This window comes from Streptomyces sp. NPDC030893 (genome assembly GCF_055571535.1).
This window is the reverse complement of sequence record NZ_JBVIFC010000015.1, coordinates 1-57,671: the sequence shown is the minus strand read 5'-3', so window position 1 is coordinate 57,671 and position 57,671 is coordinate 1. Positions and strand designations below refer to the sequence as shown.

The following is a 57,671-nucleotide window of genomic DNA, read 5'->3' as shown; positions in this document are numbered from 1 at the left end:
CGCACACAGGGCACCCGCCGCGAGCAGCGCGAGCGCGAGTCCGACCCGCCACCCCCACCGCAGATCCGGCAGGAACTGGTCCACGGCGAACCCGCCGCCGATCAGCGCGAGCGCGGTACGCAGCCAGGCGAGGAACGTCCGCTCGTTCGCCAGCGAGAACCGGTAGTCGGGTGTCGTGCCCTCCCGCCGCACATCCGCCGGCGCGAACCACAACCGGACGTTCCGCGCAAAATCGATCACGCCGCAGACCCTACCCACCAGCCGGACCGCCCGGACCGCCCTGACCGCCCGGACCTCTTGAACCCCCCGGTCCGCCCGCCCGCCACGCCCGCAGCCGCCGGTACGCCTCCAGCCCGTCCGGCACCCACTCCCACGCGCCCTCACCCAGCCGCCGCTCCACCTCCGCCTCCGTCAGGAAGCCGTACCAGGCCACCTCCTCGGCCTGCGGCCGCACCGGAAGCTCGCAGCGCACCTGGTACACCGCCGACCACCAGCTTCCGCCCGCCCCGCCGTCGTACAGGAACGTGAACAGGTGCTCGGGGCGCGGCAGTCCGCTCACCCCCAGCTCCTCCTCGGCCTCCCGCAGCGCCGCCTCGTCATAGCTCTCGCCCGCGCCGACGACCCCGCCGACGAACAGGTCGTACAGCGAGGGAAAGACCTGTTTGGCCGCCGTGCGGCGGTGGACGAAGATCCGCCCGCCGGTGTCCCGGACCAGGACGAAGGCGCACCGGTGGCGCAGCCCCCGCGCGTAGGCCTCACCGCGCGACGACCGCCCGACCACCCGGTCGTGCTCGTCGACGATGTCGATGATCTCGTCAGCACTCATACGGTCATCCAAGCAGTGCGCCGCCCGCCGCCGGCCATGCGGCGCTCACGGCGCGCCCAGCCACCGGAGTAACACAAGTTGCTTGTTCGTGACCGGAGTTGACGCGTGTAACGCACCGGGTGGCCTTGACGTGATCAGTGGGCTGACGCTTTGCTGTCTGTGATCAGCTCATGGCAGTCGGCAGCCGACCACTGCCGCACCGACCGCCCGCCGTGAGCCGAGCCACAAGAAGAGCGCGTGAGGAAGTTCCGCGGTGTCCCCACCCCCGCCTCCCCTCGGCCGTGCCCGCAAACGTGCGGCACAGGCCTTCGACGAGGCTCTCGACGACGCCGAACTCGCCGCCGCGCGGGCCGCGCTGGCGCAGGGCCGATGGCAGACCACCCGCTCACTGCTCGGCCGTACGGGGGACGACTGGGACCGCCGGGGCCACCGGATCACGGTGCTCGCCCGGGAGCCGTACTGTGCCGCCTGGGCCCGTGAGTGGCTGCTTGCCGAGCCCGGCTCCGCCGACGCCTCCCTGCTGCTCGCCCTCGCCCAGGTACGGCGCGCGCTGCACGGCAAGGAGAAACCCGCCCGCGCCAGCGAGGCCTGCCACCGGGCCGCGGAACTGCGGCCCCCCGACCCCACCCCGTGGCTCGGACTGCTCCTGCTGGAGAGCGCCCGGGGCGCGGACGGTGACGTGGTCCGGATCTTCGAACAGGTCCGCACCCGGTACGCGGACCACCACCACGCCCACCACCTGGTGGTCGGCTGGCTCGCCGAGCGGCGCGTGGAGGCCGGCCCGGACCCGCTGCACGAGGTGTACGACTTCGCCAACTGGGCCGCCGAACAGGCACCCGCCGACTCCCCGCTGGCGATCCTGCCGGTCATCGCGCACGCCGAGCGCTACCGCACCCTGGCCGCCGCCGGGCACGAACCCGCCGATCCGGTCGCCTCCGGACACTGGGTCGGCCGCCGCGCCCGGCAGGTGATGAAGGCCGCCTTCGACTGGTGGCTGGAGTGGGAGCACGAGGACCATCCGCGGCGGCTGGTCGACCTGAACTTCCTCGCCCACGCCAAGGTCTGCGAGGGCCGGGGCGCCGAGGCCGCCGCCCTCTTCCACCGCATCGGCGACCACGCCACACCGACCCCCTGGTCCTACCCCGACCGCGACCCCCTGACCGCCTTCCGCACCGCCCGCGCCGCCGCCCTGGGCACGGCCTGACCCCGCCCGCCACCCGCACCCCTCGCACCCCGCCGCAACCACCACCGACCCAAGGACGGTCTAGAGATGACGACGGACAGTTCGAGCAAGAGCAGAGCAACAGCCGACGGCATCAGTACGTTCAAGGGGCAGGAGCGCGCCCTGCGCGCCGACCGCCTCGGCACCGGGGGCCTGCTGCTCTCCGTGCTCGCCGCGACCGCCCCCCTCATGGTGGTCGCGGGTGTCATGCCCACCACATTCGCGGTGATGGGCATCGTCGGCCAGCCGCTGCTCTTCGTGGTCCTCGGCGCCGTGCTGGTCCTCTTCAGCCTCGGCTACGCCGAGATGAGCCGGCACGTCCACAACGCGGGCGCCTTCTACGCGTACATCTCCCGCGGGCTCGGCGGCACCGCCGGCGCGGGCGCCGCCATGGTCGCCCTCGTCGCCTACAACTCCCTCCAGGTCGGCATCTACGGCATCTTCGGCTTCGAGGTCTCCGGCCTCTTCGCCACCTACGCCGACATCGAGATCGCCTGGTGGATACCCTCGCTCGTGGCCGTCCTGGCCGTCGGCGCCCTGGGCTGGCTGAAGATCGACGTCAACGCGCGCGTCCTCGGCGTACTGCTGGTCATCGAGGTCCTGCTGGTCGTCGTCTTCGACATCGCCGCCATCGCCGACCCCGGCAAGGAGGGCCTGTCGCTGCACGCCTTCAACCCGGACACGCTCACCGGCGCCGGCGTCGGCACCGCCCTGTGCTTCTGCATCGCGGCCTTCCTCGGCTTCGAACAGGCCCCCGTGTACGCCGAGGAGACCAGCAAGCCGCACGAGGTCGTACCGCGCGTGATGTTCCTGGCCGTCGCCGGCGTCGCCGTCTTCTTCGCCATCAGCAGCTGGGCGCTCACCGTCGCCACCGGCCCCTCCGGGATCATCGGCACCTCCCAGGAGCAGAGCGCGGGCCTGCTGTTCTTCCTCACCGAGGAACGGCTCGGCGGCACCTTCACCGACGTCCTGCACATCCTCTTCGTGACCGGCATGTTCGCGGCGATGCTCAGCTTCCACAACGTCGTCGCCCGGTACGCGTTCGCCATGGGCCGCGAGGGCCTGCTGCCCGCCGCCTTCGGCCGCACCACCGGCGCCAGCGGCGCCCCCGGCACCGGCTCCCTGCTCCAGACCGTCATCGCCGCCGTGCTGGTCCTCGTCTTCGCGTTCACCGACGACAAGCCCACAGGCGACCCGACCGCGCCCGTCCTGCACCTGTTCACCTGGGGCGGCAACATCGGCGCGCTCGGCGTGATCGTGCTGATGGCCATCGCCTCCCTGTCCGTCGTCGTCTTCTTCGTCCGGCGCGGAGCCGCCGGCGCGCAGGCCTGGCGGCTGGTCACCTCGGCGCTGGCGGGCATCGCCCTGGTGGTGATCGCCGGCTACACCGTCAAGGACTTCGACGTACTGGTCGGGGCCGGCCCCGACTCCGCCCTGAGCTGGATCCTGCCCGGCGTCATCGGGCTCGCCCTCGTCGTCGGCCTGGTCCAGGGGGCGGTGCTGCGCACCCGAGCCCCCGAGACGCACGCCCGCATCGGACTCGGCAACGAGGCGTTCCGGCTCGACCAGGAGGCCGAGCGGACCTCGTAGACCCTGAGCCCGGCGCCCGCGAACGCGGAACGGCCCGCCCGCCCCTCGTCGCGACGAGGGGCGGGCGGGCCGCGGGCAGCCGGGGAACCCGGCTAGATGATCAGCGACAGCAGCAGGACCAGCGCACCGGCCACCACCGAGATGATCGTCTCCATGATCGACCAGGTCTTGATCGTCTGGCCGACGTTCAGCCCGAAGTACTCCTTCACCAGCCAGAAGCCGGCGTCGTTGACATGGCTGAAGAACAGCGAACCGGCACCGATGGCCAGCACCAGCAGGGCGGCGTGCGTGGTCGACATGTCGGCCGCGAGCGGCGCCACCAGACCGGCCGCCGAGACGGTCGCCACGGTCGCCGAACCGGTCGCCAGCCGGATCGCCACCGCGATCAGCCAGGCCAGCAGCAGCGCCGGGATGGACCAGTCCTTGGAGATGTCCAGGATCATCTGGCCCACACCGGTGTCGATCAGCGTCTGCTTGAAGCCGCCGCCCGCACCGACGATCAGCAGGATGCCCGCGATCGGCGCGAGCGACTTCTCGACGATGGAGGAGATCCGCTCCCGGCTGAAGCCGGCTGGCATCCCCAGGGTGAAGATGCCGACCAGCACGGCCGCGAGCAGGGCGATCAGCGGCGACCCGATCACGTCGAACACGCGCTGCACGGAGTTCTCCGTGTCGTCGATGACGATGTCGACCAGCGCCTTGGCCAGCATCAGCACGACCGGCAGCAGGATCGTGGCCAGCGTCGCCCCGAAGCCGGGACGCTTCTCCAGGTCCTCCGAGGGACGCTGCGGGATCATCCCCTCCGGCGCCGGGACGTCCACCCAGCGGGCGGCGTACTTGGAGAACAGCGGACCGGCGATGACCACCGTCGGTATGGCGATCAGCACGCCCAGCGCCAGCGTCACACCGAGGTTGGCGTCGACGGCGTCGATCGCGACCAGCGGGCCGGGGTGCGGCGGCACCAGACCGTGCATCACGGACAGACCGGCGAGCGCCGGGATGCCGATGCGCATCAGGGAGTAGTTGCCGCGCTTGGCGACCATCAGCACCACCGGGATCAGCAGCACCACGCCGACCTCGAAGAACAGCGGCAGACCGATGACCGAGGCGATCAGCACCATCGCCCACGGCATCGCACGGCCGCTCGCCCGCGCGAGGATGGTGTCGACGATCTGGTCGGCGCCGCCCGAGTCGGCGAGCATCTTGCCGAGGATCGCCCCGAGGGCGATCAGGACGCCGACACCGGCGACGGTGGAGCCGAGTCCGGCACTGAAGCTGGTGATCACCTCGTCCAGCGGCGCCCCGGCGAACGCGCCGAGCGCCAGCGACCCGATGGTCAGGGACAGGAAGGCGTGCAGCTTGAACTTGGTGATGAGCAGGACGATGACGGCGATGCCCGCCAGGACGGCGATGCCCAGCTGAGCGTGGCCGGCCGAGGTGATCGCCTCGGGTGCGTCCGCTGCCAGCATCTCGACACTGAGTCTGGTCACGGTGGTTCCCTTGTGTGTACGGGGGTGGGGAGGGGGAGCCCGGGGACGGGGGAGCAGGGACCTACGGGGTGGCCCGCGGGAGGTCCTCGAGGGCGGCGGCCACCCGCGCGGTGATCTCCTCGGGGCTGCCCGTCACGTCCACGGCGACCCCGGCCTCGTCGGGCTCCAGCGGCTGGAGCGTGGCGAACTGGGAGTCGAGCAGTGCCGTGGGCATGAAGTGCCCCTGCCGGTGCGACATCCGGTCCTCGATGAGCGAGCGGTCGCCGGTGAGGTGCACGAAGACCACGCCGGGCGCGGCGGCCCGCAGCCGGTCGCGGTACGACCGCTTCAGCGCCGAGCAGCTGACCACCCCGCCCCGGCCCGCACGCCCGTGCGCCCAGTCGCCGATGGCGTCCAGCCAGGGCCACCGGTCGTCGTCGGTGAGCGGGGTACCGGCCGTCATCTTGTCGATGTTGGCCTTCGGGTGGAAGTCGTCGCCCTCGGCGTAGGGAACGTCGGACCGGGCCGCGAGCAAGGAACCGATGGTCGTCTTGCCGGTGCCCGCGACGCCCATGATGACGACGACATGGGGGGTGTTCATCGCTGCCTCACCGTCTGCTGTCTCCGTTGACACGTGATGTCGACGTAACTGAAGCGCATTAGATACGACGAATTCAAGAGTGTGTGATGTATAAGTCTGACTTTTTCTTCGCGTGATCCGCCCCGTACTCTGAGTGCATGAGCACCACGGGCCGAGGGCTGCACGGTCGGGTACTGGACACCCTCGGCCCCGAGATCACCGCAGGCGACTACCCGCCGGGCAGTGTGCTGCGCACCGACGAGCTCGCCCAGCGCTTCGACGTGTCACGTTCCGTGATGCGCGAGGTGGTCCGGGTCCTGGAGTCCATGCACCTGGTCGAGTCCCGGCGCCGCGTCGGCGTGACGGTCCTGCCGGCCTGCGAGTGGAACGTGTACGACCCCCAGGTCATCCGCTGGCGCCTGACCGGCGCGGACCGGCCCCGGCAACTGCGCTCGCTCACCGTCCTGCGCTCCGCGATCGAACCGGTGGCGGCGGCCCTGGCCGCGCGCAACGCCACGGCGGAGCAGTGCGCCGAACTCACCGAGTGCGCCCTCGGCATGGTCGCCCACTCACGCGGTCACAAGCTGGAGGGATACCTCTTCCACGACGTGGCCTTCCACCGCGTGATCCTGACCGCCTCCGGCAACGAGATGTTCGCCCGCCTCGGCGACGTCGTCGCCGAGGTCCTGACCGGACGCACCCACCACGACGTGATGTTCGAGGACCCCGACCCGGCGGCCGTCACCCTGCATGTCCGGCTCGCCGAGGCGGTCCGCGCCCGCGACGCCGCCCGCGCGGAGCGCCTCACCCGCGAGATCACCGAGGGCGCCCTCCAGGAACTGGACATCCTGGCGCCCTGACGCGGCCGCGCTAGCCGAGGAACTCCCCGTCCACGTACACCCACACCCCGCCGGCCCGCTCGAACCGGCTGCGCTCGTGCAGCGAGCCGCCCCGGTAGGAGGCCCGGAAGGTCACCGTCCCGGTGGAGTGGAACGCGGACCCGGCCTCGGTGTCCAGGATCTCCAGCCCGGTCCAGCGCATCCCGGGGTCGAGGTCGAGCCGCTCCGGCCGCGTCCCCGGATGCCACGTGCGCAGCAGATACGCGCCGTCCCGCCGCACGAACGCGCAGTACCGCGACCGCATCAGCCGCTCGGCGGTGGGCGCGGCGGCGGAACCCGTGTGGAAACGCCCGCAGCAGGCCTCGTACGCCTCGGGAAGCCCGCAGGGGCAGGAACGCGCGGTCATGGTCACCCTCCGCCGACAACGCCGTGAGGGCCGCGACCTCGCGGTCGCGGCCCTCACGCTTCATGTGTCCGAGGGGGGACTTGAACCCCCACGCCCGATAAAGGGCACTAGCACCTCAAGCTAGCGCGTCTGCCATTCCGCCACCCGGACAAGGTGTCTGTCGCGCGGGTTTCCCCCCGCGGCGACGAAGTAAACATTACCAGGTGTTCCGGGGTGGCCGATCACCCCCGCGCCGTCGCGTCGTCGTGCCGAACGGCGGGCGACGGGCCGGGCCGGGTCTTGGGGCCCGCCCGCCGGGGAGGGAGGATGAGGGCAGGACCGACCAGCCGGAACACCAGCAGCGGGAGGAAGCACGTGAGCGAGACGGGCACGGCCAAGGGCGTCACCGGTGAGGACGAGGTCGTGGACCTCTGCCGCGAGCTGATCCGGATCGACACCAGCAACTACGGCGACCACTCGGGCCCCGGCGAGCGCAGGGCGGCCGAGTACGTCGCGGAGAAGCTCGCCGAGGTGGGCCTGGAGCCGAAGATCTTCGAGTCGCACCCGGGGCGCGCCTCCACCGTGGCGCGGATCGAGGGCGAGGACCCGTCCCGGCCCGCGCTGCTCATCCACGGCCACACCGACGTCGTACCGGCCAACGCGGACGACTGGACCCACCACCCGTTCTCCGGCGAGATCGCCGACGGATGCGTGTGGGGGCGCGGGGCCGTCGACATGAAGGACATGGACGCGATGACCCTCGCGGTCGTCCGCGACCGGATGCGCAGCGGACGCAAACCCCCGCGCGACATCGTCCTCGCCTTCCTCGCGGACGAGGAGGCCGGCGGCACGTACGGAGCCAAACACCTGGTGCGCGAGCACCCCGAGCTGTTCGAGGGGGTCACCGAGGCGATCGGCGAGGTCGGCGGGTTCTCCTTCACCGTCAACGAGAAGCTGCGCCTCTACCTCGTCGAGACCGCCGAGAAGGGCATGCACTGGATGCGGCTCACCGTCGACGGCACCGCCGGGCACGGCTCGATGACCAACGACGACAACGCCATCACCGAACTGTGCGAGGCCGTCGCCCGCCTCGGCCGGCACAAGTGGCCGGTCAGGGTCACCAAGACCGTACGGGCCTTCCTGGACGAACTCTCCGACGCGCTCGGCACCGAGCTCGACCCGGAGAACATGGACGAGACCCTCGCCAAGCTCGGCGGCATCGCCCGCATGATCGGCACCACCCTGCGCAACTCGGCGGCGCCCACCATGCTCGGCGCCGGCTACAAGGTCAACGTCATCCCCGGCCAGGCCACCGCGCATGTCGACGGCCGCTTCCTGCCGGGCTACGAGGAGGAGTTCCTCGCCGACCTCGACCGGATCCTCGGCCCGCGCGTGCGGCGCGAGGACGTGCACTCCGACAAGGCCCTGGAGACCGACTTCGACGGCCGGCTCGTCGACGCCATGCAGACCGCCCTGCGCGCCGAGGACCCGATCGCCCGGGCCGTGCCGTACATGCTCTCCGGCGGCACCGACGCCAAGTCCTTCGACGACCTCGGCATCCGCTGCTTCGGTTTCGCGCCGCTGAAGCTGCCCCCGGAGCTGGACTTCGCGGGCATGTTCCACGGGGTCGACGAGCGGGTGCCGGTGGACGGCCTGAAGTTCGGTGTGCGCGTGCTCGACCGATTCCTGGACGCCTCCTGACCCGGTGGGCGGGTCGGCTCAATATTCGGGCAGGCGTGCGGAGTTGCCCGGGAAGAGTGAATGCGACCATAAGCTCGTAGCCTGATTACTTCCTCCTCGTTACCCGTGATGTGATCCGCGACTTTGGATCGCTTTGCCAACAAGGAGGAACAATGCTCAAGAAGGTCGTCGCCGTCGCCGCTGCCACCGGTGGTCTGGTTCTCGCGGGCGCGGGCATGGCCGCCGCCGACTCGGGCGCCCAGGGTGCCGCCGTGCACTCCCCGGGTGTCCTTTCCGGCAACGTCGTCCAGGCTCCGATCCACATCCCGGTGAACGCCTGCGGCAACACGATCTCCGTGATCGGCCTGCTGAACCCGGCCTTCGGCAACACCTGCGTCAACGCGTGACGTTGTGTCTCGCCCCCTAGGGCATGCCCGCTGAGGGTTTGAGCCCGTCGGCCCCGGAGCGCGCGCCATGCGCTCCGGGGCCGACGGGTCTCGGAATACGTCGGAACACCGGCAATCGGGGGAGCACCGATTCCCGGGACCAGGTTCGAAAGCAGGAATTCATCACATGCGACAGGTCACCCGCAAGGGCCTGATGACCATGGCGGCCGCCACGGGAGTGCTCGCCGCCGCGGGCGGGGCCGCCCACGCCCACTCCGGCGCGACGGGCGCCGCCACCGGATCACCCGGCGTACTGTCCGGCAACACGGTGCAGGCGCCGGTGCACGCGCCGGTCAACGTCTGCGGCAACACCGTCGACGTCGCCGGCGTCCTCAACCCGTCCGTCGGCAACTCCTGCGCCAACGAGGGCGGCGCCTCCGCGTCGGACGACCACGGCGGCTCGGGCCACCACGGCGGCTCGGACGCCGACGCCCGTACGGGCGACTCGCCCGGCGTGGGCTCCGGCAACCAGGTCCAGGCCCCGGTGCACATCCCGGTGAACGTCTGCGGCAACAGCGTCGACGTCCTCGGCGCGGGCAACGCGACCGAGGGCAACGGCTGCGCCAACGGCGACTCCGTTCCCGAGACGCCGGAACAGCCCGGCGACCCGGGCAGCCCCGAGCAGCCGGAGATCCCCGGGGACGAGCCGGAGACCCCCGGCGACCGGACCCCGCCCGGCTCCCCGGACGGAAACCGGCCGGACACCCAGACCGTCACCCAGCCCCGGGCCGACGCACAGCTGGCCGAGACCGGCAGCGACCTCCCGATGGGCCTCGTCCTCCCGGTCGGCGCGGGCGCCCTGCTCGCCGGCGCGGTCCTCTACCGCAAGGCCCGCAGCGCCGCGTGACATCCCCCACACGACGGAGCGGGCCCCGCGACCGCGGGGCCCGCTCCGTCGTGTGATTCCGGCCGAGGCGAGCTCACCAGGTGGCGCGCACCTGGCGGATGATCCGCCGCCGCAGCCGCACCCTGCGGCTGCCGTCACGCATCAGCGTCAGGCGGTACAACTCCCAGTGACCGTACTCCGCGTGGTCCGTCAGCAGACGTGCCGTCTCCTTGCGGGAGACCCCGCGCGGCACGTACACGTCGGCGAATTCGTATTCCGGCATCGCATCTATTGTGCGGGCCGGGCCCCGGTACGGATAGCGTCTGCACTATGTCTGATGCTGCGCAGCCCACCGCTGCCGAGGTACGCGCCGCCGCCGAGGCGGTGAAGACCGCGCTCGACCGCCACCTGGCCGCGGTCGAAAGCAGGTCGGGGGATGAGGACCCGGCCGTCTACGAGGCGTTCAACGAGCTGGCCGCGGCCGCGGAGACGTACGACGAACTGCTCTACGACCGCTACGACGAGGTCACTCCCTTCGAGATCCCCGGTGCCGGGGACGCGCCGCCGTACACCGGCCCCGAGGAGCCGAGCGCGGTCAGCGTGCTGATCCGCCGCGACTACGCCGTCGCGGAACCCCAGCGGCTGCGCGCGCACGCCCAGCGGATCGAGGCGGCGGACGACGAGGGCTCGGAGGCCTCCGGCACCGTGCACGGCGCGCTCGGTCTGCTGTTCGGCGAGTTCGAGCCGGACGAGATCGCCTCCCGGCACAAGGAGTTCGGCCTGGAGGAGGGCGATTCCACGCTCTGGGTGACGGCATCGGACGAACCGGCGGAACCCGGCGAGTGGCTGGAGGCCCCGTTCGAACAGGTGGATCCGCAGCTGGTGGTCTGCCGCTTCGACGTCAGCGCCGTCTTCGACGACGACCTGGACGACGACAACGACGACGACCTGGAGGACGAGCCGGCCCTGGACCTCGACGAGGACGAGGACCTGGAACCACTCGACGCGGACCGCTGACCACACCCGCGTGGCGGCGGCACCCGACGGCTGCCGCCGCCACGCGCAGAGCCGTTACCGAAGCCCGCCTCCCGCACCCGTCCCCGCCGCACCGGGCGCATCCACGTCCCACGCCCGGCGCCGCGCAGGGAACCCCGGAACAAGCACCCGACACCGACCGCGGGGCGGACCACCGGACTCCACCACAGACAGGCCCTACCCGCCCGCGCCCGCCGGGACCTGCGGCGCCAGCAGTACGGGCAGCCGGGTCGTCCGCGGCTTGGCCGTCACCTCGGCCACGGCGCGCGGCAGAGCCTGCTCCACCCCGTGCACCACGGACAGATGCCGGTCGGCCCGGCCGAACGCCGTGTACACCCACGGCCGGCTCAGCGCCTGGACGGCGTCGCCGGGCAGCACCACGACCACCGCGGGCCACCGGCAGCCCACCGCCTGGTGCGCGGTGAGCGCCCAGCCGTGCCGCACGGACCGCTCCACCCGCTCCCTCGGTACGACGATCTCCTCGCCGCCGCACGCCAGGTGCAGCCCCTCGCCGTCGGCCTTCACCACGTGGCCCGGCAGCGTACGTCCCGGAGCGGGGGAGTAGGCGATCCGGTCACCCGGGTCGAACCCGCCGAACCGCCCCGGCCCCGGATTCAGCCGCTCCTTCAGGGCCGCGTTCAGCGCGCGCGTACCGACGGCACCCCCGTGCCCCGGGGTGATCACCTGCGTCTCCTCGGCCGGCACCCCGATCGCGCGCGGCACCGAGTCCACCACCAACTGCACGGTCCGGTGCACGGCCTCTCCCGCGTCCCGCACCGGCACGATCACGACCTCCTTGCCGGGCGCCGCCACCTGGTTCAGCTCGCCGACGCCGATGCCCGAGATCAGTTCGCCCAGGGGCCCCGGATCCGGCCGCCGGGAGGAGATCTGCGGGCATACCCGGGCCGCCAGCAGATCCGCGAAGACCCGTCCCGGCCCCGCCGACCACAGCACCCCGGGGTCGCCGGCCAGCACCAGCCGCGCCCCGTCCGGCAGGGACTCCGTCACCAGGGCGGCGGCCTCGACATCCAGCTGCGGGGCGTCGAGCACCACCAGCAGATCCACGTCCCAGGCTCCGTCGGCGTCCCGCCCCGGCCCCTCGGCGCCGGACAGCAGCCCGGCGACCGTCGCGACGCCGGGCCCGTCCACGAGCCCCGCGAACCGCGCACGCCCCAGCGGACTGTGCACAGCGGCCCAGGCCCGCAGCCCCAGGCCATGTGCCGCGTTCAGCAGCGCCGCGGGCTCCACCGACGAGGCAGCGCCGCCGGTGTGCAGCACCAGCCCGTGTCCGGCGACCGCACGGATCAGTTCACCGGCGGCCCCCTCCGAGGAGGCGGCCGCACGCTCCCAGTCCTCCGCCCCGCCCTGCGCGGGCACGGAGTTGACCAGCCGGGCGAGCCCGTCGGCGAGGCTCTCCTCGGCCATCGCGTACCGCTCGAGCCCGACCAGTACGTGAACCGGTTGCTCCTCGTCCTCCCCGGCCTCGCCGACGGCGTCCTGGAAGACCAGCACGTCCCCCTCCGAGATGGCGTCCTGCACGGCGCCCTCGGGCTCCGGCACCCCCTGCCGGCCCAGCGCGTCCGCCAGCGCGGCCATCTCCAGGACGGTGTGCCCGGCCGGCGCCGCCTGCTCCAGCAGCCACACGGCGATCGAACGGCCCCGCCGCGCGTCACCCGGGCCCGCCTCGGCGCCGAGCAGCGCACGCGCGAACCCGTCGGCCTGCTCCGGCCGCACCCCGGACACCCGCAGCAACTGCCAGGGGTCGGAGCGCAGCACCTCGGCGGCCCCCTCACCCAGCACGGCCGCGGCCTGCACGGCGAGCCCCTCGGGAGCACCCCCCTGGACCAGCACCGCCCGCACCCCCTCGACGGCGCCGGCGGCGGGAACATCCGCGGTCACGGCCGGTGCCCGTCGCACGGGCTCGGGGGCGGGCCGCCGCGGGGCGGGCCGGACCTCCTCGAACACGGTGGCGGCCGGCTTCTGCCCGCTCTCCACGGCCCGCACGGCGGCCAGCAGATCGGCCGCCGGACCACTCAGCTTGCCCCCGGCCTCGACCGGTCCCTGCTTCTCCGCCTTGCGCCGCTCGATGCGCTCCCGCTCAAGACGCTGCGCGGCGAGCTCGGCCTCGGCCTCGGAGACCTGCGCGCCCCCTTCGGCGGGCGTGCCGTCCGCGCTCCCCGGCTCGGCGTCCTCCGGCGTCTCGGGCGGCTCGGTGCTCACAGCGTGCTCCAGTCGTGATCGGGATAGCGGTGCACGGGCGCCGACACATCGTCCAGCGCCCGGCAGATCTCGTCAGGAAGACTAAGCGCCTCCACTGACAACGCCGCCGCGAGCTGCTGCGCGGTGCGCGCGCCGACGATGGGAGCGGCCACCCCGGGCCGGTCCCGGACCCAGGCGAGCGCCACCTGGAGCGCGGTCACGGCGAGTCCGTCCGCCGCCGTGGTCACGGCGTCCACGATCCGGCTCGCGGTGTCGTCCAGATACGGCGCGACGAACGGCGCGAGGTGCTCCGAGGCGCCCCGGGAGTCGGACGGGGTGGCGTCGCCCCGGTACTTGCCGCTGAGGACACCCCGCCCGAGCGGTGAGGACGGCAGCAGACCGATCCCGAGATCGAGCGCGGCGGGCAGCACCTCCCGCTCGACACCGCGCTGCAGCAGCGAGTACTCCATCTGCGTACTCGCCAGCCGCGTCCGCGCTCCGGGAGCGGCCAGCTGCCAGGTCGCGGCCTTGGCGAGCTGCCAGCCGCAGAAGTTGGAGACACCGGCGTAGCGCACCCGGCCGCTGCCGACGGCGATGTCGAGTGCCTGGAGTGTCTCGTCGAGCGGGGTGGCGGGGTCGTAGGCGTGGATGTGCCACACGTCGACGTAGTCGGTGCCGAGCCGGGCGAGCGAGGCGTCCAGGGCCGCGAGCAGGTGTCCCCGGGAGCCGTCGAAGCGGCGGTCCGGGTCGGGCACGCTGCCGGCCTTCGTCGAGATCACGAGGTCGCGGCGCGGTACGAGCCCCTCCATCAGCCTTCCGAGCAGGTACTCGGCCTCTCCGTCGCCGTACACGTCGGCGGTGTCGACGAGGGTGCCGCCGGCCTCCCAGAAGGTCTTCAGCAGGTCAGCCGCGTCGTGCTCGTCGGTGTCCCGACCCCAGGTCAGGGTCCCGAGCCCGATCCGGGACACGCGCAGGCCGGTACGGCCGAGATGCCTCTGCTCCATGAACGCCGAGATTACTGGCCGGGGGCGGGGGTGTGGGTTCCTGTGGACAACCGATTTCCGTGCCGGACGTTCGCTGTGCGCCGCGTTGGCGTGGGGCGGGGTTTGGCAACCGGTCGTTGGTGGGTGCCCGGTGTTGGTGTGGGGGCGGGGGGTGTTCGCGCAGCCCGGCGCTTACGGGGTGCCGTCGCGCCCACCCGTGCCGCCCCAGCGGCACGACTGCCCGCGGAGCGCGGAGGAGCGGCACGACTGCCCGCGGAGCGCGGAGGAGCGGCACGACTGCCCGCGGAGCGCGGAGAGCGGAGAGCGGAGAAGTGGCCGTGTGCTGCCCGCAGCCGCGTACGGCGGCCGGGGTGGACGGTGCGGTGCGGCAGTGGTCGCGGGCGGCGGGGAGGGGTCGGGGCGGGGGTGGCCGCCCGCAGCGACTGGCGCGTCCGCGCCCCGAACCCCTACCAGCCGGCCTATTCCGCGCCAGTCCGAGGACGGCCACCCCCGACCCGGCACCGACCCACCCACCCACCGCAGGCGCTACCCGCACCCCCACCGAAGGGACAGTGGCGCCGCAGGCATGAAGCCCGGACCCCCACCGGAGGGACAGTGGCGCCGCAGGCACAAGACCCGCACCCCCACCGGAGGTATAGGGTCTCCGCACAAGCGACGTTACTCATCGGTAAGGGGAGACGGCCATGCAGCTAGGGATCAACCTCGGCTACTGGGGCGCCGGAATGGACGCGGACAACCTCGCCGTGGCCCAGGAAGCCGACCGCCTCGGATACGCGGTCTGCTGGGCCGCGGAGGCCTACGGCTCCGACGCCGCCACGGTGCTCACCTGGGTCGCCGCCCAGACCCAGCGCATCGACGTCGGCTCCGCGATCTTCCAGATCCCCGCCCGCCAGCCCGCCATGACCGCGATGACCGCGGCCACCCTCGACTCCCTCTCCGGCGGCCGCTTCCGCCTCGGCCTCGGCGTCTCCGGCCCCCAGGTCTCCGAGGGCTGGTACGGCGTCAAGTTCGACAAGCCCCTCGCCCGCACCCGCGAGTACGTCGAGATCATCCGCAAGGCCATGACCCGCGAACGCCTCACCCACGACGGCGAACACTGGACCCTCCCCCTCCCCGGCGGCCCCGGCAAGCCGATCAAGCTCACCGTGCACCCGCACCGCGAGCACATCCCCCTCTACATCGCCGCGATCGGCCCGAAAAACCTCGAGCAGACCGGCGAGATCGCCGACGGCGCCCTGCTGATCTTCCCCTCCGCCGACCACTTGGAGGACACCGCCGTCAGGCATCTCCGCGCGGGCCGCGAGAAGGCCGGCAAGACCCTCGACGGCTTCGACATCTGCCCCACCGTCCCCCTCGCGGTCGGCGACGACAAGGACGTCACCACCCTCGCCGACACCTTCCGCCCCTACACCGCGCTGTACGTCGGCGGCATGGGCAGCCGCAAGCAGAACTTCTACAACCAGCTCGCCCAGCGCATGGGTTACGAGCGGGAGGCCGCCGAGATCCAGGACAAGTACCTGTCCGGCGACAAGCAGGCCGCGGCAGCGGCCGTCCCGCACGACCTGATCGACAAGACGACACTGCTCGGTTCCGTCGACCGCATCGCCGACCGCATGAAGGCCTACGCCGCCGCAGGGGTCACCACCCTCACCCTCGCCCCGGCCGGCTTCACGCTCGACGAGCGTCTCGCCTCCCTCCGCGCCGGCACCGAGGCACTGGAGCGCGCGGGCCTGGCCTGAGGCCGCCGGTCCACGGCCGTGGCGGGGGCTCGGGGGGTCCACCCCGCCACGGCCATCACCCACAACAACGCCCCGCCGCACCCGCGGTTACGCCCCACGCGTCCCTTCACGAACGCTCCACGTACACCTTTTGGCGGAGTTGTCCGACCTGCCTGTTGCCGCACCTGCCGCCGCGCACTTGACTCATTCTTTGCGGAACTGCACCGGCGCAGCACCGCGGAAGCCCGCGGAGAGGTGGACACCATGCTTTCGGCGAAGAGCCTGTTCCAGGAGATCCTCGACAACGACGAGTCGTTCGCGCTGTTCTGCTCGATCGCCGCCAGCGGCGAGTCACAGGGCGGCTGGGAGAACGCCCGCATCGCGGCGCTGGTCCCCGAGACCCAGCGCGACCTCGCCCCCAAGATCACCCGCCACGGTGCCGACGAGGACAAACACGGTCGCATCTTCCACGCGCTGATGAAGAAGCGCGGCCTGCAGCCCGTCCCGGTCCCCCCGGAGACCGACTACACGATGCTCCTGGAACAGAACGGCATCGGCCTGGCCCACGATCAGCTCACACGCGACGAGCCGCTCACCGTCCAGGACATCGTCACCTACCTCGCCCACAGCAGGGTCACCGAGCAGCGCGCCTCGGAGCAGATGGAACTGCTCCGCAAGCACTTCGCCGACCACCCCGACCTGGGCCGCGCGGTGAAGATGATCTCCAACGACGAGGACAACCACCTCGCCTACTGCCACGAGGAACTGCTGCGCCTCGCGTACGCCGGCCACGGCCGCGCCATCCAGCGCACCCTGCGCGAGTGCGCGCTGGCGGAGATCCGCGTCTACCGGGACGTCAGTCTGGCGGTGATGGCCCACATGGGCCGCATCCTGAACTGGCCCCGGCCCAAGGCGGCGGTCCTCGCGGCGGGCATCCGCGCGGTGTACGCGTACGAACGCCTGGCCGGCTGGCGCCGCATGGTCTCCCTCAGGATGCCCGACCGCCGCAACGCACTGGCCGGCCCGGCGACCCCGGAACCGGAAGTGGCCTGACCTCAGGCACCCCACCCCAGCCCGCCCTGCATTCACCCCTCCACCCCCACCCCGGCCCGCCCTCGTCCCCCCGCCCCAGCCGCCCTACATCCACCCCCGTCCCTTGAACGTCCGGTACAGCAGCACCTCCAGCACCCCCATCACCAGGATCACCACCGGATAGGACCACTCCCACCGCAGCTCCGGCATGTGCTCGAAGTTCATCCCGTAGACCCCCGCGAGCATCGTGGGAATCGCGGCCATGGCCGCCCAGGCGGAGATCTTCCGCATGTCGTCGTTCTGCCGCACGCTCATCTGCGCCAGATGCGCCGAGAGGATGTCCGAGACCAGCCGGTCCAGCCCTTCCACGGACTCGTTCACGCGCGTGAGGTGATCGTGCACGTCACGGAAGTAGGGCCGCGCCCCGTCCTCCACGAACGGCACCCTGCCGCCGTACGTGCCGGTCCCCGCCAGCCGCGCCATCGGCAGCGCCAGCGGCCCGGTGGCCCGGCGGAACTCCAGGATCTGCCGCTTGAAGTCGTAGATCCGGGAGGCGGTGTGCCGCGAACCGCCGTCGGGGGTGAAGACCTCGGCCTCCAGTTCCTCCAGGTCGGTCTGGAGTTCGGTCGCCACTTCCAGATAGTGGTCGACGACGGCGTCGGCGACCGCGTAGAGCACCGATGTCGCGCCCTCGCCCAGCAACTCGCGCTCCCGCTCCAGCCGGTCGCGGACCGCGGCCAGCGGGGCGCCCTCCCCGTGCCGTACGCTCACCGCGAACGAGTCACCGAGGAAGATCATGATCTCGCCGGAGGAGACGGCGTCGCTCCGCGGCTCGTAGACCACCGGTTTGAGGACCACGAAGAGCGAGTCGTCGTACACCTCGAGCTTGGGCCGCTGATGGGCCTTGAGGGCGTCCTCCACCGCCAGCGGATGCAGCGCGAACTCCTGCGCGACCAGGTCGAACTCCTCGGCGGATGGCTCGTGCAGCCCGATCCAGACGAAGCCCCCCGCCGACCGCGCCTCGTCCAGCGCGTCGGAGAAGTCGCGGGGCCCCTCCGACCGTTGTCCCTCCCGGTAGACGGCACAGTCGACGATCACGAAGTATCTTCCCCTCTCTCATCACGGACACCGCGGCGGTGTCACCTCACGGACACCGCGCCCACCCGTACGCCTACCCTGGGCCGCATGCCCACGTTGCTCCTGGTCCGGCACGGACGCTCCACCGCCAACACCGAGGGACTGCTCGCCGGCCGGACGCCGGGCGTGGCCCTCGACGACCGCGGGGCCGCGCAGGCCGCCGCACTGCCCGGACGGCTCGCCGGGCTGCCGCTGGCCGAGATCGTCACCAGCCCCCTCCAGCGCTGCCGGGAGACGATCCGGCCGCTGCTGGAGACACGTCCCGGCCTCACCCCGCACACCGACGACCGCATCGGAGAGTGCGATTACGGCGACTGGACGGGCCGCAAGCTCGCCGAGCTGAAGGACGAGCCGCTCATGGACGTCGTCCAGGCGCATCCGTCGGCGGCGGCCTTCCCGGGCGGGGAGTCCATGCGCGCGATGCAGACGCGCGCCGCGGAGGCGGTGCGCGAGTGGAACGCGCGTGTGGAGCGCGAGCACGGCGCCGACGCCGTCTACCTCATGTGCTCGCACGGCGACATCATCAAGTCTCTCGTCGCGGAGGCACTCGGACTTCATCTCGACCTCTTCCAGCGGATTGCCGTTGAACCGTGTTCCATCACCGCGATCCGTTACACACGGCTGCGCCCGTTCCTCGTCCGTCTCGGCGACACCGGGGACTTCGCGTCCCTGGTGCCGCGCGAGGAGGCGCCGGCCGACGACGCCACGGTCGGGGGTGACGCGGGCGCACCGTGATCGTCGGCCGCAGTAGGGTGAAGCGATCGCAGCAGTGCGTTCCCCTTGAACCGCCCGTGCACGGCCCGTCCCGTGCACAGCCCGCCCGTTCCCACGACTCTCAATGGAGACAGGACGTGTCCCGTCAGGTGTTCCTCTACGACCAGCCGGAACGTTTCGTGGCCGGTACGGTCGGACTGCCAGGGCGCCGTACGTTCTTCCTCCAGGCTTCCGCCGGCTCCCGGGTGACCAGCGTGGCCCTGGAGAAGACCCAGGTCGCCGCGCTCGCCGAGCGCATGGACGAACTGCTCGACGAGGTCGTGCGCCGCAGCGGCGGCAGCGCCGCGGTGCCGGCGATGGCGCCGACCGAGGTCGCCGACACCGCCCCGCTGGACACCCCCGTGGAGGAGGAGTTCCGGGTCGGCACCATGGCGCTCGCCTGGGACGGCGAGGACCAGCGCATGGTCGTCGAGGCGCAGGCACTGGTCGAACTGGACGCCGACTCCGAGGAGGACCTCGCCGAGGCGGAGGAGCGGCTGCTCCAGGACGAGGAGAACGGGCCCCCGATGCTGCGCGTCCGCCTCACCGGCGCGCAGGCGCGGGCCTTCGCCAAGCGTGCCCTGGACGTTGTCAACGCGGGGCGGCCGCCGTGTCCGCTGTGCAGTCTCCCGCTCGACCCGGAGGGACACGTATGTCCGCGCCAGAACGGATACCGCCGCCAGGCGTGACGGCCGTCGACCCGGCCGCCGCCGTCCTGCTCGCCGAGGGCGAGCTGACCGTGCGCGGACGCATCCGTGAGGCGTCGAACGCGGCGCTGTACTGCACCGTCACCCACGAGGGGCGCGAGGCGGCCTGCGTCTACAAGCCGGTCGCCGGGGAGCGGCCCCTGTGGGACTTCCCCGACGGGACGCTCGCCGGACGCGAGGTCGCCGCGTACGAGGTCTCGGAGGTGACCGGCTGGGGGCTCGTCCCGCCCACCGTGCTGCGGGACGGCCCGTACGGCGAGGGCATGTGCCAGCTGTGGATCGAGACGGCTCCGGGCGCGGAACTCCTCGCCCTGGTGGACGGCGAGGAGCCCGGACCCGGCTGGAAGGCGATCGGGTTCGCGGAGGCGGAGGAGGGCCGCCCCGCGCTGCTGGTGCACGCGGACGACGAGCGGCTGCGCCGGCTGGCCGTGCTCGACGCGGTGATCAACAACGCCGACCGGAAGGGCGGGCATCTGCTGCCCACCGCGGAGGGGCGGCTGTACGGCATCGACCACGGGGTCACCTTCAACGCCGAGGACAAGCTGCGCACCCTGCTGTGGGGCTGGGCGGGGGAGCCCCTGACGGGGGAGGCCCTCGATGCCCTGGAGGCCCTGAGAAGCGCGCTGACGGCCACGGGCCCGCTCACCGCCGTCCTGGCCCTCTTGATCACGCCCGCGGAGATCGAAGCGACCCGCACCCGCGTCGAGTCCCTGCTGACCACACGCGTCCACCCCCTCCCGGGCCCCGACTGGCCGGCCATCCCCTGGCCCCCGATCTGACCGCCGAGTCCCTCCGGGGCGCCGGCGTCAGCAGCGGCACCCGCGGTGCATGTGTCACCTGAGGCCCTGGCAGGGCACGTGTTGCCCACGGCACCGGCGGCATCCGCGGCGCAGGCGTCACTTGGGGCACCGGCAGCGCACGTGTCGCCCGGCGGCGCACGAGGCACCTGCGGCACGTCTCGGGCAGGCGGTAGTCGGCAGCACAGGCCGCATCCGCGGCACCCACAGCACCCACGACGCAGGCGTCACCGGTGGCGCAAATGTCACCGGCGTCACCGAAGCGCGTCACCGGCATGCGCACGTGTCGCCCGCGGCGGCGTACGGGGCACCTGTGAGCCCGCGGCGCAGGCGGCACCCACGGCACCGGCAGCACAGCGGCACCCACGGCACCCACGGCGCAGGCGGTACCGGCACCCGCGGCGCAGGCGGTACCGGCACCCGCGACGCAGGCGTCACCGGCATGCGGCACCGGCAGCGCACGTGCCACGACGGCACCCGCGGCACCCGCGCGGAGCGCACGCCTCACCCGCGGCACCCGCGCGGCCGCACCCCCCGCACGGGAACGCCGGCCCGCGCGACGCACACCGCGCGGGGGTGTGCAAGAGTGCGTTCCCGGTCATCCGGGCTGCTCCGGTTCGTATCCGGAACTCCGGTCCGGTTACGCTCGTGACATGCATGCCTGGCCCGCTTCCGAGGTCCCCGCCCTGCCCGGTCAGGGCCGCGACCTGAGGATCCACGACACCGCGACCGGGGGGCTGACCGCCCTGGACCCCGGTCCCGTCGCCCGTATCTACGTCTGCGGCATCACCCCGTACGACGCCACCCACATCGGACACGCGGCGACCTACAACGCGTTCGATCTCGTGCAGCGCGTGTGGCTCGACACCAAGCGGCAGGTGCACTACGTCCAGAACGTCACCGACGTCGACGACCCGCTGCTGGAGCGGGCCGACCGGGACGGCATCGACTGGACCGAGCTCGCCGAGCGCGAGACCGCGCTGTTCCGTGAGGACATGACGGCCTTGCGGATGCTGCCCCCGCGGCAGTACATAGGCGCCGTGGAGGCGATACCCGGCATCGTCCCGATCGTCGAACGGCTGCGCGAACTCGGCGCGACGTACGAGATCGACGGCGACATCTACTTCTCCGTCGAGTCCGACCGGAACTTCGGCCGGGTCTCGCACCTCGACGCCGCCGCCATGCGGCTGCTGTCCGCCGAACGCGGCGGCGACCCGGAGCGTCCGGGCAAGAAGAACCCCGTCGACCCGATGCTCTGGACGGCCGCCCGCGAGGGCGAGCCGAGCTGGGACGGCGGCTCGCTGGGCCGGGGCCGCCCCGGCTGGCACATCGAGTGCGTGGCCATCGCCCTCGACCACCTCGGCATGGGCTTCGACATCCAGGGCGGCGGCTCCGACCTGGTCTTCCCGCACCACGAGATGGGCGCCTCGCACGCCCAGGTGCTCACCGGCGAGTTCCCGATGGCCAAGGCGTACGTGCACGCCGGCATGGTCGCCCTGCACGGCGAGAAGATGTCCAAGTCCAAGGGCAACCTGGTGTTCGTGTCGAAGCTGCGGCGCGATGGCGTGGACCCGGCGGCGATCCGGCTGGCGCTGCTCGCGCACCACTACCGCGCCGACTGGGAGTGGACCGACCAGGTCCTCCAGGACGCCGTGACCCGGCTGGACCACTGGCGTGCCGCCGTCTCCCGCCCCGACGGCCCGCCCGCCGACACCCTGGTCGAGGAGATCCGCGAAGCCCTGGCCAACGACCTGGACGCCCCGGCCGCGCTGGCGGCGGTCGACCGCTGGACCGTGCTCCAGGAGGAGACCGGCGGCACGGACACCGGAGCGCCCGGTGTCGTCTCCCGCGCGGTGGACGCGCTGCTCGGCGTCGCGCTGTAGAGCAGGCCGGCGGACACGGAAAGGGCGCCCCTCCCACGAGGAGGGGCGCCCTTCGTCCGTTCAGTCCTCCGACGACTCCTCGCCGTCCGAATCCGTCTCCGCTTCCGCTTCCGCTTCCGTCTCCGGCTTCGGCGACCGCGGCGGCCGGGCCCGGCCGGGAGTGTCCCGCCGGTACGACGGACCGTCCGAACCGTCCGCCGTGGCGTGCCCGCCCGGCGGGCCCGACGCCCCGTCACGGCGCCGCAGATAGCGCTCGAACTCGCGGGCGATCGCCTCGCCGGACGCCTCCGGCAGCTCGGCGGTGTCCCGGGCCTCCTCCAGCGTCTGGACGTACTCGGCCACCTCGGTGTCCTCCGCGGCCAGTTGGTCCACACCCACCTGCCAGGCACGCGCGTCCTCGGGCAGTTCGCCCAGCGGGATCCGCACGTCGATCAGGTCCTCCAGGCGGTTCAGGAGGGCCAGCGTGGCCTTCGGGTTGGGCGGCTGCGACACGTAGTGCGGCACCGCCGCCCACAGCGACACCGCGGGCACGCCGGCGTGGGTGCACGCCTCCTGGAGGATGCCGACGATGCCCGTGGGGCCCTCGTACTTGGTCTCCTCCAGGTCCATGCGGCGGGCCAGGTCCGGGTCGGACGTGGTCCCGCTGATCGGGACCGGACGGGTGTGCGGGGTGTCACCGAGCAACGCGCCCAGGACGACCACCAGTTCCACGCCGAGTTCGTGCGCGAAGCCGAGGATCTCGTTGCAGAACGACCGCCATCGCATGGACGGTTCGATGCCGCGCACCAGCACCAGGTCGCGCGGCTTCTCGCCGCCGACCCGGACCACCGACAGCCGTGTCGTGGGCCAGGTGATCCTGCGGACCCCGCCGTCCATGAAGACCGTGGGGCGGTTCACCTGGAAGTCGTAGTAGTCCTCGGCGTCCAGCGCCGCGAACACCTCGCCCTTCCACTCCCTGTCCAGGTGCGCGACCGCGGTGGAGGCGGCGTCACCGGCATCGTTCCAGCCCTCGAACGCGGCCACCATGACCGGGTCGATCAGCTCGGGAACCCCCTCGAGCTCGATCACCCAGCGCCTCCTTCCGACGTGCCCTCGCGTACGCCCCAACCTTACGGCGTGCCTCCGAGGGCGCCCGCAGCCCCCTTCACAGGGGGAGTGCCCCCATCACTGCCCCGCCGGACACCGGGAAACACCCCTCGGCGCCCCGCGCGCCAAGGTGCGGACGGCGCGGTTCACGGCAGGGACACGGCCACCGCCCCGGCCATCGCGACGCGCACGCGAAAGGGGCGGCTCCGTCGGCGCGGAGCCGCCCCTTCCCCCACTACCGGCTCCCGTGCGGGGGAGCCGGGGGAGCGCCGGTCACTTCTTGTCGAGCAGGTCCTTGACGTTCGCGCGGACCTCGTCCGTGGCCAGGCCCCGGATGGTCAGCGTGGTGCGGCGGCGCAGCACGTCGTCCGCGGTCTCGGCCCACTCGTGGTCCCGGGCCCAGACGACCTGCGCCCAGATCTCCGGGGCGTCCGGGTGGACGCGCCGGCCCAGCGCCGGGTCCTCGTTCGCCAGGCGGGCGATGTCGAAGGCCAGCGAACCGTAGTGGGTGGCCAGGTGCTTGGCGGTGTCGGCCGCCATGCGGGGGCCGGGCGCCGGGCCGTCCGCCAGCAGCCGGTGGGCCACCGCGCGCGGGTTGGCGACACCCGGCAGCGGCAGCTTCTTCGGCAGCGAGGAGACCGGCTCGAGGTCCTCGCCCAGCGGGTGGCCGGGCAGGGACTGGAGCTTCTGCATCACCGTGCGCCCGATGTGGCGGAACGTGGTCCACTTGCCGCCCGCGACGGACAGCATCCCGCCCCGGCCCTCGGTGACGACCGTCTCCCGCTTGGCCTTGGCCGTGTCCCCGGGACCGCCCGGCAGCACCCGCAGACCGGCGAAGGCGTACGTGATCAGGTCACGGTCGAGCTGCTGGTCGCGGATGGAGAACGCGGCCTCGTCGAGTATCTGCGCGGTGTCCTTCTCGGTGACCGCGACGTCCGCCGGGTCGCCCTCGAACTCCTCGTCGGTGGTGCCGAGCAGCAGCATGTCCTCCCAGGGGAGGGCGAAGGTGATCCGGTACTTGTCGATCGGCGTGGCCAGCGCGGCCCGCCACGGGGAGGTCCGCTTCAGGACCAGGTGCGCGCCCTTCGACAGCCGGATGGACGGCGCGGCACCGGCGTCCTCCATGCGGCGCAGGTGGTCGACCCACGGACCGGTCGCGTTGAGCACGAGCCGGGCGTCCACCCCGAACTCGTCGCCGGAGAGCCGGTCGCGCAGCTCGGCACCGGTGACCCGGCCCCGGGTGAAGCGCAGGCCCGTCACCTCGGCGTGGTTGAGGACGACCGCGCCCGACTCGGCCGCCGCGCGGACCGTCATCAGCGCCATGCGCGCGTCGTTCATCTGGTCGTCGCCGTACACGGCCACGGCCTTGAGGTTCTCGGTGCGCAGCTCCGGCACGTCCTGCGCGGCCTTGGCCGGGGAGAGCAGGTGGCCGACGCCGTCGCCGAAGGCGGACAGCGCCGAGTACGCGAAGACGCCGGCCCCGAGCTTCGCCGCGCCGTGCGGCCCGCCCTTGTACACGGGGAGGTAGAACGTGAGCGGGTTCGCCAGGTGGGGGGCCACCTGCCGGGAGACCGCACGGCGCTCGAAGTGGTTCTCCGCCACCAGCTTCACTGCGCCGGTCTGCAGGTAGCGCAGACCGCCGTGGAGCAGCTTGGAGGAGGCGGAGGAGGTGGCGCCGGCGAAGTCGCCGGCGTCCACCAGAGCCACCCTGAGGCCGGACTGCGCGGCGTGCCAGGCGGTGGAGATGCCCAGGATGCCGCCGCCGATCACGAGAAGGTCGTACGACGCCTTGGAGAGCTGCTCCCGGGTCTCGGCGCGGCTCGGGTTCGGGCCGGACGCCGGGCGCGTCCCCAGGGCAGGCACGGACTGCAGGGTGGACTGGGTGGTCATGGCGGTTCTTACTCCTCGTCAGTCTTCGTCGGCGATCCAGCCCATGGTCCGCTCGACGGCCTTGAGCCAGCTCTTGTACTCACGGTCGCGGGTCTCCGCGTCCATGCGGGGGGTCCACTCGGCGGCCCGCCGCCAGTTGGCGCGCAGGTCGTCGGTGCTGTTCCAGAAGCCGACGGCGAGGCCGGCGGCGTAGGCGGCGCCGAGGCAGGTGGTCTCGGCGACCATCGGACGCACCACGGGCGCGTCCAGGAAGTCCGAGAGCGTCTGCATCAGCAGGTTGTTGGAGGTCATGCCGCCGTCGACCTTGAGGGCGGTGAGCTCCACGCCGGAGTCCTTCGTCATGGCGTCCGCGATCTCCCGCGTCTGCCAGGCGGTGGCCTCCAGCACGGCGCGCGCGAGGTGCGCCTTGGTGACGTACCGGGTGAGGCCGGCGATCACGCCGCGGGCGTCGGAGCGCCAGTACGGGGCGAACAGGCCGGAGAAGGCCGGTACGAAGTAGGCGCCGCCGTTGTCCTCGACGGAGAGCGCGAGGGTCTCGATCTCGGCGGCGGTGGAGATCAGGCCCATCTGGTCGCGCATCCACTGCACCAGCGAACCGGTGACGGCGATCGAGCCCTCCAGGGCGTAGACCGTGTCCTGGTCGCCGATCTTGTAGCCGACGGTGGTCAGCAGCCCGCTGTACGAGTTGATGATCTTGTCGCCGGTGTTCATCACCATGAAGGTGCCGGTGCCGTACGTCGACTTGGTCTCGCCCTCGGAGAAGCAGGTCTGGCCGAACAGGGCCGCCTGCTGGTCGCCGAGCGCGGAGGCGACCGGGATGCCGCCGAGCAGGTCGCCCAGCTTGCCGCCCTTGATCTCGCCGTAGACCTCGGCGGAGGAGCGGATCTCGGGCAGCATCGCCAGTGGAACGCCGATGGACTCGGCGATCTTCTCGTCCCACTGCATGGTGTGCAGGTTCATCAGCATGGTGCGGGACGCGTTGGTGACGTCGGTGACGTGGTGGCCGCCGTCCACACCGCCGGTCAGGTTCCAGATGACCCAGGTGTCCATGGTGCCGAAGAGGATGTGGCCCGCCTCGGCGCGCTCCTTGAGCCCGTCGACGTTGTCGAGCAGCCAGCGGGCCTTGGGGCCGGCGAAGTAGGAGGCGAGGGGGAGGCCGGTCTCCCGGCGGAAACGGTCCTGGCCGACGTTGCGGCCGAGCTCGCGGCAGAGGGCGTCGGTGCGGGTGTCCTGCCAGACGATCGCGTTGTGGACCGGCTCACCGGTGTTCCGGTCCCACAGCACGGTGGTCTCGCGCTGGTTGGTGATGCCGATGGCCTTGATGTCGTCGCGGGTGATGCCGGCCTTCTCGACGGCTCCGGCGACGACCTCCTGGACGTTGGTCCAGATCTCGGTGGCGTCGTGCTCGACCCAGCCCGGCTTGGGGAAGATCTGCTCGTGCTCCTTCTGGTCGACGGAGACGATGCGCCCGTCGCGGTCGAAGACGATGCAGCGGGACGAGGTGGTGCCCTGGTCGATGGCCGCGATGAAGGGGCCGGCGGTGTGGGCGTCGGTCACTGTGTGCTCCTGCGTGTTCCTTGGTTACGGGGCTGTATGTACGGCGCTTCTACAAGACTCGCGCTTTGCGGCGATCCGGTCACCTATGCGAAGGCGATGTTGTAGACACCGGCCGCGAGGGCACCGCCGAGCAGCGGGCCGACCACCGGGATCCAGGCGTAGGACCAGTCCGAGCCGCCCTTGTTGGGCAGCGGCAGCAGGGCGTGCACGATGCGCGGACCGAGGTCACGGGCGGGGTTGATGGCGTAACCGGTCGGGCCGCCGAGCGACAGACCGATCGAGACGACCACGAGCGCCGTGATCAGACCGCCGAGGACGCCGAGGCCGTTGCCCGCGTCGTTCAGGCCCTGGGTGAGGATGGCGAGCAGCAGCACGAAGGTGCCGATGATCTCCGTGGTGAGGTTCTGCACCGTGTGCCGGATCTCCGGGCCGGTGGAGAAGACGCCGAGCACCGGGCCCGCGCCCTTCTCCTGCGCCTCGACCGCCTTGGCGGCGGTGGCCTGCGCGCCCGGACCGCCGACGATCTCCTTGTCGGTGAGGTGGGCCAGGAACTGACCGTAGTAGGCGAGCCAGACCAGTGTCGCGCCGATCATCGCGCCGAGGAGCTCTCCGGCGAAGTAGGTCGGAACGTTGCTCCACTCGCCGTCCTTGATGGCGAGTGCCAGGGTCACGGCCGGGTTGAGGTGGGCCCCGGAGAGCGGCCCCGCTATGTACACCGCCGTCATGACGGCGAAGCCCCACCCGAAGGCGATGGCGAGCCAGCCGGCGTTGCGGGCCTTGGAGGCCTTGAGCGTCACGGCGGCACACACGCCGCCGCCGAGCAGGATGAGTATGGCGGTACCGATGGTCTCGCCGATGAAGATGTCGGAGCTGGACACCCGCGACTCCTTTGTCCTTCGTCCAGGGAGCCGACCCCCGGGTCCCACCGGGGATTGGCGCCCTCAGGGGTGAGAGCGATGCCGGCCCTTGGCGTTGTCACACTCTAACTCGTATTGCCGGTAGGTGTTCGACAATGCCGACCGATGGACGGGAGTCTTTCCCGGCGCCCCCTGGCCGTCAAGGGTCTGGTTGGCGAAAACGGGATCGTTATGGAGCGCCCCGCGCTGTCGATCTTCGTGGCGGTTCCGTCGACTCCCACCCGGTATGTCCGGCCGGGGGGCATGCCTGTGACCGGAACGCCGCACGGCGTCCCGGTCCTCGTCCCGCCTCGTTCAGAACCGTCCGGCGCCCAGATCCCGCGACACCGCGCGGGCGCAGTCCCGTACCGCAGCGATCAGTTCCGGCCGCAGCTCGCCGTCCCGGCGCAGCCGCTCCACCGCCCCCGCGATGCCGACCGCGCCCACCGGCATGCGGCGCCGGTCGTGGATGGGGGCGGCGAGGGAGGCGACGCCCTCCCAGGTCTCCTCCACGTCCGCCGCGTATCCGCGCGCGCGGGTGAGGTCGAGGAGGTGCTCGAAGGCGTCGAGGTCGCACACGGTGCGCTCGGTGAAGGCCTTGCGGTCGGCCTCCAGGGCCTCGCTGTGGGCCACCGGGTCGTAGGCCGAGAGGACCTTGCCGAGCGCCGTGGAGTGCAGCGGCTGCATGGCCCCGATCTCCAGGACCTGCCGGCTGTCGTCGGGCCGGAAGACGTGATGCACGATCAGTACGCCCTGCTGGTGCAGTACGCCCAGGTAGACGCTCTCTCCGCTGGAGCGGGCCAGGTCGTCCGTCCACACCAGGGCGCGCGCCCGCAGCTCGTGCACGTCGAGGTAGGTGGTGCCCAGGCGCAGCAGCTCGGCGCCCAGCTGATAGCGGCCGGAGGCGTCGTCCTGCTCCACGAACCCCTCCTGCTGGAGGGTGCGCAGGATGCCGTGGGCGGTGCCCTTGGCGAGGCCCAGCGAGGAGGCGATGTCCGACAGGCCGAGCCGTCGCTCGCCGCCCGCGAGCAGTCGCAGCATGGCCGCCGCCCGTTCGAGCGACTGGATGTTCCGTGCCATCGCCGTACTGCCTCCGTCCCCTTCGACCGTCGCCCCGCGAGGCCGCTGCCGCTGTTCGGCAATGCCGAACACTACCGGTCCATGTCGACCTCTTGCTAATGGTCGACCCGGATCGGTTCCGCAACTCCTTCTCGTGCGCCGCGTGTCGGCCATCATCGTCCGCCTCGTGGACTCCCCGAACATCAGGGCGCGGTCCCGGCTACGCTGACGGCGTGCGCCCTGCCGGCAAGCGCGAACAGAAGCCTGCCGGGCAGCCGCAAAGCCGACAGCCGTCGCACCTGAGGGAGCCCTTTTCATGGCCTCGTTGCCGCTGACCCCTTCCGCCGACAGCCGGACCCGTGCGTCCGCGCTCCGAGAGGCACTCGCCACCCGTGTGGTGGTCGCCGACGGAGCCATGGGCACCATGCTCCAGGCCCAGGATCCGACTCTCGAGGACTTCCAGAACCTCGAGGGCTGCAACGAGATCCTGAACGTGACCCGCCCGGACATCGTCCGTTCGGTCCACTCCGAGTACTTCGCCACCGGAGTCGACTGCGTCGAGACCAACACCTTCGGCGCCAACCTCACCGCCCTGGCCGAGTACGACATCGCCGAGCGCGTCACCGAGCTGTCCGAGGCGGGCGCCCGCATCGCCCGCGAGGCGGCGGACGAGTTCGCCGCGCGGGACGGACGGCCCCGCTGGGTCCTGGGCTCCATGGGCCCGGGCACCAAGCTGCCCACCCTCGGCCACACCACGTTCACCGCCATCCGCGACGCCTACCAGCGCAACGCCGAGGGCCTGCTCGCGGGCGGCGCGGACGCGCTGCTGGTGGAGACGACCCAGGACCTGCTGCAGACCAAGGCGTCCGTCATCGCCGCCCGCCGCGCGATGGAGACCGCCGGGTTCGACGTCCCGCTGATCGTGTCGGTCACGGTCGAGACCACGGGCACCATGCTGCTCGGCTCCGAGATCGGCGCGGCACTGACCGCCTTGGAGCCCCTCGGCGTCGACATGATCGGCCTGAACTGCGCGACCGGCCCGGCCGAGATGAGCGAGCACCTGCGCTACCTGGCCCGCCACTCCCGCGTCCGGCTGTCGTGCATGCCGAACGCCGGTCTGCCCGAGCTCACCAAGGACGGCGCGCGCTACCCGCTGTCCCCGGGCGAGCTGGCGGACGCCCAGGAGACCTTCGTACGCGACTACGGCCTGTCCCTGGTGGGCGGCTGCTGCGGTACGACGCCGGAGCACCTGCGCCGGCTCGTCGAGCGCGTGCACGGGCTGGCCCCCACGGAACGCGAACCGCGGCCGGAACCCGGCGCCGCCTCCCTCTACCAGACGGTCCCCTTCCGGCAGGACACCTCGTACCTGGCGATCGGCGAGCGGACGAACGCCAACGGGTCGAAGAAGTTCCGCGAGGCGATGCTGGAGGGCCGCTGGGACGACTGCGTCGAGATGGCCCGCGACCAGATCCGCGAGGGCGCGCACATGCTCGACCTGTGCGTCGACTACGTCGGCCGGGACGGCGTGGCCGACATGGAGGAACTCGCCGGCCGGTTCGCGACCGCCTCCACGCTGCCGGTCGTGCTGGACTCCACCGAGGTCGACGTCATCCGGGCCGGTCTGGAGAAGCTCGGCGGCCGCGCGGTGATCAACTCGGTGAACTACGAGGACGGGGCCGGACCCGAGTCCCGCTTCGCGCGGGTGACGCAGCTGGCGCGGGAGCACGGGGCGGCCCTGATCGCGCTGACCATCGACGAGGTGGGACAGGCGCGTACCGCCGAGAAGAAGGTGGAGATCGCCGAGCGGCTGATCGACGACCTGACCGGCAACTGGGGCATCCGCGAGGAGGACATCCTCATCGACTGCCTGACCTTCACCATCTGCACCGGTCAGGAGGAGTCCCGCAAGGACGGTCTGGCGACCATCGAGGGCATCCGCCGGCTGAAGGAACGCCACCCGAAGGTGCAGACCACCCTCGGCCTGTCGAACATCTCCTTCGGCCTCAACCCGGCCGCCCGCATCCTGCTGAACTCCGTCTTCCTGGACGAGTGCGTGAAGGCGGGCCTGGACTCGGCGATCGTGCACGCGAGCAAGATCCTCCCGATCGCGCGGTTCAGCGAGGAGGAGGTCACCACCGCCCTCGACCTCATCCACGACCGCCGCCGTGAGGGCTACGACCCGCTGCAGAAGCTCATGCAGCTGTTCGAGGGCGCCACCGCCAAGTCGCTGAAGGCCGGCAAGGCCGAGGAACTGGCCGCCCTGCCGCTGGAGGAGCGGCTCAAGCGCCGGATCATCGACGGCGAGCGCAACGGCCTGGAGACCGACCTGGACGAGGCCCTGGAGAGCCGCAAGGCCCTGGACATCGTCAACGACACCCTCCTGGACGGCATGAAGGTGGTCGGCGAGCTGTTCGGCTCCGGCCAGATGCAGCTGCCGTTCGTGCTCCAGTCCGCCGAGGTGATGAAGAACGCGGTGGCCCACCTGGAGCCGCACATGGAGAAGACCGACGAGGCCGGCAAGGGCACCATCGTGCTCGCCACCGTCCGCGGCGACGTGCACGACATCGGCAAGAACCTCGTCGACATCATCCTGTCGAACAACGGCTACAACGTGGTCAACCTGGGCATCAAGCAGCCCGTCTCCGCGATCCTGGACGCCGCCGACCAGCACAAGGCCGACGTCATCGGCATGTCCGGCCTCCTGGTCAAGTCCACCGTGATCATGAAGGAGAACCTCGAGGAGCTGAACCAGCGGGGACTCGCGGCCGACTACCCGGTCATCCTCGGCGGCGCCGCCCTCACCCGCGCCTACGTCGAACAGGACCTCCACGAGATCTACCAGGGCGAGGTCCGCTACGCCCGCGACGCCTTCGAGGGCCTGCGCCTGATGGACGCCCTCATCGGCATCAAGCGCGGCGTCCCCGGCGCCCAGCTGCCCGAGCTCAGGCAGCGCCGGGTGCGCGCGGCCACCGTGGAGATCGAGGAGCGCCCCGAGGAAGGGCACGTCCGCTCCGACGTCGCCACCGACAACCCGGTCCCCGCCCCGCCCTTCTGGGGCACCCGCGTGATCAAGGGCATCCAGCTCAAGGAGTACGCGAGCTGGCTGGACGAGGGCGCCCTGTTCAAGGGCCAGTGGGGCCTCAAGCAGGCCCGTACCGGCGCGGGGCCGACGTACGAGGAGCTCGTCGAGACCGAGGGCCGGCCGAGGCTGCGCGGGCTGCTGGACCGGCTCCAGACGGACAACCTGCTGGAGGCGGCCGTGGTCTACGGCTACTTCCCGTGCGTCTCCAAGGACGACGACCTGATCATCCTCGACGAGCAGGGCAACGAGCGCACCCGCTTCACCTTCCCGCGCCAGCGCCGCGGCCGGCGTCTCTGCCTGGCGGACTTCTTCCGCCCGGAGGAGTCCGGCGAGACCGATGTCGTCGGCCTCCAGGTGGTCACGGTCGGCTCGCGCATCGGCGAGGAGACCGCGCGGATGTTCGCGGCCAACGCCTATCGCGACTACCTGGAGCTGCACGGGCTCTCCGTGCAGCTCGCGGAGGCCCTCGCCGAGTACTGGCACGCGCGGGTGCGCTCCGAACTGGGCTTCTCGGGCGAGGACCCGGCCGCGATGGAGGACATGTTCGCCCTGAAGTACCGGGGCGCCCGCTTCTCCCTCGGCTACGGCGCCTGCCCGGACCTGGAGGACCGCGCCAAGATCGCCGCCCTGCTCGAGCCGGAGCGCATCGGCGTCCAGCTCTCCGAGGAGTTCCAGCTGCACCCCGAGCAGTCCACGGACGCCATCGTGATCCACCACCCGGAGGCCAAGTACTTCAACGCCCGCTGAGGCGACCTCCGCCGCCCCGTCCGGAGTGCCCTCCGAGGCGCCCGTGCCCCGCCGCACACGCCACAGCAGGCATTCCGTGACCGCACGACGTACACTTGTCGGTCCACCGCAGGCCGGTTCCCCTCGTGGGAACCGGCCTGATCGTCCCTCAAGGAGGTATGTGGATGACCAGTACGGTCCCCGCGCTCGGAACCCTTACGGCCGAAGGCTCGGCCCTCCAGGCGGTGCTCCTCGACATGGACGGCACCCTGGTGGACACCGAGGGCTTCTGGTGGGACGTCGAGAGGGAGGTCTTCGCCTCCCTCGGCCACACCCTCGACGACGCCTGGCGCCATGTGGTGGTCGGCGGTCCCATGACCCGCAGCGCGGGCTTCCTCATCGAGGCGACCGGCGCCGACATCTCGCTCCCCGAACTGACGGTGCTGCTCAACGACGGCTTCGAGGAGCGTCTGGACGGCGGCCTGGAGCTGATGCCGGGCGCCGCCCGGCTGCTCGCCGAGCTGTCCGAGCACGAGATCCCCACGGCGCTCGTCTCCGCCTCCCACCGGCGCATCATCGACCGGGTGCTGACCACGCTGGGCGCGCGGCACTTCGCGCTGTCCGTCGCGGGCGACGAGGTGCCGCGGACCAAGCCGCACCCCGACCCGTATCTCGCGGCCGCGGCCGGGCTCGGCGCGGATCCCGTGCGGTGCGCCGTCATTGAGGACACCGTCACCGGGGTCACCGCCGCCGAGGCGGCGGGCTGCCAGGTCGTCGCCGTGCCTTCGGTGGGCCCGATCGTGCCGGCCGTCCGGCGGACCGTGGTCCCTTCGCTGGAAGTCGTGGACCTGACATTCCTGCGCGGTCTGATGACGCATATGCGCTAGGTGTTCACCCAGCGTGCAGCGGCGCGGGAAACGGAATTCACTCGCCTCCGTTCCCGGTGAGCGGCCGATGGCCCCGAAAGAATTCGATCCGGTTCCGGCGGACGAATTCCGACTCCGCCGCCCTCCGTTCACATGTGATGTTCGTCACGATCGGAGGGGTCGACAACGATGTCCTGGTGTGCCGTCCGTCCGATTTCGGACGGCAGGGGAGCGTCCTTGTGTCCCGATTGGTGAGCGGCTGCACCAATCATTCCCCGCTCGCCTTCTCCGATCCGTTCACACCCGGTCTCACTGCGTGATGAGCCCCCAACTCCGGCTGCTGCGAGCCCCCGTGCGGGTGCGGACTAATGTCGTCGCGAGAACCCCGCCCCCATCCCCGTGATCCGCTGCAACAACCCCGCATGCGGGATACACGGAGTCGACAGTCCTGGAGAAACTCGAGCATGAACCGCAAGACTTTGGTGCTGGCGGCCGCGATGGGCCTGCTCGCGCCGGTGCTCGCCGCTTGCGGCGACACCGACGGCGGGAGCGGCGGCGGCGGTGCGATCGTCGTGGGCACCACGGACCGGTTCACCGCATCCGAGGAGGACGGCAACGCGCCCCTCGACCCGGCCATGGCCTACGACGTCGGCACCTGGAACATCCTGCGGCAGACCGTGCAGACCCTGATGGTCCAGCCCCGCGGTGACGGCGAGCCGGTGCCCGACGCGGCCGAGTCGTGCGGCTTCACCGACGCCGGCAACGAGCGCTACAGCTGCAAGCTGCGCGAGGGCCTGAAGTTCTCCAACGGCGACGAGGTCACCGCGGCCGATGTGAAGTACTCCATCGAACGCGCCCTCGCCATCAACCACGACAGCGGCGTCGTCGCGCTGCTGAACACCGTCGACACCGTGGAGACGCAGGGCGACCGCGAGGTGATCTTCCACCTCAAGGCCGCCGACGCCACCTTCCCGTACAAGCTGTCCACTCCGGTCGCGGGCATCATCAACCCGGACGACTACGAGAAGAACAAGCTGCGCGAGGGCTTCGAGGTCAGCGGTTCCGGGCCGTACACCCTTGACTCCGAGGTCGAGGACAACGGGATCGTCAAGGCCACCTTCAGCAAGAACCCGTCCTACAAGGGCGCGTTGAAGGTGAACAACGAGAAGGTCGAGCTGGTCTCCTACGAGAGCTCCGAGGCCATGGGTGAGGCGCTGGAGAAGGGCGACATCCAGGTCATGACCCGAAGCATGTCGCCCGAGCAGATCCAGAAGCTCGGCAACGCCGCCGACAGTGCCATCGAGCTGGTCGAGTCGCCGGGTCTGGAGATCCGCTACCTGGCCTTCAACACCGAGGCCGAGACCGTCGAGGACAAGGCCGTCCGCCAGGCGATGGCCCAGGTCGTCGACCGCGGCGAACTGGTCGGCAACGTCTACGGCACCCAGGCCGAGCCGCTGTTCTCGCTGGTCCCCGCCGGTGTCACCGGCCACAACAACGCGTTCTTCAACAAGTACGGCGACCCGAACGTGGCCAAGGCCCGCAAGCTGCTCGAGGACGCCGGCGTGAGCACGCCGGTGAAGCTGACGCTGCACTACACCACCGACCACTACGGTCCCGCGACCAAGGTCGAGTTCGAGCAGCTGAGCAAGCAGCTCAACGACAGCGGACTGTTCGCGACCGGCATCGAGGGCGTCCCCTGGAAGGAGTTCAGCCCGGGCGGACGCAAGGGCAAGTACGACGTCTACGGCATGGGCTGGTTCCCCGACTACCCGGACGCGGACGCCTTCATCTCGCCCTTCCTCGACGACGGCAACTTCCTCAACTCGCCGTACGACAACCCCGACATCCGCAAGGACCTGCTCCCGGAGTCGCGTCGCCAGGCCGACCGGCTCTCCGCCTCGGGCACCTTCACGACGATCCAGAACATCGTCGCCGACGACGTGCCGGTGCTCCCGCTGTGGCAGGGCAAGCAGTACATCGCCGTACGCGACGGCATCACCGGCACCGCCTACGCCCTCAACTCGTCCTCGACTCTCCAGCTGTGGGAGCTCGGACGCGGCGCCACCGACTGACGAACCGGCACCGACCCGGACCGGTGACCCGGACCGGATGCACGGAACGACAAGGCAAAGCACGTGAAACCGCGCAACCAGTGGCCGGTCCTGCCCATCGTGGCGGGGCTGGCCTCCGGCCTGTTGACCGGCTGCGGCGCCGAGGACGGCGGCGCGGCCGGCGGCTCCGGGATCGTGGTGGGGATGTCCGACGACGTTCTGGCCACCGACCCCGCATCCGGCTACGACCCCGGCTCCTGGCTGCTGTTCAACAACGTCTTCCAGTCGCTGCTCAGCTTCCCCAAGGGAGGCACCGAGCCGCAGCCGGACGCCGCCGAAAGCTGCGGTTTCTCGGACAGCGCGACCACGACCTACACCTGCACGCTGCGCGACGGGCTGAAGTTCAGCAACGGTGAGCCGCTCACCTCGAAGGACGTGAAGTTCTCCTTCGACCGCATGCTGAAGATCAACGACCCCGACGGTCCCGCGGTCATGTTCCCCACGCTCGAAGAGGTCAGCACCCCCGACGAGAAGACGGTCGTCTTCCGGCTCAACACGGCCGACGCCACCTTCCCCAGCAAGATCGCCTCCGGTGCCGGCTCCATCGTCGACCACCGCTCCTACGACGCGAAGGGGCTGCGCGAGGACGGCGAAGCCGTCGGCTCCGGCCCCTACAAGCTGGACTCGTTCGACAAGGATCGGGCCGTGTTCTCGGTCAACGAGCACTACGAGGGCACCGCCGATCCGCAGAACTCCGGCGTGACGCTGGAGTTCTTCCACGGCGACCAGGACGCCCTGAAGAAGGCCCTCCAGGACGCCGACGTCGACATCGCCTACCGCGGTCTCACCGCCGAGGCCATCGCCGACATCCAGGCGGCCGACGACGGCGGCTCCGGCGGCATCGAGGTCGTCGAGGGCACCAGCGCCGAGGTCCAGCACCTGGTCTTCAACATGGACGACCCGGTCGCCGGAAAGCTCGGCGTACGCAAGGCCATCGCCCACCTGATCGACCGCGAGGCCCTCATGCACGAGGTCCACGAGGGCACCGCAACCCCGCTGTACTCGATCATCCCGGCCGGTATCGCGGGCCACAACACGGCCTTCTTCGACACCTACGGCGCCCGCCCCTCCAAGGCCAAGGCCGCCAAGGCACTGGCGGAGGAGGACATCAGCGGCAAGGTGAAGCTGACCCTGTGGTCCACTCCCTCCCGCTACGGCCCGGCCACCGACCAGGAGCTGAAGACGATCGCGGGGCAGCTCAACGCCGGCGGACTCTTCGACGCCGACGTCAAGTCCGTGCCCTTCGCCCAGTACGAGAAGGACATCGCCGCCGGCACGTACGGCGTCTACGTCAAGGGCTGGGTGCCCGACTACCCGGACGCCGACAACTTCACCGGGCCCTTCTTCGGCGAGGGCAACGTGCTGGACAACAACTACGACAACCGCACGATCACCGAGTCGCTCCTGCCGCGCACGGCCGCCCAGAAGGACCGCGCCGCCACCGACAAGGAGTTCGGCCGGATCCAGGACATCGTCGCCGAGGAGATCCCCGTCCTCCCCGTCTGGCAGGCCAAGCAGTACGCGGTCGTCCAGGACGGTGTGTACGGCCTGGAGTACTGCCTCGACGCCTCGACCGTGTTCCGCTTCTGGGAGCTGAACGAGGCCTGACGCCGCACCGGTACGACGAGGGCGCCCTCCCCGGCCCGGGAGGGCGCCCTCGTCGTACCGCGCACGTCGCCTACTGCGCGCCGGGGCGCACCAGCCCGCTCTCGTAGGCGTACACCGCCGCCTGCACCCGGTCGCGCAGCCCCAGCTTCGTCAGCACATGCCCGACATGTGTCTTGACGGTGGTCTCGCTGACGAACAGATCGGCGGCGATCTCGGCGTTGGACAGCCCGCGCGCCACCAGCTTCAGCACCTCGACCTCACGGTCCGTCAGGGTGTGCAGCGTGTCCGGCACCGGCTCGTCACCGGACGGCAGATGCGTGGCGTACTTGTCCAGCAGCCGGCGCGTGATGCTCGGCGCGAGCATCGCCTCCCCGGCGGCCACCACACGGATCGCCTGCACCAGCTCATTGGCCGGGGCGTCCTTCAGCAGGAAGCCGCTGGCGCCCGCCTTCAGCGCCTCCACCACGTACTCGTCGAGATCGAACGTCGTCAGCACCAGTACCTTCGCCGGCCCGTCCCGCTCGGGCCCGGTGATCTGCCGGGTCGCCTCCACCCCGTCCATCCGCGGCATACGGATGTCCATCAGCACCACGTCGGGCTGGAGCGCCCGCACCTGGTCCAGGGCCTGGAGGCCGTCACCGGCCTCGCCGACGACCGCGAGATCCTGCTCGGCCTCCAGAATCATCCGGAACCCGGTGCGCAGCAGGGGCTGGTCGTCGACCAGTAGGACACGGATGGCCACGTAAGTCTCCTTCGCTAGTCCGGCCCCATTCTGCCCTGATGACCCCCGCCCGACTCAGCCGCCCTCACGGGGAGGGGAGACGGGCAGGGGATACGGCGGGGGAGTGCCGCCGAACTCCGGACAGTGCGCCTGGTGGTCGCACCAGCCGCACAGTTTCGTCGGCCGCGGGCGCCAGTCACCCGTCTCGGTCGCCAGGCGGATCGCGTCCCACAGCGCGAGCAGCTTGCGCTCGACCCGCTCCAGATCGGCGAGGACCGGGTCGTACGTCAGCACATCACCGCTGCCCAGATACACGAGCTGGAGCCGGCGCGGGATCACCCGCTTGAGCCGCCACACCACCAGTGCGTAGAACTTCATCTGGAACAGGGCGCCCTCCGCGTACTCCGGGCGGGGGGCCTTGCCCGTCTTGTAGTCGACGATCCGCACCTCGCCGGTGGGCGCCACGTCCACCCGGTCGATGATGCCGCGCAGCCGCAGCCCCGACTCCAGCTCCGCCTCGACGAACAGCTCCCGCTCGGCGGGCTCCAGCCGGGTCGGATCCTCCAGCGCGAACCAGCGCTCGACCAGCGTCTCCGCCTCCGCCAGCCAGCGCGCGAGCCGCTCGCCCTCGGGGTCGTCGGCGAACAGCTCCACGACCTCCGGACGGGTCTTGCGCAGCCGGTCCCACTGGCCCGGCACCAGTGCCTTCGCCCGCGGCGCGGTGCGCTCGGCCGCCGGGGCGTCGAAGAGACGCTCCAGCACCGCGTGCACCAGGGTGCCTCTGGTCGCCGCCTCGCTGGGCTTCTCCGGCAGCCGGTCGATCACCCGGAACCGGTACAGCAGCGGGCACTGCATGAAGTCGCTCGCACGCGAGGGGGACAGCGAGGCGGGCGCTACGGCGGCGGCCTCGGGCACCACGACCGTGTCCGCCGCCTCCGTCATGACCGCGCTGCTGTCGGGCCGCGCCGCGCCCTCGGTGCTCGTCTCCATGACCACAGACCTTACGGCCCGCCACCGACAGTGGGAGGTGACGGAGGGGAGAGAAGGGGAAGGAGGGGGTAGGGACAGGGGGTGCCGGGGCGGAACGGGCGGCGATCGCCGCATACCATCGACTCGAGACCTCCCGTCCGGCAGGCGCGGGATACGCAGCGAACGAGGGGACACCGGTGGACGTAAGCGGCGGGCGCGGGCAGCCGCGGCCCGGCAACGACGAGTCGGCCGACCGGACAGGGCGCGAGGCCCCGGCCGCCGACGACGCCCTCCCCGCACCCCCCGCCGGCGCCCGCCCCGACGGTCCCGCCGCCACCGGCGCGAACCCCGGCGACCCGCACGAGGAGCATCCGGCCCCCAGCCCGGACCACGACGCCCCCGGCACCGCCGCCCGGCCCGCGGAGCCGGCACCGCAGGCGCCCGGCCCGGACCACGGCGACTCGGGCTCCGCCGCCCGGCCCGCGGACCCCGCACCCCGGGCGCACGAGGAGCACCCGGCATCCGGCCCGGACCACGACGACTCCGGCGCCGCCCCCCAGGCTCCCGTTCCTCCGTCCGCGGATTCCGCACCCGCGCCGCACCAGGGGCACCACGATGGGCCCGCCGCCGCGCCGGGTCACCGGCCCGGCGAGCGGCAGCTCGCGCACTCCGGCGACCACCAGGGTGGCGGGCCGCAGCGGCCCGAGGAGCGGCAGCGGGGCGGGCTGCTCATGGGGCGGCCGTTCGGCGTGCCCGTGTACGTGGCGCCCAGCTGGTTCCTCGTCGCCATCCTCATCACCTGGGTGTTCGGCGGGCAGATCGACCGCGTACTGCCCGAGCTCGGCGCCGCCAGCTACCTGGTCTCCCTGTTCTTCGCCGTCGCCTTCTACGCCTCCGTACTGGTCCACGAGCTCGCCCACACCCTCGCCGCCCTCCGCTTCAAACTGCCCGTGCGCCGTATCCAGCTGCAGTTCTTCGGCGGCGTCTCCGAGATCGAGAAGGAGGCCGAGACACCCGGCCGGGAGTTCATGCTGGCCTTCGTCGGCCCGCTGCTCTCCCTCGTGCTGTCCGGAGTCTTCTACCTCGCCCTGCTGGCCGTGGACCCGAGCAGTGTCCCCGGGGTCCTGCTGGCCGGCCTGATGATCTCCAACCTCATCGTTGCCGTGTTCAACCTTCTGCCGGGTCTCCCGCTCGACGGCGGCCGTATGCTCCGCGCCGTCGTCTGGGCGATCACCGGCAAACCGATGACCGGCACCGTCGCCGCGGCCTGGGTCGGCCGTGCCCTCGCCGTCTCCGTCCTGGTCGGCCTCCCGCTGCTCACCCAGTCGGGAGCCCTCGGCTCCGACGCCGTCGACAACGTCGGCATGGACACCGTCCTGGACGCCCTGCTCGCCGCGATCCTCGCCGCGATCATCTGGACCGGCGCCGGCAACAGCCTGCGCATGGCCCGCCTGCGCGAACACCTCCCCGAGCTGCGCGCCCGCAACCTCACCCGCCGTGCGGTGCCGGTCGAGAGCGACACCCCCCTCTCCGAGGCCCTGCGCCGCGCCAACACCGCCGGGGCCCGCGCCCTGGTCGTGGTCGACCCCGACGGCGTACCCGTCTCGCTGGTCCGCGAGGCCGCCATCGTCGGCGTACCGGAACACCGCCGCCCCTGGGTTGCGGTCAGCGGACTCGCCCAGGACCTCACCGACGGCATGCGCGTCTCCGCGGAGCTCGCCGGGGAGGACCTCCTGGACGCCCTGCGCGCGACACCGGCCACCGAGTACCTCGTGGTCGAGGAGACCGGCGAGATCTACGGCGTGCTGTCCGCGGCGGACGTGGAGCGGGCCTTCGTCAAGGCGATGGCGAGGCCCAGCTGAACCGAGCCGCCGCGGGGAACCGGTAGGGTGGTCACATGTCCGAACCGACCGGTGCCGCCCGCAGGCGCGGGCCCTTCAAGGTCGGGGACCAGGTTCAGCTGACCGACCCCAAGGGCCGCCACTACACGTTCACGCTCGAGGCCGGGAAGAACTTCCACACCCACAAGGGTTCCTTCCCCCACGACGAACTGATCGGTGCTCCCGAGGGCAGCGTTGTCCGCACCACCGGGAACGTCGCCTACCTCGCGCTGCGCCCCCTGCTCCCCGACTACGTCCTGTCCATGCCCCGCGGGGCCGCTGTCGTCTACCCGAAGGACGCGGGGCAGATCCTCGCCTTCGCCGACATCTTCCCCGGCGCACGCGTCGTGGAGGCCGGCGTGGGCTCCGGCTCGCTCAGCAGCTTCCTGCTGCGCGCCATCGGCGACCAGGGCATGCTGCACTCCTACGAGCGCCGCGAGGACTTCGCCGACATCGCCCGGCAGAACGTCGAGCGGTACTTCGGCGGCCCGCACCCGGCCTGGCAGCTGACCGTCGGCGACCTCCAGGACAACCTGTCCGACACCGACGTCGACCGGGTCATCCTCGACATGCTCGCCCCCTGGGAGTGCCTGGACGCCGTCTCCAAGGCGCTCGTCCCCGGCGGCATCCTGTGCTGCTACGTCGCCACCACCACCCAGCTCGCCCGGACCGTGGAGTCCATCCGCGAGATCGGCTGCTTCAACGAGCCGACCGCCTGGGAGACGATGATCCGCAACTGGCACATCGAGGGCCTCGCCGTCCGCCCGGACCACCGGATGATCGGCCACACCGGCTTCCTGCTCACCGCCCGCCGCCTCGCCGACGGCGTCGAGCCGCCCATGCGCCGCCGCCGTCCCGCCAAGGGCGCCTACGGCGAGGACTACGCCGGCCCCAACGCCGACGGCGGCACCGCCCGCTGACCCGGCCCGCCGGCCCCCAACACACGCGCGCCGTGCCGCAGTTCCCGGCCACCACCGGGAACTGCGGCACGGCGCTTTCGCGTTGACAGGGTGACACCACGGCGAGACGCGCGACCCACCCCGGTTCCCCCCGACCGGTACCGCACACACCCCGCCGTTCCCTCCGCACTGTGACGTGTGGCACGATGCTGGCCACCCCCACCGGCACAGCCCTCACAGGAGACCCTCCTCGTGCAGCAATCCGCCGTCCCGGAGCTCGCCCACACGCACACCCGCCCGATCCACTGGGTCGCCACGGCCACCGCCCTCGCCGGTGTCGTGGCCCTCTCCTCGGTCCTGGGGCCCGACGCCGCGACCGCGGCCCAGACACCCGGGCCGCAGGTCAAGAGCGCCCCCGCGCAGATCGCCCCGCCCGACCCGGCGGCCGTCGAGTTCCCTCTCGACTGCGGCCCGGTGGAACGGATCGTGAGGAAGAAGGCCTCCGGCGACCTCGACGGCGACGGCCGGCCGGAGACGGTGGCGGTGGTGCGCTGCGACGCCCCGATGGGCACCCCGCCCGACGGGGTCTACGTCGTCACCCGGGCCGCGGACGGCGGGGAACCGCGCGTGGTCGCCACCCTCGTCGACCCCGAGGACCGCACCAACGTCGACGACTTCGCCGTGAGCGACGGAGAGGTCGGCGCCACCCTGCTCGGCTACTCGTCCGCCGAGGTGCCCAGTTGCTGCCCCGATGTCCGCGAGAGCGTGAAATGGCGGTGGAAGGACGGCGCGTTCGTGCGGTCCACGCCGTCCGGCGCCAAGAGCGTGTGACCCGCGCGCGGGCGTGCGGGTGGGCGCGCACGCCGGAGTGTGAGGAATCAGGCAGTCGTGACGTGCCGTGCCATACCGGTCACCCGGCGTCCGGCCCGTACACCTCGGCCCTGTCCGAAACCCGGCGGACGTGGATGCACTCGCCCGGGCACTCCTTCGCGGAGTCGATCACATCGGTGAGAAGCGGCAGCGGTACGGGCGTTGTCGCCCCCTTGTCCTGCAGCAACTCGTCCTGCGGACTCTTCACGTAGGCCAGACCGTCGATGTCCAGCTCGAACACCTCGGGCGCGTACTGGGCGCAGATGCCGTCGCCGGTACACAGGTCCTGGTCGATCCAGACCTCCAGTGCCTCGCCGGCGACTCCGGCCTCCTGCTGCACGCTCATCTCTCCTGCCGTTTCCTGCGTCGAACCGAACGGGAATCCGGCCAGCTCTGACGGGTGTTGAACACTTCGACCCTACCTCCGCCTGGGTTCCAATCATCTTCGGTGGGTATTCCCCTGGCGTGAGGGAGAGCGCAAGGGTGAAGATCGGACACACCCCGACCGTCTTTGTGATCTAGGGGTTTCAATCGACACCCGCCCAGGTAGGGTCTGGAAGCGTCCAGCTCCCCTTGGAGGAGGTGAGGACCGTGGCAGCCCACGACGACGACATGAACCGCGGCATCCGCCCGGGACGCGGGTCCGACGACCCGGCCGGGCAGATCGCCTACCTTGAGCAGGAGATCGCCGTCCTGCGACGTAAGCTCGCCGACTCTCCGCGACACACGAGAATTCTCGAAGAGCGGATCGTCGAGCTGCAGACCAACCTGGCCGGCGTGTCCGCCCAGAACGAACGACTCGCGGGCACGCTCCGTGAGGCCCGCGACCAGATCGTGGCCCTCAAGGAAGAGGTCGACCGGCTCGCACAGCCCCCCGCCGGATTCGGCGTGTTCCTCACGGCGAACGAGGACGGCACGGCCGACATCTTCACCGGCGGCCGCAAGCTGCGGGTGAACGTCAGCCCCGGTGTCGAGCTCGACGAGCTCCGGCGCGGCCAGGAAGTGATGCTCAACGAAGCGCTCAACGTGGTCGAGGCCATGACCTTCGAGCGGATCGGCGACATCGTCACCCTCAAGGAGATCCTCGAGGACGGCGAGCGGGCCCTGGTGGTCGGGCACACCGACGAGGAGCGGGTGGTGCGGCTCGCCGAGCCGCTGCTGGACGTCACCATCCGCCCCGGCGACGCCCTGCTCATGGAGCCCCGCTCGGGTTACGTCTACGAGGTCGTCCCCAAGAGCGAGGTCGAGGAACTCGTCCTCGAGGAAGTCCCCGACATCGGCTACGAGCAGATCGGCGGCCTCGGCGGCCAGATCGAGGCCATCCGCGACGCGGTCGAGCTGCCGTACCTCTACCCCGACCTGTTCAAGGAGCACGAACTGCGGCCCCCCAAGGGTGTGCTGCTGTACGGGCCCCCCGGATGCGGCAAGACGCTCATCGCCAAGGCCGTCGCCAACTCGCTGGCCAAGAAGGTCGCCGAGGTCACCGGCCAGGCCGCCGGCAAGAGCTTCTTCCTCAACATCAAGGGCCCCGAGCTGCTGAACAAGTACGTCGGCGAGACCGAGCGGCAGATCCGCCTGGTCTTCCAGCGGGCCCGTGAGAAGGCCAGCGAGGGCACGCCCGTCATCGTCTTCTTCGACGAGATGGAGTCCCTCTTCCGCACCCGTGGCTCCGGTGTCAGCTCGGACGTGGAGAACACCATCGTCCCGCAGCTGCTCGCCGAGATCGACGGCGTGGAGGGCCTGCAGAACGTGGTCGTGATCGGCGCCTCCAACCGTGAGGACATGATCGACCCCGCCATCCTGCGGCCGGGCCGGCTGGACGTGAAGATCAAGATCGAGCGTCCGGACGCCGAGGCGGCGAAGGACATCTTCGGCAAGTACCTCACGGAACGCCTCCCGCTGCACGGCGACGACCTCACCGAGCACGGCGGCGACAAGTCCATGACGGTCCAGAGCATGATCCAGACCGCCGTGGAACAGATGTACGCCGAATCCGAGGAGAACCGCTTCCTGGAAGTCACCTACGCCAACGGCGACAAGGAAGTCCTGTACTTCAAGGACTTCAATTCCGGCGCCATGATCGAGAACATCGTGGGCCGCGCCAAGAAAATGGCGATCAAGGACTTCCTGGAAAAGAACCAGAAGGGCCTCCGCGTCTCCCACCTGCTCCAGGCCTGCGTGGACGAGTTCAAGGAGAACGAGGACCTGCCCAACACCACCAACCCGGACGACTGGGCCCGCATCTCCGGAAAGAAGGGCGAGCGGATCGTGTACATCCGTACGCTCATCACCGGAAAGCAGGGTGCGGACACCGGACGCTCCATCGACACCGTGGCGAACACCGGTCAGTACCTGTAAAAGCCAGGGCGGCTGCGGGTGCCTTCTGCGGGTACCCGCAGCCGACTGTTTTCCGGGGCCACGGCTGGAGCAACAGCAATGACGCAAATGATCTCCCCACCAGGGCGAAGGCGTTCTAGGCTCGTCCGTACCGCCGAGTCGCGCAGTGCGGGGACGGGCACCGCACACGCACCGGAGCGCCAGCGGTACAGCAGCGCCCCCGACCGGGGACGCCGCCGGGCAAGGAGGGCCGCATGACCGTACGGCGAGTAATGGGCATCGAGACGGAGTACGGAATCTCCGTGCCCGGTCATCCCAACGCCAATGCCATGCTCACCTCGTCCCAGATCGTGAACGCCTACGCGGCGGCGATGCACCGGGCCCGCCGGGCCCGCTGGGACTTCGAGGAGGAGAACCCGCTGCGGGACGCGCGAGGCTTCGACCTCGCCCGTGAGGCCGCCGACGCCAGCCAGCTCACCGACGAGGACATCGGCCTGGCCAACGTCATCCTGACCAACGGCGCGCGGCTCTACGTGGACCACGCCCATCCGGAGTACAGCGCCCCCGAGGTCACCAACCCGCGCGACGCCGTGCTCTGGGACAAGGCCGGCGAGCGGATCATGGCCGAGGCGGCGGAACGGGCCGCCCAGCTCCCCGGCGCCCAGCCGATCCACCTGTACAAGAACAACACCGACAACAAGGGCGCCTCCTACGGGACGCACGAGAACTACCTGATGAAGCGGGAGACGCCGTTCTCGGACATCGTGCGCCACCTGACGCCGTTCTTCGTCACCCGCCAGGTCTTCACCGGCGCCGGCCGCGTCGGCATCGGCCAGGACGGCCACGAGCACGGCTTCCAGCTCAGTCAGCGGGCCGACTACTTCGAGGTCGAGGTGGGCCTCGAGACCACGCTGAAGCGCCCGATCATCAACACCCGGGACGAGCCGCACGCCGACGCGGAGAAGTACCGGCGACTCCATGTGATCATCGGCGACGCGAACCTGTCGGAGATCTCGACCTACCTGAAGCTGGGGACCACGGCGCTCGTCCTGTCCATGATCGAGGACGGGTTCATCGCGGTGGACCTGGCGGTGGACCAGCCGGTGCGGACCCTGCACCAGATCTCGCACGATCCCTCCCTGAAGCGGCTCGTCACGCTGCGCAGCGGGCGGACCCTGACCGCGGTACAGCTCCAGATGGAGTACTTCGAGCTGGCCCGCAAATACGTCGAGGAGCGGTTCGGGGCGGACGCCGACGAGCAGACCAGGGACGTCCTGGTCCGCTGGGAGGACACGCTCACCCGGCTGGAGAACGATCCGATGAGCCTGGCCGGCGAGCTGGACTGGGTCGCCAAGCGGGAGCTCATGGAGGGCTACCGGCGCCGGGACGGCCTGGACTGGGACGCCGCCCGGCTGCACCTGGTCGACCTCCAGTACGCCGACGTGCGCCCCGACAAGGGCCTCTACAACCGTCTGGTGGCCCGTGGGCGGATGAAGAGGCTGCTGGACGAGACACAGGTCGAGCGGGCTCGTACGGCGCCTCCGGAGGACACCCGCGCCTACTTCCGCGGGCGGTGTCTGGAGCAGTACGCGGACGACGTCGCGGCGGCCTCCTGGGACTCGGTGATCTTCGATCTGCCGGGCCGGGACTCGCTCCAGCGGGTCCCAACCCTCGAACCGCTTCGCGGAACGCGTAATCACGTCAAGGAGCTCCTGGACCGCTGCCGTACGGCGGAAGACCTGGTCAGGGTGTTGTCGGGGAACTAGGCGGGTACCGGGGGGTACCCGGGAAGATCCGGCCGGACAGGGTGGAAGACGCCCGGTCCGGGAATCATCGAGGTGGTCCCCGTACGTTGGAGCAACTGCGGGGGCATTGTCGGACCCGGCTTGTAGGGTCTGATCTTGACCGAGCAAGTGTGTCGGGCGAACCGAGCGGGGTGAGGGTGATGGCGACCAAGGACACCGGCGGCGGACAGCAGAAGGCCACCCGGTCCACGGAGGAGGTCGAGGAGCAGGCGGCGGAGACGCAGGCTTCGGAGGACCTCAAGGAGCGTCAGGAAAAGCTGAGCGAGGACGTGGACGACGTCCTGGACGAGATCGACGACGTCCTTGAGGCCAATGCCGAGGACTTCGTGCGCTCCTTCGTTCAAAAGGGCGGCCAGTAGGTCGGCTTGCCTTCATACCGAAGGTCACCGTGTCGTCCGGAGTGAGAGACGAGGGTGGTGCGAGCGCTGTTCGCGGTGCGGGACGGCCCGGCCGCGGACAGCGTTCGTCATTGCGGGGGCGGTGCGGGCGGTGCGGGCGGTGCGCAAGGTGCGGGCCGGCCCGGGCGGTGCGGGCCCGCCTTCGGGGGCTTGCCCAGGGCGTTCCGAAAGCTTCCGTCGGATATGTGGATCATTGCCGTCGGGCGGGTAGGGTCCGTGACGTACTGTGCATCAACTGCGATTCGGCCATCGGCAAGTTGGGAGATGATCCCGACGCTGTTCGTCGGGCAGCTGCCTACCTGGAAGGAACTTCGTGGAAGCCAACACTCGTAGCACAGGGCGTCTGCCGGCTGCCTTCCTGACGCCGGGGTCGTCCTCCTTCATGGACTTCCTCTCCGAGCACCAGCCGGAACTGCTGCCGGGAAAGAGGACGTTGCCGCCCGTCCAGGGCGTGATCGAGGCGCCGCACGGGACGACCATCGTGGCCGTGACCTTCCCCGGCGGGGTCGTACTCGCCGGTGACCGGCGGGCCACGATGGGGAACGTCATCGCGCAGCGGGACATCGAGAAGGTGTTCCCGGCCGACGAGTATTCGGCGGTGGGCATCGCCGGTACGGCCGGCCTCGCCGTGGAGATGGTGAAACTGTTCCAGCTGGAGCTGGAGCACTTCGAGAAGGTCGAGGGCGCGCAGCTGTCCCTGGAGGGCAAGGCGAACCGGCTGTCGACGATGATTCGGTCGAATCTCGGCATGGCCATGCAGGGGCTGGCCGTGGTTCCGTTGTTCGCGGGGTACGACGTGGACCGGGACAAGGGGCGGATCTTCTCGTACGACGTCACGGGCGGGCGTTCCGAGGAGCAGGGGTACGCCGCCACGGGGTCCGGGTCGGTGTTCGCGCGCGGCGCGATGAAGAAGCTGTTCCGGGGCGACCTGAGTGAGGCCGAGGCCACCACGCTGGTGGTGCAGGCGCTGTACGACGCGGCAGACGACGACTCGGCGACCGGCGGTCCCGATGTCGCCCGCCGGATCTATCCGATCGTCACCGTGATCACCGAGGACGGCTTCCGCCGGCTCACCGAGGACGAGGCGTCCGACATCGCCCGGTCCGTGCTGGAGCGGCGGCTGGAGCAGCCGGACGGGCCGCGGGCCTCGCTGCTGTAGTCGCGGCGCGGGCGGGTTGTGTGGTTGTTCAGGGTGGTCCAGTGACTTCGACAGAAAGGGACGGATAACCGGTGTCGACGCCGTTCTATGTCTCACCTCAGCAGGCGATGGCGGACCGGGCGGAGTACGCCCGCAAAGGCATCGCCCGTGGTCGCAGCCTTGTAGTGCTGCAGTACGCCGACGGCATCGTGTTCGTCGGCGAGAACCCGTCCCGTGCGCTGCACAAGTTCAGCGAGATCTATGACCGGATCGGGTTCGCCGCGGCCGGTAAGTACAACGAGTACGAGAACCTCCGGATCGGGGGCGTGCGGTACGCCGATCTGCGGGGGTACACCTACGACCGGGACGATGTGACCGCCCGGGGTCTGGCGAACGTGTACGCGCAGACGCTGGGGACGATCTTCTCGAGCGTGGGGGAGAAGCCGTACGAGGTGGAGCTGGTGGTGGCCGAGGTCGGGGAGACGCCCGACCAGGACCAGATCTACCGGCTGCCGCACGACGGGTCCATCGTGGACGAGCACGGCTCGGTGGCGGTGGGGGGCAACGCGGAGCAGATCAGCGGGTACCTGGACCAGCGGCACCGGGACGGGATGACGCTGGCGGAGGCGCTGGAGCTGGCGGTGCAGTCGCTGTCGCGGGACACCAACGGCAGTGAGCGGGAGATTCCGGCGGAGCGGCTGGAGGTGGCGGTGCTGGACCGTACGCGGCCGCAGCAGCGCAAGTTCAAGCGGATCGGGGGGCGGCAGTTGGCGCGCCTGCTGGGAGCGGGTGGCGCGGAGACGGCGGCGGAGGCGGAGGCGGAGGCGGAGGACACGGAGTAGTCGACGGCCGGTGGTCGTATGCCTGCGGCGCCACTGTCCCTCCGGTGGGGGTGCGGGTAGCGCCTACGGGGGGTGGGTGGTGCGGTGCCGGGTCGGGGGTGGCCGTCCTCGGACTGGCGCGGAATAGGCCGGCTGGAGGGGCTGGGGGCGCGGACGCGCCAGTCGCTGCGGGCGACCACCCCCGCCCCGACCCCTCCCCGCCGCGCGCGACCACTCCGCACCACGCCGTCCACCCCGGCCGCCGTACGCGGCTGCGGGCAGCACACGGCCACTTCTCCGCCCGCCGCGCTCCGCGCTCCGCGGGCAGTCGTGCCGCTCCTCCGCTCTCCGCGGGCAGTCGTGCCGCTGGGGCGGCACGGGTGGGCGCGACGGCACCCCGTAAGCGCCGGGCTGCGCGAACACCCCCCCGGCCCACACCAACACCGGGCACCCACCAACGACCGGTTGCCAAACCCCACCCCACGCCAACGCGGGGCACCGCAAACACCGGGTTGTGAAACCCACCCCGCCCCGCGCAAGCACGGCGCAGCCGTCAGCAGGACACCCGTGCCGGCCCCGTGGAACCGCGGACCACCAGGTCGACCGGGACCTCGTCGGCCAAGGGGGCGCGTCTCTCCAGTACCGCCAGCAGCGCCCCCATCCCCCGCTCCCCGAAGAGCTCCGCATCCAGACGGACAGTCGTCAGCTCCGGGTCGATCGCCGTCGCCACCGCCAGATCGTCCACCCCGGTGACCGACAGATCCTCCGGCACCCGCAGCCCCAGCCGCCGCGCCGCCTTGTACACGCCCGCCGCGAGCTGGTCGTCGTCGCACACGACCGCCGTCGGACGATCGCGCAGCGCCTGCGCCGGCGTCAGCGCCGCCTCCGCCGAGGCCTGCGCGCCCCTGATGGAGATCGGCGCCCGCGTCGTGCGCAACGACGTGCCCGGAACCTCCCGCAACCGCGCCGCCAGCTCCCGCGCGCGTACCTCGAAGGTCCAGGACGCCACATCCGCCGCCAGATGCAGGAAGTGCCGGTGGCCCAGGCCCAGCAGGTGGTCCGTGACCTGGCGGACACCCCCCGCGATGTCCAGGTTCACCGTGGCCGCGCCCACACTCCCCTCGGGATCGCTGTCCAGCATCACCAGCGGCAGCTGATCGCCCCGGATCGCCGTCAGGGCCTCCGCGGCCATGGAGGAGGCGATCACGCCGTCCAGGGCGGCCTGGGCCGACGCGAAGGGGTCACGGGCGGGGCCGATGCCCTCGGGGGAGGGGTACAGGACCACGCCGAAGCCGTGCTGCGAGGCGACCCGGGCTGCCCCGGTGTAGACACCCGCGAAGAACTCCGTGGTGAGCGCGGGCACGACCAGCAGGACCGTACGGGTGCGGCCCAGCCGGAGATTGCGGGCGGCCAGGTTCGGGCGGTAGCCCAGCGTGCGCGCGGCCTCCCGGACACGCTCCGCCGTCGCCTCCGACACGCGGCCGCGCCACTTGTCGCCGAGGACGAGGGAGACCGCGGCCTGGGAGACGCCGACGGCCCGGGCGACGTCCCGGCTCGTGGGGCGGGTACCGGCTCGGGGCATCGTCGGGCCGCTCCTTCGTCTGGACTGGTGAACAGCCGACATGGTACGTATGGACACCGACGTTATACGTAAAACCCCAGGGGAGGGGCCCGCATGGCAACGGGATACCTGGAGCTCCTCCGGGCACGGCACGCCGCCCGGCTGCTCGTCGGCACGCTGGTGGGGCGGCTGCCCAACGCCACCGCCGCCATCGCGATCGTGCTGTTCGTCCGCGCGGAGGGCGGTACCTACAGCCTGGCCGGTGCCCTGGCGGCGGTGTACGGCGTCGCCAACGCCGTCGGACAGCCGGTGCTCGGGCGACTGGTGGACCTGCGGGGACAGCCGCGGGTGCAGCTGCCCGCGGCCGTGCTCTCGGCGCTGGCGATGGCCCTGTTCGCCTTCGTGGGGACCGGGTCCCTGGCGGTGGCCTACGGCGCGGTCGCCGCCGCGGGGCTGTTCACGCCTCCCCTGGAGGGCGGGCTGCGGGCGCTGTGGTCCTCGGTGCTGCCCAGGCAGGACCATGTGCACCGGGCGTACGCCATGGACGCCGTGGCCCAGGAGGTGATGTTCACCGTCGGGCCGCTGCTGGTGACGGTGTGCGCCTCGCTGTGGTCCGCCCAGGCCGCGCTGCTCGTGCTGAACGGCATCGGTGTGCTGGGCGCGCTCTCCGTCGTCGTCTCCCCGCCCTCGCGCGCCTGGCGGTCGGCACCGCGCGAGGCGCACTGGCTGGGCGCGCTGCGCTCGCCGGGGCTGCTCGCACTGCTCGGTGCCTTCCTGGCCGTGGGCATGGCGCTCGGCTCCATCACCGTGGCCGCCATGACGTACGCGGACGAGCACGGCGGCGACCACGTGTACGGCTGGCTGATGGCGGGGATCGGCCTGGGCGCCCTGATCGGCGGGGTGGTCTACGGGGCGCGGCAGTGGGCCGGTGAGCCCGCGCGGCGGCTCCAGGTGCTCGTGGCCCTGCTGGCCGTGTGTTACCTGCCGCTGATGCTGATGCCGGGCGCGGTGGCCATGACGTTGCTCACCGTGGTTGCCGGACTCTTCCTGGCGCCGGCCATCGCCTGTGCCTTCGTCCTGGTGGACCACCACGCCCCGCGCGGGACGGTCACCGAGGCGTTCTCCTGGCTGGTGACGACGTTCACCGTGGGCGCGTCGGTCGGAACGGGCCTGACCGGTCCGGTCGTCGAGGCGGGCGGGGCCCTGTGGGGGTTCGCCGTTCCGGGGCTCGCGGGTGGCGTGTCGCTGCTGGTTTTGGTCGCGACAGGACGGGTATTGGCATCTCCCGCCGGAAGAGCGGTGGTTGCGGCCCGTTCGGAAAATGATCCAAATCGTGCTGTCGAACCTCGTTTCAGCTCGGGGGATCGGGCGTAATGTTCCCTCATGGACCGCCGCATTTTCGGGCTGGAGAACGAGTACGGTGTCACGTGCACGTTCAGGGGACAGCGCCGCCTGTCGCCTGACGAGGTGGCGCGGTACCTCTTCCGCCGTGTCGTGTCATGGGGCCGAAGCAGTAACGTCTTTCTGCGGAACGGCGCCCGCCTCTATCTCGACGTGGGATCACACCCGGAATACGCAACGCCGGAATGTGACAACGTGACCGAACTGGTCACCCACGACAAGGCCGGCGAGCGCATTCTCGAAGGACTCCTGGTGGACGCCGAACGACGCCTGCACGAGGAGGGGATCGCGGGCGACGTCTACCTCTTCAAGAACAACACCGACTCCGCCGGCAACTCCTACGGCTGCCACGAGAATTACCTCGTGGCCCGGCACGGGGAGTTCTCGCGGCTCGCGGACATCCTCATCCCGTTCCTGGTGACGAGGCAGCTGCTCTGCGGGGCCGGCAAGGTGCTGCAGACGCCGCGCGGCGCCGTCTACTGCGTCAGCCAGCGGGCCGAGCACATCTGGGAGGGCGTCTCCTCGGCGACGACCCGCTCCCGGCCGATCATCAACACGCGCGACGAGCCCCACGCGGACGCCGAGCGCTACCGCCGGCTGCACGTCATCGTGGGCGACTCGAACATGTCCGAGACGACCATGCTGCTCAAGGTCGGCGCCACCGACCTGGTGCTGCGCATGATCGAGGCGGGCACCGTCATGCGCGACCTCACCCTGGAGAACCCGATCCGGGCGATCCGCGAGGTCAGCCACGACATCACCGGGCGCAGGAAGGTGCGCCTGGCCAGCGGCCGGGAGGCCTCCGCGCTGGAGGTGCAGCGCGAGTACTACGAGAAGGCGGTGGACTTCGTCGAGCGCCGCGGCATCCGCACCGGGACCGTGGAGCAGGTGCTGGAGCTGTGGGGCCGCACACTGGACTCGATCGAGTCCGAGGACCTCGACCGCATCGGCACCGAGATCGACTGGGTCATGAAGTACAAGCTCCTCGAGCGGTACCGGGCCAAGCACAACATGACCATGTCGCACCCCCGGGTCGCGCAGATAGACCTCGCCTACCACGACATCCACCGCCGTCGTGGTCTGTACTACCTGCTGGAGAAGAAGGGACAAGCCGCCCGGATCTGCAACGATTTGAAGATCTTCGAGGGCAAGTCCGTACCGCCGCAGACCACTCGTGCGCGGCTGCGGGGCGACTTCATCCGGCGCGCCCAGGAGCAGCGCCGCGACTTCACCGTCGACTGGGTGCACCTCAAGCTCAACGACCAGGCGCAGCGCACCGTGTTGTGCAAGGACCCGTTCCGGTCGGTGGACGAGCGGGTGGAGAAGCTGATCGCCGGCATGTGAGAACGCGTTCCCGGAGGGATCGGAAAATTCCCGGAACGTCACACGGGCGCCGTACGTTACACCGTGCGGCGCCCTTCTCACGCCGTAGAGTTGCGCGGACGCCAACCACCAAGATCGATGATTACGAGGCCCCCACCGTGCGCCGACGCTCACTCCTCATTGCCGTTCCCGCTGGACTGGCCACCCTCGCCGCGTGCGGCGACGACAAGTCCGACTCGGGCAAGGCCAGCGACAGCGCGTCGCCCTCGACGCCCGAGGCGTCCGCCCCGCCGCCGCCGAAGATCGTCGACGGTCCGCTGCCGGCGATCACGGCCGGTACGAAGTTCGGTGAGAAGCCGACGGTGGCCAAGGGGACCGGCGACCCCTCCAAGGACCTCGCGGTCAAGACGGTCATCGCGGGCGGCGGCAAGACGATCGCGGAGAACGACTACGTCGTCGCGAACTACCTCGGCCAGGTGTGGAGCACCGCGAAGGTGTTCGACAACTCCTACGACCGGGGGACCCCGCTGGCCATCCAGCTCGCCCAGGGCACCATCATCGACGGCTGGCGGTACGCGCTCACCGGCAAGAAGACCGGCAGCCGCGTCCAGATGGCCGTCCCGCCCACCTGGGGGTACGGCGAGCAGGGCAACGAGCAGGCGGGCATCAAGGGCACCGACACGCTGGTGTTCGTGGTCGACGTCCAGGACGCGTTCAACGCCAAGAGCTCCGCCAAGGGCAGCGAGGTGGCGCAGGACAACAAGGACCTGCCCAAGGTCGGTACCAACACCGACGGCAAGGCACCCTCCATCGACGTGCCCGACACCGACCCGCCGAAGGAGCTCGTCTCCAGCTATGTCATCGAGGGCGACGGCGAGGAGGTCGGCGCCGACAGCAGCGTCCTCGTGCAGTACAAGGGCGTGCTCTGGGACGGCGGCGAGGAGTTCGACTCCACGTACGGCCGGGGCCAGCTGACGTCGTTCTCGCTCCAGCAGGTCGTCAAGGGCTGGGCCCAGGGGCTCACCGGCAAGAAGGTCGGCAGCCGGGTCCTCATCGTCATCCCGCCGGAGCTGGGCTACGGCGACAACCCGCCCCAGGGCAGCCCCATCAAGAAGGACTCCACGCTGGTCTTCTCGGTCGACATCCTCGCGAAGCTGTGACGCCACGGGGATGTAAGACTGTGCGTGTTCGCCTTTCCGCAGACAAGCAGGAGCGTTAGACGTGAGCATCGACAAGCCCGAGATCGACTTCCCGGGCGGCGAGCCCCCGGCGGACCTCGAGATCAAGGACATCTGGGAGGGCGACGGCGAGGTGGCGCAGGCGGGCCAGACCGTCACCGTGCACTACGTCGGCGTGGCCTTCAGCACGGGCGAGGAGTTCGACGCCAGCTGGAACCGCGGCGCCCCCTTCCGCTTCCCGCTGGGTGGCGGCCGGGTCATCAAGGGCTGGGACCAGGGCGTGCAGGGCATGAAGGTCGGCGGCCGGCGTCAGCTGACCATCCCCGCCCACCTCGCCTACGGCAACCAGAGCCCCACCCCGGCGATCAAGCCCGGTGAGACCCTGATCTTCGTGGTCGACCTGCTCGGCGTCTGATCCGACCGGAGTCGATCGTCCAGGGCCCATGCCTGTCCGGGCGTGGGCCCTCGGCTTTTACCGCGCCACCGCGGGGCGGTACGGTCGTCGCTCGTAAGCACCATAGGGAGGCGAAGCGCGTCGATGGCCATTGCCAAGGCCGAGCGGCTGATGAACCTGGCGCTGTGTCTGCTCGGGACGCGGCGGCCGCTCAGCAAGCGTGAGCTGCGCGAGTCCATCGAGGCCTATCTGGAAGCCGGGTCCGACGACTCCTTCAACCGCATGTTCGAGCGGGACAAGGACGACCTGCGCGAACTCGGACTGGTCATCGAGACCGTCGAGAACCTCGACGGCGAGACCGGCTACCTCGCCCGCCGCGACAGCAACCGGCTGCCGCCCATCACCCTCGACGCCGAGGAAGCCGCCGCCCTCGGGCTCGCCGCCAAGGTGTGGCAGCAGGCCCGGCTCGCCGGAGCGGCCAGCGGCGCCCTGCAGAAACTGCGCGCGGCCGGTCTTCCCGAGGACGTCGACCCGTACGGCGCCCACGGGGCGCTGGAGCCGCGCATCCCCGTGCACGAGGCCGCGTTCGAGCCGCTGATGCTGGCCTGCCGCGACCGCCGGCCGGTCGTCTTCGACTACCGCAAGGCCAACGCCGCCCAGCCCGGGCAGCGGCATGTCGAGCCCTGGGCGCTGGAGTGCTGGCGCGGCCACTGGTACCTGGCCGGCTGGGACCGCGACCGGGGCGCCGAGCGGGTGTTCCGGCTCTCCCGCATCACCGGCAAGGTCCGCTCGCGCAGCGGCCGCTTCACCGTCCCGGTGCCGGACGTCGTCACCGTGCGCGAGACCGTGGCGAGCTGGGCCGGGGAGACCGCCGACCGCTCGGCGCGCATCCGGCTGCGCTCCGACGCCGGTTACCCCCTCCGGGCGAAGGCCACCGTGGTCCGGGAACTCGGTGACGGGTGGGACGAGTTGGAGATCCCGTACGGACACGGGCTGGATGCCTGGCTGGTGGAGTTCGGGCCCGACGTGGTGGTCCTCGAGCCCGCGGAACTGCGGGCCGACGTGGTGGACCGGCTGCGTGCCGTGGCCAAGGGCTGAGGGGGAGCGGACAACAACGTGGCAGGCAAACCGGTCAGGCCCGCGAGCGCCATCGACCAGACCCGGCGGATGCTGTCCCTGGTGACGTATCTGCGCGAGCGCCCCGGCGCCCGGATCGAGGACGTGGCGCGCGCCTTCGGCATCACCGAGGACGAGCTGGTCTCCGACCTCGATGTGCTGCCCATGTGCGGCACCAGCTTCCGCGGCGGCGATCTGCTGGACATCGACACCGACGGCGAGCGCATCTGGTGGCACAACCCGGCCGCCCTCGGCGCGGAGGCCGCCGAGCCGCTGCGGCTCGCCGCCGACGAGGCGACCGCCCTGCTGGTCGCCGCCCGCGCGGTGGCCACGCTGCCCGGGCTGCGCGAGAGCGACCGGCAGGCGCTGCTGCGCGCCACCGCCAAGGTGGAGACGGCGGCCGGTGAGGCGGCGGGCGCCAGTTCCCGGCTGTCGGTGACCTTCGAGTCCGAGGGCGGCGTCTTCGCCGACGTCGACCGGGCCATCGCCGAGCGCCGCCGGCTGTGGATCCGCTACTACTCGCCCGCGCGCGACGAGGTCACCGAGCGCGAGATCGACCCCATCCGCCTGGTCAGCGTCGGCCACACCTATGTCGAGGCATGGTGCCGCCGCTCCGAGGCGCGCCGCACCTTCCGGCTCGACCGGGTCGCCGAGATCAGGATCCTGGACGAGCCGTCCGCGCCGCCCGAGGTCGAGCTGCGGGACCTGTCCGAGGGGCTGGTGCAGCCCGCGGCCGAGGACCCGGAGGTCGTGGTCGAGGTCGCGCCGGGCGGCCGCTGGGTCGCCGAGTACTACCCGCACGACAGCGCGGATGAGCTTCCCGACGGCGGTCTGCGTATCACCTTGCGGACACCCGACCCGGCCTCGCTCAGACGGCTGGCCCTGCGGCTCGGCCGCGACGGCCGCATCGTCGAGCCCTCCGAGCTGGCCGACAGCGCCCGGCAGGCGGCCCGCGAGGCGCTGGCGGCGTACGACGGGGCCGAGGCGGCCGGATGAGCGGGCCGCCGGCCGGCGTGGGGCGGGGGGCCGGTGTGGTTCGGGCAGGACGACAGTCAGGAGCGAGGGCCTTGAGCGAGTCGGCGACCCCTGGGACCGGGACGCGGGGCGTGACGGCGGCGTCCGCGTTCGCCGGAATGAGGAGCGTGGCCCCGGTGATGTTCCGGGCGGGCTGCCCGGACTGCAGGGAACGCTTCGAACTCGCCGCGAGCGCGCTGCGACTGGCCATCGGGGCGAGCAGTCGCACCACGTTCTACTCCTTCACCTGCCCGCGGTGCGGTGTCGCGGTGCGCAAGCCGGCGGGGGAGCGGATCGTGGAGCTGCTGACCGGCGGCGGGGTCCGTACGCTGCGGCTGCACTCCACCGTCTAGGCTCGCCCTCATGTTCTGGCCGATGTTCGCGGTTGCTGTGGGGTTCCTGGGCGTGCTCGTGCTCGGGGTGCTCGCCGTTCGGGTCTTCGTCGAGGCGGAGCGGCTGGGGAGGCAGGTCGCGGACTCGGCGCGGCGGATCGGGCGGGCGGCGGAGGATCTGGAGCGGGCGGCGGCGAGTACCGTGCGGTCGGCTGAGGCGCTGTGAGGTTCGCCTGGCCGGCGGGGGCGGGGCAGCTCGGTTGCTCTGCCTGAGGGTGGGCTTGCAGTCCCGGTGCTTGCCGGGCGCCCGTGTGTGGGTGGCGCCGGGGGAGGTGGCGCAGCCCGGCGCTCGCGGGGTGCCGGCGCGCCCACCCGTGCCGCCTGGGGGTACCTCCCAGGTCCTTAAGGCACGGGGGGGGTGTCTCTATGTCGTTCGTCAAGGATGTGGCGCCGGGTTTGGGGCTGTTTGGGGCGGTCATGCGGCGAGAGGGACGCTGGGGGTCCG

General features: G+C 71.3%; 50 protein-coding genes, 1 tRNA gene and 2 pseudogenes (1 of these 53 running past the window's edge). 34 read left to right on the top strand and 19 right to left on the bottom strand.

Features of this window, described 5'->3' with window-relative positions; genetic code table 11:
* Both ACZ434_RS25455 and ACZ434_RS25450 read right to left on the bottom strand, forming a co-directional pair.
* Positions 1-240: the 5' portion of a YidH family protein gene (locus ACZ434_RS25455; RefSeq protein WP_468459656.1), read on the bottom strand. It extends 153 nt beyond the left edge of the window; the window shows 240 of its 393 coding nt (coding positions 1-240); the start codon lies at positions 238-240; its stop codon lies off the left edge, out of view.
* A gap of 10 nt (positions 241-250) precedes the next feature.
* Entirely contained in the window at positions 251-826 is a 576-nt protein-coding gene (locus ACZ434_RS25450) for an NUDIX hydrolase (RefSeq protein WP_468459654.1), read from the bottom strand.
* A gap of 253 nt (positions 827-1,079) precedes the next feature.
* Between ACZ434_RS25450 and ACZ434_RS25445 the strand changes: the two genes are divergently transcribed.
* The gene (locus tag ACZ434_RS25445) at positions 1,080-2,030 is read left to right on the top strand and encodes a hypothetical protein (protein WP_468459652.1); all 951 of its coding nucleotides are present in this window, start codon (positions 1,080-1,082) and stop codon (positions 2,028-2,030) included.
* Between the two features lie 66 nt (positions 2,031-2,096).
* Entirely contained in the window at positions 2,097-3,638 is a 1,542-nt protein-coding gene (locus tag ACZ434_RS25440; RefSeq protein WP_468459650.1) for an APC family permease, read from the top strand.
* 92 nt (positions 3,639-3,730) lie between these two features.
* On the opposite strand, the gene ACZ434_RS25435 is transcribed toward ACZ434_RS25440, so the two are convergent.
* Positions 3,731-5,128 carry a GntT/GntP/DsdX family permease gene (locus tag ACZ434_RS25435; protein ID WP_468459648.1) on the bottom strand — a complete coding sequence of 466 codons (1,398 nt, stop codon included), beginning with the start codon at positions 5,126-5,128 and terminating at the stop codon, positions 3,731-3,733.
* 61 nt (positions 5,129-5,189) lie between these two features.
* Positions 5,190-5,708, bottom strand: coding sequence for a gluconokinase (locus tag ACZ434_RS25430; protein ID WP_468459646.1), 519 nt, complete (start codon positions 5,706-5,708; stop codon positions 5,190-5,192).
* A 137-nt stretch (positions 5,709-5,845) separates the two neighbouring features.
* On the opposite strand from ACZ434_RS25430, the gene ACZ434_RS25425 reads away from it, so the two are divergent.
* A complete protein-coding gene (locus tag ACZ434_RS25425) occupies positions 5,846-6,547 on the top strand; it encodes a FadR/GntR family transcriptional regulator (protein WP_468459644.1) in 702 nt (233 codons plus the stop codon).
* A 10-nt stretch (positions 6,548-6,557) separates the two neighbouring features.
* Here ACZ434_RS25425 and ACZ434_RS25420 read toward each other — a convergent pair whose 3' ends face one another.
* Together ACZ434_RS25420 and ACZ434_RS25415 are read right to left on the bottom strand one after the other, a co-directional pair.
* On the bottom strand, positions 6,558-6,932 hold the full coding sequence (locus ACZ434_RS25420; RefSeq protein WP_468459642.1) for a YchJ family protein: 375 nt from the start codon (positions 6,930-6,932) through the stop codon (positions 6,558-6,560).
* Positions 6,933-6,997: 65 nt separating this feature from the next.
* A tRNA-Leu gene (locus tag ACZ434_RS25415) sits at positions 6,998-7,082 on the bottom strand.
* 204 nt (positions 7,083-7,286) lie between these two features.
* Here ACZ434_RS25415 and ACZ434_RS25410 point away from each other — a divergent pair.
* From ACZ434_RS25410 to ACZ434_RS25400, 3 genes are all read left to right on the top strand, one after another.
* On the top strand, positions 7,287-8,612 hold the full coding sequence (locus ACZ434_RS25410) for a M20/M25/M40 family metallo-hydrolase (RefSeq protein ID WP_468459640.1): 1,326 nt from the start codon (positions 7,287-7,289) through the stop codon (positions 8,610-8,612).
* 152 nt (positions 8,613-8,764) lie between these two features.
* Positions 8,765-8,998 carry a chaplin ChpH gene (gene chpH / locus ACZ434_RS25405; protein ID WP_468459638.1) on the top strand — a complete coding sequence of 78 codons (234 nt, stop codon included), beginning with the start codon at positions 8,765-8,767 and terminating at the stop codon, positions 8,996-8,998.
* A gap of 166 nt (positions 8,999-9,164) precedes the next feature.
* Positions 9,165-9,884, top strand: a complete 720-nt coding sequence (locus tag ACZ434_RS25400) for a chaplin (protein WP_468459636.1) — start codon at positions 9,165-9,167, stop codon at positions 9,882-9,884.
* A gap of 73 nt (positions 9,885-9,957) precedes the next feature.
* Here the strand turns inward: ACZ434_RS25400 and ACZ434_RS25395 are convergent, their stop codons facing one another.
* Complete coding sequence (locus tag ACZ434_RS25395; protein ID WP_030225438.1) at positions 9,958-10,146, bottom strand: DUF5703 family protein; 189 nt, start codon at positions 10,144-10,146, stop codon at positions 9,958-9,960.
* A 47-nt stretch (positions 10,147-10,193) separates the two neighbouring features.
* On the opposite strand from ACZ434_RS25395, the gene ACZ434_RS25390 reads away from it, so the two are divergent.
* Positions 10,194-10,880 (top strand): hypothetical protein, encoded by a 687-nt coding sequence (locus tag ACZ434_RS25390; protein ID WP_468459633.1) that lies wholly within the window; start codon positions 10,194-10,196, stop codon positions 10,878-10,880.
* A gap of 1,632 nt (positions 10,881-12,512) precedes the next feature.
* Here ACZ434_RS25390 and ACZ434_RS25385 read toward each other — a convergent pair.
* A pseudogene (locus ACZ434_RS25385) lies at positions 12,513-12,758 on the bottom strand (helix-hairpin-helix domain-containing protein); the annotation flags it as partial.
* Positions 12,759-13,114: 356 nt separating this feature from the next.
* On the bottom strand, positions 13,115-14,101 hold the full coding sequence (locus tag ACZ434_RS25380; protein ID WP_468459631.1) for an aldo/keto reductase: 987 nt from the start codon (positions 14,099-14,101) through the stop codon (positions 13,115-13,117).
* A gap of 683 nt (positions 14,102-14,784) precedes the next feature.
* Here ACZ434_RS25380 and ACZ434_RS25375 point away from each other — a divergent pair.
* Entirely contained in the window at positions 14,785-15,840 is a 1,056-nt protein-coding gene (locus tag ACZ434_RS25375; protein WP_468459629.1) for an LLM class F420-dependent oxidoreductase, read from the top strand.
* A 243-nt stretch (positions 15,841-16,083) separates the two neighbouring features.
* A complete protein-coding gene (locus tag ACZ434_RS25370) occupies positions 16,084-16,872 on the top strand; it encodes a ferritin-like domain-containing protein (protein WP_468459627.1) in 789 nt (262 codons plus the stop codon).
* Positions 16,873-16,956: 84 nt separating this feature from the next.
* Here ACZ434_RS25370 and ACZ434_RS25365 read toward each other — a convergent pair whose 3' ends face one another.
* The gene (locus ACZ434_RS25365) at positions 16,957-17,949 is read right to left on the bottom strand and encodes a magnesium and cobalt transport protein CorA (protein ID WP_468459625.1); all 993 of its coding nucleotides are present in this window, start codon (positions 17,947-17,949) and stop codon (positions 16,957-16,959) included.
* Positions 17,950-18,036: 87 nt separating this feature from the next.
* On the opposite strand from ACZ434_RS25365, the gene ACZ434_RS25360 reads away from it, so the two are divergent.
* From ACZ434_RS25360 to mshC, 4 genes are all read left to right on the top strand, one after another.
* On the top strand, positions 18,037-18,723 hold the full coding sequence (locus ACZ434_RS25360; RefSeq protein ID WP_468459623.1) for a histidine phosphatase family protein: 687 nt from the start codon (positions 18,037-18,039) through the stop codon (positions 18,721-18,723).
* Between the two features lie 116 nt (positions 18,724-18,839).
* A complete protein-coding gene (locus ACZ434_RS25355; RefSeq protein WP_468459621.1) occupies positions 18,840-19,430 on the top strand; it encodes a DUF3090 domain-containing protein in 591 nt (196 codons plus the stop codon).
* A complete protein-coding gene (locus ACZ434_RS25350) occupies positions 19,427-20,227 on the top strand; it encodes an SCO1664 family protein (RefSeq protein WP_468459619.1) in 801 nt (266 codons plus the stop codon). The genes ACZ434_RS25355 and ACZ434_RS25350 overlap by 4 nt, the downstream gene beginning before the upstream one ends.
* A 671-nt stretch (positions 20,228-20,898) precedes the next feature.
* On the top strand, positions 20,899-22,128 hold the full coding sequence (mshC, locus tag ACZ434_RS25345; RefSeq protein ID WP_468459617.1) for a cysteine--1-D-myo-inosityl 2-amino-2-deoxy-alpha-D-glucopyranoside ligase: 1,230 nt from the start codon (positions 20,899-20,901) through the stop codon (positions 22,126-22,128).
* A gap of 60 nt (positions 22,129-22,188) precedes the next feature.
* Here the strand turns inward: mshC and ACZ434_RS25340 are convergent, their stop codons facing one another.
* From ACZ434_RS25340 to ACZ434_RS25320, 5 genes are all read right to left on the bottom strand, one after another.
* On the bottom strand, positions 22,189-23,196 hold the full coding sequence (locus ACZ434_RS25340; protein ID WP_468459615.1) for a PAC2 family protein: 1,008 nt from the start codon (positions 23,194-23,196) through the stop codon (positions 22,189-22,191).
* A gap of 291 nt (positions 23,197-23,487) precedes the next feature.
* Positions 23,488-25,104, bottom strand: coding sequence for a glycerol-3-phosphate dehydrogenase/oxidase (locus tag ACZ434_RS25335; RefSeq protein ID WP_468459612.1), 1,617 nt, complete (start codon positions 25,102-25,104; stop codon positions 23,488-23,490).
* 18 nt (positions 25,105-25,122) lie between these two features.
* Positions 25,123-26,661, bottom strand: coding sequence for a glycerol kinase GlpK (gene glpK / locus ACZ434_RS25330; protein ID WP_468459610.1), 1,539 nt, complete (start codon positions 26,659-26,661; stop codon positions 25,123-25,125).
* A gap of 83 nt (positions 26,662-26,744) precedes the next feature.
* Entirely contained in the window at positions 26,745-27,539 is a 795-nt protein-coding gene (locus tag ACZ434_RS25325; RefSeq protein ID WP_468459608.1) for an MIP/aquaporin family protein, read from the bottom strand.
* 333 nt (positions 27,540-27,872) lie between these two features.
* Positions 27,873-28,637 carry an IclR family transcriptional regulator gene (locus tag ACZ434_RS25320; RefSeq protein WP_468459606.1) on the bottom strand — a complete coding sequence of 255 codons (765 nt, stop codon included), beginning with the start codon at positions 28,635-28,637 and terminating at the stop codon, positions 27,873-27,875.
* Positions 28,638-28,932: 295 nt separating this feature from the next.
* On the opposite strand from ACZ434_RS25320, the gene metH reads away from it, so the two are divergent.
* From metH to ACZ434_RS25300, 4 genes are all read left to right on the top strand, one after another.
* The gene (gene metH, locus ACZ434_RS25315) at positions 28,933-32,445 is read left to right on the top strand and encodes a methionine synthase (RefSeq protein WP_468459604.1); all 3,513 of its coding nucleotides are present in this window, start codon (positions 28,933-28,935) and stop codon (positions 32,443-32,445) included.
* A 164-nt stretch (positions 32,446-32,609) separates the two neighbouring features.
* Positions 32,610-33,311 (top strand): HAD family hydrolase, encoded by a 702-nt coding sequence (locus ACZ434_RS25310; protein ID WP_468459602.1) that lies wholly within the window; start codon positions 32,610-32,612, stop codon positions 33,309-33,311.
* Positions 33,312-33,754: 443 nt separating this feature from the next.
* Positions 33,755-35,362, top strand: coding sequence for an ABC transporter substrate-binding protein (locus ACZ434_RS25305; protein WP_468459600.1), 1,608 nt, complete (start codon positions 33,755-33,757; stop codon positions 35,360-35,362).
* A gap of 63 nt (positions 35,363-35,425) precedes the next feature.
* Positions 35,426-37,009: an ABC transporter substrate-binding protein gene (locus ACZ434_RS25300; RefSeq protein WP_468459598.1), complete on the top strand. Its 1,584-nt coding sequence runs from the start codon at positions 35,426-35,428 to the stop codon at positions 37,007-37,009.
* Between the two features lie 70 nt (positions 37,010-37,079).
* On the opposite strand, the gene ACZ434_RS25295 is transcribed toward ACZ434_RS25300, so the two are convergent.
* Together ACZ434_RS25295 and ACZ434_RS25290 are read right to left on the bottom strand one after the other, a co-directional pair.
* Positions 37,080-37,751, bottom strand: a complete 672-nt coding sequence (locus ACZ434_RS25295) for a response regulator (protein WP_189560445.1) — start codon at positions 37,749-37,751, stop codon at positions 37,080-37,082.
* Positions 37,752-37,765: 14 nt separating this feature from the next.
* Positions 37,766-38,720 (bottom strand): annotated as a pseudogene (locus ACZ434_RS25290) (RecB family exonuclease).
* Positions 38,721-38,896: 176 nt separating this feature from the next.
* Between ACZ434_RS25290 and ACZ434_RS25285 the strand changes: the two are divergent.
* The 3 genes from ACZ434_RS25285 (at position 38,897) to ACZ434_RS25275 (ending at position 42,309) form a co-directional block, all read left to right on the top strand.
* The gene (locus ACZ434_RS25285) at positions 38,897-40,561 is read left to right on the top strand and encodes a site-2 protease family protein (RefSeq protein WP_468459595.1); all 1,665 of its coding nucleotides are present in this window, start codon (positions 38,897-38,899) and stop codon (positions 40,559-40,561) included.
* 35 nt (positions 40,562-40,596) lie between these two features.
* A complete protein-coding gene (locus ACZ434_RS25280) occupies positions 40,597-41,499 on the top strand; it encodes a tRNA (adenine-N1)-methyltransferase (RefSeq protein ID WP_468459593.1) in 903 nt (300 codons plus the stop codon).
* A gap of 231 nt (positions 41,500-41,730) precedes the next feature.
* Positions 41,731-42,309 carry a hypothetical protein gene (locus ACZ434_RS25275; protein WP_468459591.1) on the top strand — a complete coding sequence of 193 codons (579 nt, stop codon included), beginning with the start codon at positions 41,731-41,733 and terminating at the stop codon, positions 42,307-42,309.
* 79 nt (positions 42,310-42,388) lie between these two features.
* Here ACZ434_RS25275 and ACZ434_RS25270 read toward each other — a convergent pair whose 3' ends face one another.
* Complete coding sequence (locus tag ACZ434_RS25270; protein WP_468459588.1) at positions 42,389-42,694, bottom strand: ferredoxin; 306 nt, start codon at positions 42,692-42,694, stop codon at positions 42,389-42,391.
* Between the two features lie 245 nt (positions 42,695-42,939).
* On the opposite strand from ACZ434_RS25270, the gene arc reads away from it, so the two are divergent.
* From arc to prcA, 6 genes are all read left to right on the top strand, one after another.
* The gene (gene arc / locus ACZ434_RS25265; protein ID WP_468459586.1) at positions 42,940-44,706 is read left to right on the top strand and encodes a proteasome ATPase; all 1,767 of its coding nucleotides are present in this window, start codon (positions 42,940-42,942) and stop codon (positions 44,704-44,706) included.
* A 233-nt stretch (positions 44,707-44,939) separates the two neighbouring features.
* Positions 44,940-46,451, top strand: coding sequence for a depupylase/deamidase Dop (gene dop / locus ACZ434_RS25260; protein ID WP_468459584.1), 1,512 nt, complete (start codon positions 44,940-44,942; stop codon positions 46,449-46,451).
* Between the two features lie 179 nt (positions 46,452-46,630).
* Positions 46,631-46,849: a ubiquitin-like protein Pup gene (locus tag ACZ434_RS25255; protein ID WP_037932349.1), complete on the top strand. Its 219-nt coding sequence runs from the start codon at positions 46,631-46,633 to the stop codon at positions 46,847-46,849.
* A 29-nt stretch (positions 46,850-46,878) separates the two neighbouring features.
* On the top strand, positions 46,879-47,250 hold the full coding sequence (locus ACZ434_RS25250) for an endonuclease domain-containing protein (protein ID WP_468459581.1): 372 nt from the start codon (positions 46,879-46,881) through the stop codon (positions 47,248-47,250).
* Positions 47,202-48,047 carry a proteasome subunit beta gene (gene prcB / locus ACZ434_RS25245; RefSeq protein ID WP_468459579.1) on the top strand — a complete coding sequence of 282 codons (846 nt, stop codon included), beginning with the start codon at positions 47,202-47,204 and terminating at the stop codon, positions 48,045-48,047. Before ACZ434_RS25250 ends, prcB begins: the two co-directional genes overlap by 49 nt.
* Before the next feature lie 71 nt (positions 48,048-48,118).
* Complete coding sequence (prcA, locus tag ACZ434_RS25240) at positions 48,119-48,868, top strand: proteasome subunit alpha (protein WP_468459577.1); 750 nt, start codon at positions 48,119-48,121, stop codon at positions 48,866-48,868.
* A gap of 532 nt (positions 48,869-49,400) precedes the next feature.
* On the opposite strand, the gene ACZ434_RS25235 is transcribed toward prcA, so the two are convergent.
* On the bottom strand, positions 49,401-50,429 hold the full coding sequence (locus tag ACZ434_RS25235; RefSeq protein ID WP_468459575.1) for a LacI family DNA-binding transcriptional regulator: 1,029 nt from the start codon (positions 50,427-50,429) through the stop codon (positions 49,401-49,403).
* Positions 50,430-50,522: 93 nt separating this feature from the next.
* Between ACZ434_RS25235 and ACZ434_RS25230 the strand changes: the two genes are divergently transcribed.
* The 8 genes from ACZ434_RS25230 to ACZ434_RS25195 all read left to right on the top strand — a co-directional run bounded on the left by ACZ434_RS25230 (position 50,523) and on the right by ACZ434_RS25195 (position 57,392).
* Positions 50,523-51,782: an MFS transporter gene (locus tag ACZ434_RS25230; protein WP_468459573.1), complete on the top strand. Its 1,260-nt coding sequence runs from the start codon at positions 50,523-50,525 to the stop codon at positions 51,780-51,782.
* A gap of 9 nt (positions 51,783-51,791) precedes the next feature.
* Complete coding sequence (pafA, locus tag ACZ434_RS25225; RefSeq protein ID WP_189560433.1) at positions 51,792-53,153, top strand: Pup--protein ligase; 1,362 nt, start codon at positions 51,792-51,794, stop codon at positions 53,151-53,153.
* A gap of 137 nt (positions 53,154-53,290) precedes the next feature.
* Positions 53,291-54,292 (top strand): FKBP-type peptidyl-prolyl cis-trans isomerase, encoded by a 1,002-nt coding sequence (locus tag ACZ434_RS25220; protein ID WP_468459570.1) that lies wholly within the window; start codon positions 53,291-53,293, stop codon positions 54,290-54,292.
* Between the two features lie 61 nt (positions 54,293-54,353).
* Positions 54,354-54,725: an FKBP-type peptidyl-prolyl cis-trans isomerase gene (locus ACZ434_RS25215; RefSeq protein WP_382852003.1), complete on the top strand. Its 372-nt coding sequence runs from the start codon at positions 54,354-54,356 to the stop codon at positions 54,723-54,725.
* A gap of 123 nt (positions 54,726-54,848) precedes the next feature.
* A complete protein-coding gene (locus ACZ434_RS25210; RefSeq protein ID WP_468459567.1) occupies positions 54,849-55,802 on the top strand; it encodes a helix-turn-helix transcriptional regulator in 954 nt (317 codons plus the stop codon).
* A gap of 18 nt (positions 55,803-55,820) precedes the next feature.
* Positions 55,821-56,816, top strand: coding sequence for a helix-turn-helix transcriptional regulator (locus ACZ434_RS25205; protein WP_468459565.1), 996 nt, complete (start codon positions 55,821-55,823; stop codon positions 56,814-56,816).
* Between the two features lie 71 nt (positions 56,817-56,887).
* Positions 56,888-57,187 (top strand): hypothetical protein, encoded by a 300-nt coding sequence (locus tag ACZ434_RS25200; RefSeq protein ID WP_468459563.1) that lies wholly within the window; start codon positions 56,888-56,890, stop codon positions 57,185-57,187.
* Between the two features lie 10 nt (positions 57,188-57,197).
* Positions 57,198-57,392, top strand: coding sequence for a hypothetical protein (locus tag ACZ434_RS25195; protein ID WP_468459561.1), 195 nt, complete (start codon positions 57,198-57,200; stop codon positions 57,390-57,392).
* Positions 57,393-57,671: the final 279 nt, after the last annotated feature.

Bases quoted from the DNA above. Each gene is read 5' to 3' on its own strand.
- ACZ434_RS25450 (WP_468459654.1), bottom strand. From the start codon at position 826: ATGAGTGCTGACGAGATCATCGACATCGTCGACGAGCACGACCGGGTG.
- ACZ434_RS25440 (WP_468459650.1), top strand. From the start codon at position 2,097: ATGACGACGGACAGTTCGAGCAAGAGCAGAGCAACAGCCGACGGCATC.
- ACZ434_RS25430 (WP_468459646.1), bottom strand. From the start codon at position 5,708: ATGAACACCCCCCATGTCGTCGTCATCATGGGCGTCGCGGGCACCGGC.
- ACZ434_RS25425 (WP_468459644.1), top strand. From the start codon at position 5,846: ATGAGCACCACGGGCCGAGGGCTGCACGGTCGGGTACTGGACACCCTC.
- ACZ434_RS25420 (WP_468459642.1), bottom strand. From the start codon at position 6,932: ATGACCGCGCGTTCCTGCCCCTGCGGGCTTCCCGAGGCGTACGAGGCC.
- chpH (WP_468459638.1), top strand. From the start codon at position 8,765: ATGCTCAAGAAGGTCGTCGCCGTCGCCGCTGCCACCGGTGGTCTGGTT.
- ACZ434_RS25400 (WP_468459636.1), top strand. From the start codon at position 9,165: ATGCGACAGGTCACCCGCAAGGGCCTGATGACCATGGCGGCCGCCACG.
- ACZ434_RS25395 (WP_030225438.1), bottom strand. From the start codon at position 10,146: ATGCCGGAATACGAATTCGCCGACGTGTACGTGCCGCGCGGGGTCTCC.
- ACZ434_RS25390 (WP_468459633.1), top strand. From the start codon at position 10,194: ATGTCTGATGCTGCGCAGCCCACCGCTGCCGAGGTACGCGCCGCCGCC.
- ACZ434_RS25380 (WP_468459631.1), bottom strand. From the start codon at position 14,101: ATGGAGCAGAGGCATCTCGGCCGTACCGGCCTGCGCGTGTCCCGGATC.
- ACZ434_RS25375 (WP_468459629.1), top strand. From the start codon at position 14,785: ATGCAGCTAGGGATCAACCTCGGCTACTGGGGCGCCGGAATGGACGCG.
- ACZ434_RS25370 (WP_468459627.1), top strand. From the start codon at position 16,084: ATGCTTTCGGCGAAGAGCCTGTTCCAGGAGATCCTCGACAACGACGAG.
- ACZ434_RS25360 (WP_468459623.1), top strand. From the start codon at position 18,037: ATGCCCACGTTGCTCCTGGTCCGGCACGGACGCTCCACCGCCAACACC.
- mshC (WP_468459617.1), top strand. From the start codon at position 20,899: ATGCATGCCTGGCCCGCTTCCGAGGTCCCCGCCCTGCCCGGTCAGGGC.
- ACZ434_RS25335 (WP_468459612.1), bottom strand. From the start codon at position 25,104: ATGACCACCCAGTCCACCCTGCAGTCCGTGCCTGCCCTGGGGACGCGC.
- ACZ434_RS25320 (WP_468459606.1), bottom strand. From the start codon at position 28,637: ATGGCACGGAACATCCAGTCGCTCGAACGGGCGGCGGCCATGCTGCGA.
- metH (WP_468459604.1), top strand. From the start codon at position 28,933: ATGGCCTCGTTGCCGCTGACCCCTTCCGCCGACAGCCGGACCCGTGCG.
- ACZ434_RS25310 (WP_468459602.1), top strand. From the start codon at position 32,610: ATGACCAGTACGGTCCCCGCGCTCGGAACCCTTACGGCCGAAGGCTCG.
- ACZ434_RS25305 (WP_468459600.1), top strand. From the start codon at position 33,755: ATGAACCGCAAGACTTTGGTGCTGGCGGCCGCGATGGGCCTGCTCGCG.
- ACZ434_RS25280 (WP_468459593.1), top strand. From the start codon at position 40,597: ATGTCCGAACCGACCGGTGCCGCCCGCAGGCGCGGGCCCTTCAAGGTC.
- ACZ434_RS25270 (WP_468459588.1), bottom strand. From the start codon at position 42,694: ATGAGCGTGCAGCAGGAGGCCGGAGTCGCCGGCGAGGCACTGGAGGTC.
- dop (WP_468459584.1), top strand. From the start codon at position 44,940: ATGACCGTACGGCGAGTAATGGGCATCGAGACGGAGTACGGAATCTCC.
- ACZ434_RS25255 (WP_037932349.1), top strand. From the start codon at position 46,631: ATGGCGACCAAGGACACCGGCGGCGGACAGCAGAAGGCCACCCGGTCC.
- ACZ434_RS25235 (WP_468459575.1), bottom strand. From the start codon at position 50,429: ATGCCCCGAGCCGGTACCCGCCCCACGAGCCGGGACGTCGCCCGGGCC.
- ACZ434_RS25230 (WP_468459573.1), top strand. From the start codon at position 50,523: ATGGCAACGGGATACCTGGAGCTCCTCCGGGCACGGCACGCCGCCCGG.
- pafA (WP_189560433.1), top strand. From the start codon at position 51,792: ATGGACCGCCGCATTTTCGGGCTGGAGAACGAGTACGGTGTCACGTGC.
- ACZ434_RS25210 (WP_468459567.1), top strand. From the start codon at position 54,849: ATGGCCATTGCCAAGGCCGAGCGGCTGATGAACCTGGCGCTGTGTCTG.
- ACZ434_RS25195 (WP_468459561.1), top strand. From the start codon at position 57,198: ATGTTCTGGCCGATGTTCGCGGTTGCTGTGGGGTTCCTGGGCGTGCTC.